50 protein-coding genes, 1 tRNA gene and 2 pseudogenes (1 of these 53 only partly in view) are annotated in these 56,906 nt (G+C 72.3%); 34 read left to right on the top strand and 19 right to left on the bottom strand.

Translation table 11 applies throughout. The features are described 5' to 3' along the window. Window positions 1-477 carry the 5' portion of an ATP-binding protein gene (locus AB0C96_RS15895; RefSeq protein ID WP_362917699.1) on the bottom strand. It extends 510 nt beyond the left edge of the window, so only the first 477 of its 987 coding nucleotides appear in the window; its start codon is at window positions 475-477; its stop codon lies off the left edge, out of view. Between the two features lie 101 nt (window positions 478-578). Between AB0C96_RS15895 and AB0C96_RS15890 the strand changes: the two genes are divergently transcribed. Next, on the top strand, window positions 579-1,436 hold the full coding sequence (locus AB0C96_RS15890; protein ID WP_362917697.1) for an oxidoreductase: 858 nt from the start codon (window positions 579-581) through the stop codon (window positions 1,434-1,436). A 376-nt stretch (window positions 1,437-1,812) separates the two neighbouring features. Here AB0C96_RS15890 and AB0C96_RS15885 read toward each other — a convergent pair whose 3' ends face one another. Beyond that, window positions 1,813-2,715, bottom strand: a complete 903-nt coding sequence (locus tag AB0C96_RS15885; protein WP_362917695.1) for an HAD-IB family hydrolase — start codon at window positions 2,713-2,715, stop codon at window positions 1,813-1,815. 517 nt (window positions 2,716-3,232) lie between these two features. On the opposite strand from AB0C96_RS15885, the gene ssd reads away from it, so the two are divergent. The 7 genes and pseudogenes from ssd to AB0C96_RS15850 form a co-directional block, all read left to right on the top strand. Further along, window positions 3,233-4,507 (top strand): septum site-determining protein Ssd, encoded by a 1,275-nt coding sequence (ssd, locus tag AB0C96_RS15880; RefSeq protein WP_362917693.1) that lies wholly within the window; start codon window positions 3,233-3,235, stop codon window positions 4,505-4,507. Then, window positions 4,504-5,676 (top strand): TadA family conjugal transfer-associated ATPase, encoded by a 1,173-nt coding sequence (locus AB0C96_RS15875; protein WP_362917691.1) that lies wholly within the window; start codon window positions 4,504-4,506, stop codon window positions 5,674-5,676. The genes ssd and AB0C96_RS15875 overlap by 4 nt, the downstream gene beginning before the upstream one ends. Continuing rightward, a complete protein-coding gene (locus AB0C96_RS15870; RefSeq protein ID WP_362917689.1) occupies window positions 5,673-6,608 on the top strand; it encodes a type II secretion system F family protein in 936 nt (311 codons plus the stop codon). The genes AB0C96_RS15875 and AB0C96_RS15870 overlap by 4 nt, the downstream gene beginning before the upstream one ends. Then, a complete protein-coding gene (locus AB0C96_RS15865; protein ID WP_362917687.1) occupies window positions 6,605-7,483 on the top strand; it encodes a type II secretion system F family protein in 879 nt (292 codons plus the stop codon). The genes AB0C96_RS15870 and AB0C96_RS15865 overlap by 4 nt, the downstream gene beginning before the upstream one ends. An 87-nt stretch (window positions 7,484-7,570) precedes the next feature. Further along, window positions 7,571-7,771, top strand: a complete 201-nt coding sequence (locus AB0C96_RS15860) for a DUF4244 domain-containing protein (protein ID WP_362917685.1) — start codon at window positions 7,571-7,573, stop codon at window positions 7,769-7,771. Between the two features lie 67 nt (window positions 7,772-7,838). Continuing rightward, window positions 7,839-8,213 carry a TadE family type IV pilus minor pilin gene (locus AB0C96_RS15855; RefSeq protein ID WP_362917683.1) on the top strand — a complete coding sequence of 125 codons (375 nt, stop codon included), beginning with the start codon at window positions 7,839-7,841 and terminating at the stop codon, window positions 8,211-8,213. Continuing rightward, a pseudogene (locus tag AB0C96_RS15850) lies at window positions 8,188-8,460 on the top strand (Rv3654c family TadE-like protein); the annotation flags it as partial. The gene AB0C96_RS15855 and the pseudogene AB0C96_RS15850, both read left to right, overlap by 26 nt. A 99-nt stretch (window positions 8,461-8,559) precedes the next feature. Here the strand turns inward: AB0C96_RS15850 and AB0C96_RS15845 are convergent. Then, window positions 8,560-10,953: a DEAD/DEAH box helicase gene (locus AB0C96_RS15845; protein ID WP_362917681.1), complete on the bottom strand. Its 2,394-nt coding sequence runs from the start codon at window positions 10,951-10,953 to the stop codon at window positions 8,560-8,562. A 162-nt stretch (window positions 10,954-11,115) separates the two neighbouring features. Between AB0C96_RS15845 and bldG the strand changes: the two genes are divergently transcribed. The 7 genes from bldG (at window position 11,116) to AB0C96_RS15810 (ending at window position 19,195) form a co-directional block, all read left to right on the top strand. Further along, window positions 11,116-11,457: an anti-sigma factor antagonist BldG gene (bldG, locus tag AB0C96_RS15840; protein WP_004571875.1), complete on the top strand. Its 342-nt coding sequence runs from the start codon at window positions 11,116-11,118 to the stop codon at window positions 11,455-11,457. A 109-nt stretch (window positions 11,458-11,566) separates the two neighbouring features. Then, window positions 11,567-12,010: an ATP-binding protein gene (locus AB0C96_RS15835; protein WP_362917679.1), complete on the top strand. Its 444-nt coding sequence runs from the start codon at window positions 11,567-11,569 to the stop codon at window positions 12,008-12,010. Window positions 12,011-13,138: 1,128 nt separating this feature from the next. Beyond that, window positions 13,139-15,544 carry a sodium-translocating pyrophosphatase gene (locus AB0C96_RS15830; protein WP_362917677.1) on the top strand — a complete coding sequence of 802 codons (2,406 nt, stop codon included), beginning with the start codon at window positions 13,139-13,141 and terminating at the stop codon, window positions 15,542-15,544. Between the two features lie 229 nt (window positions 15,545-15,773). Further along, on the top strand, window positions 15,774-16,382 hold the full coding sequence (locus AB0C96_RS15825; protein ID WP_362917675.1) for a small secreted protein: 609 nt from the start codon (window positions 15,774-15,776) through the stop codon (window positions 16,380-16,382). 214 nt (window positions 16,383-16,596) lie between these two features. After that, entirely contained in the window at window positions 16,597-18,147 is a 1,551-nt protein-coding gene (locus AB0C96_RS15820) for a methyltransferase (protein ID WP_362917673.1), read from the top strand. A 136-nt stretch (window positions 18,148-18,283) separates the two neighbouring features. Continuing rightward, a complete protein-coding gene (locus AB0C96_RS15815) occupies window positions 18,284-18,481 on the top strand; it encodes a hypothetical protein (RefSeq protein WP_362917671.1) in 198 nt (65 codons plus the stop codon). 309 nt (window positions 18,482-18,790) lie between these two features. Continuing rightward, entirely contained in the window at window positions 18,791-19,195 is a 405-nt protein-coding gene (locus AB0C96_RS15810; RefSeq protein ID WP_362917669.1) for a hypothetical protein, read from the top strand. 20 nt (window positions 19,196-19,215) lie between these two features. Here AB0C96_RS15810 and AB0C96_RS15805 read toward each other — a convergent pair whose 3' ends face one another. Together AB0C96_RS15805 and AB0C96_RS15800 are read right to left on the bottom strand one after the other, a co-directional pair. Next, window positions 19,216-19,659, bottom strand: a complete 444-nt coding sequence (locus tag AB0C96_RS15805) for a DUF2752 domain-containing protein (protein ID WP_362917667.1) — start codon at window positions 19,657-19,659, stop codon at window positions 19,216-19,218. Beyond that, window positions 19,656-20,243, bottom strand: coding sequence for a hypothetical protein (locus AB0C96_RS15800; protein ID WP_362917665.1), 588 nt, complete (start codon window positions 20,241-20,243; stop codon window positions 19,656-19,658). The genes AB0C96_RS15805 and AB0C96_RS15800 overlap by 4 nt, the downstream gene beginning before the upstream one ends. 506 nt (window positions 20,244-20,749) lie before the next feature. On the opposite strand from AB0C96_RS15800, the gene topA reads away from it, so the two are divergent. From topA to AB0C96_RS15750, 10 genes are all read left to right on the top strand, one after another. Then, window positions 20,750-23,593 carry a type I DNA topoisomerase gene (topA, locus tag AB0C96_RS15795; RefSeq protein WP_362917664.1) on the top strand — a complete coding sequence of 948 codons (2,844 nt, stop codon included), beginning with the start codon at window positions 20,750-20,752 and terminating at the stop codon, window positions 23,591-23,593. A gap of 118 nt (window positions 23,594-23,711) precedes the next feature. Continuing rightward, the gene (gene tmk, locus AB0C96_RS15790; RefSeq protein WP_362917662.1) at window positions 23,712-26,972 is read left to right on the top strand and encodes a dTMP kinase; all 3,261 of its coding nucleotides are present in this window, start codon (window positions 23,712-23,714) and stop codon (window positions 26,970-26,972) included. Between the two features lie 364 nt (window positions 26,973-27,336). After that, window positions 27,337-28,590 carry a DNA polymerase III subunit delta' gene (locus AB0C96_RS15785; protein WP_362917660.1) on the top strand — a complete coding sequence of 418 codons (1,254 nt, stop codon included), beginning with the start codon at window positions 27,337-27,339 and terminating at the stop codon, window positions 28,588-28,590. Between the two features lie 279 nt (window positions 28,591-28,869). Further along, complete coding sequence (locus tag AB0C96_RS15780) at window positions 28,870-30,456, top strand: alpha/beta hydrolase (protein WP_362917658.1); 1,587 nt, start codon at window positions 28,870-28,872, stop codon at window positions 30,454-30,456. A 92-nt stretch (window positions 30,457-30,548) separates the two neighbouring features. Continuing rightward, window positions 30,549-30,622: transfer RNA gene (locus AB0C96_RS15775), tRNA-Thr, on the top strand. A gap of 494 nt (window positions 30,623-31,116) precedes the next feature. Beyond that, a complete protein-coding gene (locus AB0C96_RS15770; RefSeq protein WP_362917656.1) occupies window positions 31,117-31,728 on the top strand; it encodes a hypothetical protein in 612 nt (203 codons plus the stop codon). Window positions 31,729-31,856: 128 nt separating this feature from the next. After that, window positions 31,857-32,201, top strand: a complete 345-nt coding sequence (locus AB0C96_RS15765) for a hypothetical protein (RefSeq protein ID WP_362917654.1) — start codon at window positions 31,857-31,859, stop codon at window positions 32,199-32,201. A gap of 301 nt (window positions 32,202-32,502) precedes the next feature. Next, window positions 32,503-35,043, top strand: coding sequence for a hypothetical protein (locus AB0C96_RS15760; RefSeq protein WP_362917653.1), 2,541 nt, complete (start codon window positions 32,503-32,505; stop codon window positions 35,041-35,043). Further along, a complete protein-coding gene (locus tag AB0C96_RS15755) occupies window positions 35,040-35,750 on the top strand; it encodes a hypothetical protein (RefSeq protein ID WP_362917651.1) in 711 nt (236 codons plus the stop codon). The genes AB0C96_RS15760 and AB0C96_RS15755 overlap by 4 nt, the downstream gene beginning before the upstream one ends. A 95-nt stretch (window positions 35,751-35,845) precedes the next feature. Further along, window positions 35,846-36,832, top strand: a complete 987-nt coding sequence (locus tag AB0C96_RS15750) for an urea transporter (protein ID WP_362917649.1) — start codon at window positions 35,846-35,848, stop codon at window positions 36,830-36,832. A gap of 72 nt (window positions 36,833-36,904) precedes the next feature. Here the strand turns inward: AB0C96_RS15750 and AB0C96_RS15745 are convergent, their stop codons facing one another. Continuing rightward, on the bottom strand, window positions 36,905-37,186 hold the full coding sequence (locus AB0C96_RS15745; protein ID WP_362917647.1) for a hypothetical protein: 282 nt from the start codon (window positions 37,184-37,186) through the stop codon (window positions 36,905-36,907). A gap of 419 nt (window positions 37,187-37,605) precedes the next feature. Between AB0C96_RS15745 and AB0C96_RS15740 the strand changes: the two genes are divergently transcribed. The 6 genes and pseudogenes from AB0C96_RS15740 (at window position 37,606) to AB0C96_RS15715 (ending at window position 42,497) form a co-directional block, all read left to right on the top strand. Beyond that, window positions 37,606-37,887, top strand: coding sequence for a hypothetical protein (locus tag AB0C96_RS15740; RefSeq protein ID WP_362917645.1), 282 nt, complete (start codon window positions 37,606-37,608; stop codon window positions 37,885-37,887). A 286-nt stretch (window positions 37,888-38,173) separates the two neighbouring features. Beyond that, window positions 38,174-38,401 (top strand): annotated as a pseudogene (locus tag AB0C96_RS15735) (chaplin); the annotation flags it as partial. 648 nt (window positions 38,402-39,049) lie between these two features. Then, a complete protein-coding gene (locus tag AB0C96_RS15730) occupies window positions 39,050-39,541 on the top strand; it encodes a hypothetical protein (protein ID WP_362917643.1) in 492 nt (163 codons plus the stop codon). 307 nt (window positions 39,542-39,848) lie between these two features. Beyond that, window positions 39,849-40,124, top strand: a complete 276-nt coding sequence (locus tag AB0C96_RS15725; RefSeq protein ID WP_362917641.1) for a hypothetical protein — start codon at window positions 39,849-39,851, stop codon at window positions 40,122-40,124. 1,611 nt (window positions 40,125-41,735) lie between these two features. Further along, on the top strand, window positions 41,736-41,978 hold the full coding sequence (locus AB0C96_RS15720; RefSeq protein ID WP_362917639.1) for a hypothetical protein: 243 nt from the start codon (window positions 41,736-41,738) through the stop codon (window positions 41,976-41,978). A gap of 240 nt (window positions 41,979-42,218) precedes the next feature. Beyond that, entirely contained in the window at window positions 42,219-42,497 is a 279-nt protein-coding gene (locus AB0C96_RS15715) for a hypothetical protein (RefSeq protein WP_362917637.1), read from the top strand. A 107-nt stretch (window positions 42,498-42,604) separates the two neighbouring features. Here AB0C96_RS15715 and AB0C96_RS15710 read toward each other — a convergent pair whose 3' ends face one another. The 10 genes from AB0C96_RS15710 to AB0C96_RS15665 form a co-directional block, all read right to left on the bottom strand. Continuing rightward, window positions 42,605-42,952, bottom strand: a complete 348-nt coding sequence (locus AB0C96_RS15710; RefSeq protein ID WP_362917635.1) for a hypothetical protein — start codon at window positions 42,950-42,952, stop codon at window positions 42,605-42,607. Window positions 42,953-43,080: 128 nt separating this feature from the next. Continuing rightward, on the bottom strand, window positions 43,081-43,362 hold the full coding sequence (locus AB0C96_RS15705; RefSeq protein WP_362917633.1) for a hypothetical protein: 282 nt from the start codon (window positions 43,360-43,362) through the stop codon (window positions 43,081-43,083). A gap of 346 nt (window positions 43,363-43,708) precedes the next feature. Beyond that, on the bottom strand, window positions 43,709-43,948 hold the full coding sequence (locus AB0C96_RS15700; protein WP_362917631.1) for a hypothetical protein: 240 nt from the start codon (window positions 43,946-43,948) through the stop codon (window positions 43,709-43,711). Between the two features lie 499 nt (window positions 43,949-44,447). Then, window positions 44,448-44,957 (bottom strand): hypothetical protein, encoded by a 510-nt coding sequence (locus AB0C96_RS15695; protein ID WP_362917629.1) that lies wholly within the window; start codon window positions 44,955-44,957, stop codon window positions 44,448-44,450. A gap of 145 nt (window positions 44,958-45,102) precedes the next feature. Continuing rightward, a complete protein-coding gene (locus AB0C96_RS15690) occupies window positions 45,103-46,731 on the bottom strand; it encodes a hypothetical protein (protein ID WP_362917627.1) in 1,629 nt (542 codons plus the stop codon). Between the two features lie 4 nt (window positions 46,732-46,735). After that, complete coding sequence (locus tag AB0C96_RS15685) at window positions 46,736-47,659, bottom strand: ABC transporter ATP-binding protein (RefSeq protein WP_362917625.1); 924 nt, start codon at window positions 47,657-47,659, stop codon at window positions 46,736-46,738. A gap of 2 nt (window positions 47,660-47,661) precedes the next feature. Next, complete coding sequence (locus tag AB0C96_RS15680; RefSeq protein WP_362917623.1) at window positions 47,662-48,078, bottom strand: hypothetical protein; 417 nt, start codon at window positions 48,076-48,078, stop codon at window positions 47,662-47,664. 94 nt (window positions 48,079-48,172) lie between these two features. Beyond that, window positions 48,173-49,381: a histidine kinase gene (locus AB0C96_RS15675; RefSeq protein ID WP_362917621.1), complete on the bottom strand. Its 1,209-nt coding sequence runs from the start codon at window positions 49,379-49,381 to the stop codon at window positions 48,173-48,175. 59 nt (window positions 49,382-49,440) lie between these two features. Further along, window positions 49,441-50,106: a response regulator transcription factor gene (locus AB0C96_RS15670; protein ID WP_362917716.1), complete on the bottom strand. Its 666-nt coding sequence runs from the start codon at window positions 50,104-50,106 to the stop codon at window positions 49,441-49,443. Between the two features lie 287 nt (window positions 50,107-50,393). After that, window positions 50,394-51,257 carry a GNAT family N-acetyltransferase gene (locus tag AB0C96_RS15665; RefSeq protein WP_362917715.1) on the bottom strand — a complete coding sequence of 288 codons (864 nt, stop codon included), beginning with the start codon at window positions 51,255-51,257 and terminating at the stop codon, window positions 50,394-50,396. Window positions 51,258-51,569: 312 nt separating this feature from the next. Here AB0C96_RS15665 and AB0C96_RS15660 point away from each other — a divergent pair, with 312 nt between their 5' ends. The 3 genes from AB0C96_RS15660 (at window position 51,570) to AB0C96_RS15650 (ending at window position 55,138) form a co-directional block, all read left to right on the top strand. Further along, on the top strand, window positions 51,570-52,454 hold the full coding sequence (locus AB0C96_RS15660) for a glycerophosphodiester phosphodiesterase family protein (protein ID WP_362917619.1): 885 nt from the start codon (window positions 51,570-51,572) through the stop codon (window positions 52,452-52,454). A gap of 301 nt (window positions 52,455-52,755) precedes the next feature. Then, the gene (locus AB0C96_RS15655) at window positions 52,756-54,057 is read left to right on the top strand and encodes an acyltransferase family protein (RefSeq protein ID WP_362917617.1); all 1,302 of its coding nucleotides are present in this window, start codon (window positions 52,756-52,758) and stop codon (window positions 54,055-54,057) included. A gap of 241 nt (window positions 54,058-54,298) precedes the next feature. Then, window positions 54,299-55,138 (top strand): arylamine N-acetyltransferase, encoded by an 840-nt coding sequence (locus tag AB0C96_RS15650; protein WP_362917615.1) that lies wholly within the window; start codon window positions 54,299-54,301, stop codon window positions 55,136-55,138. Window positions 55,139-55,310: 172 nt separating this feature from the next. Here the strand turns inward: AB0C96_RS15650 and AB0C96_RS15645 are convergent, their stop codons facing one another. From AB0C96_RS15645 to AB0C96_RS15635, 3 genes are read right to left on the bottom strand one after another with little or no spacing between them, the layout of a single operon-like run. Further along, a complete protein-coding gene (locus tag AB0C96_RS15645) occupies window positions 55,311-55,781 on the bottom strand; it encodes a RidA family protein (RefSeq protein ID WP_362917613.1) in 471 nt (156 codons plus the stop codon). Beyond that, window positions 55,778-55,987 (bottom strand): hypothetical protein, encoded by a 210-nt coding sequence (locus AB0C96_RS15640; protein ID WP_362917611.1) that lies wholly within the window; start codon window positions 55,985-55,987, stop codon window positions 55,778-55,780. Before AB0C96_RS15640 ends, AB0C96_RS15645 begins: the two co-directional genes overlap by 4 nt. 51 nt (window positions 55,988-56,038) lie before the next feature. Continuing rightward, window positions 56,039-56,794, bottom strand: coding sequence for a spheroidene monooxygenase (locus AB0C96_RS15635; protein ID WP_362917609.1), 756 nt, complete (start codon window positions 56,792-56,794; stop codon window positions 56,039-56,041). Window positions 56,795-56,906: the final 112 nt, after the last annotated feature.

Raw genomic sequence — 56,906 nt, 5'->3', positions numbered from 1 at the left:
GACGTACTCCTCGCGGCCGTCGACGAGGTGGTTCAGGCACAGTTCGACCGCGCCGACCTTGGAGTGGTAGCAGGCCACGCCCAGATCGGCCTCGGTGAACGGGCCGGTCGCCATCAGCCGCACGTCGGCGCCGTCGAGCCGCACCGTCCGCGCGCAGGCGTCGTAGACGGGGTTGTCCTCGTCGACCCGCAGCAGCCGTGATCCCTCGCCGGGCGGGGTCGTCTTGATCATGGAGGCGGTGGACGGGATCCGCGGGTTGCTGCCGCGCAAGTAGTCCTTGATCAGCGGCAGATGGGCGCCCATCGCGGGCAGTGCGGCGGCCTCCGCCTCGTCGAGGCCGAGGGCGGCCCCCAGGTGCTGGTTGATGTCGGCGTCCACCGCGACGACGGGGACCCGGGCCGCGGCGAGATGCCGGATGAACAGGGAGGACAGGGTGGTCTTGCCGCTACCGCCCTTGCCTACGAAAGCGATCTTCATGTTCACCAAGGGTAATCTTGATATTCCTCTCCGTGAGAGGTTTACGTGAAGAAGACCACTCCTTCGAGGGGTCCGGCCCGGTGGTGCGTAGGGTCATACCCATGGCTGGAATCTCCCGGGGGACGTCCCCCGCACCCTCGAATGCGAGCGTCGATCCGCTTGCGACCCTGGCCTCGCTCCCGGGAGTCGCCGACTCTGTGGACGCCGTGCGCAAGGGCGTCGACCGGGTCTACGGCCACCGGATCATGCGGCGCCGCAGCAACGAGGTCAGCTCGGAGGCGGCGCTGCGCGGAGCACGCGGTTCCGCGGCGCTGTCCGGGGCCGATTGGGCACTCGAAGAGGTCAGGCGCCGCACCGACTTCGGCGTCGAGGGGGAGCCCCGGACGGTCGGCGCGGCGCTGCGGCTGACCGCCGAGGCCGGGCAGCTGCTGAGCGTATGGCGGCAGTCGCCGCTGCGGGTGCTGGCGCGGCTCCACCTCGTGGCGGCCGGCGGAGCGGCGGCGGACGACACCGTGGGGCGCCCCCGACTGCCCGGTGAGCCGGTGGACGAACCGCTCGTCGAGCTGGCGCTGCCGGACGCCGACGAGGTCGCCGGCCGGCTGGACGGCCTGTCGCGGCTGCTGCTCGCCGGCACCGAGGCGCCGGCCCCGGTGGTCGCGGCGGTGGTGCACGGCGAACTCCTCGCGCTGCGACCGTTCGCGTCGCACAACGGGCTGGTCGCCCGGGCGGCGGAGCGGATCGTGCTGGTCGGCAGCGGACTGGACCCGAAGTCGATCTGCCCGGCCGAGGTCGGACACGCCGAGCTGGGGCGCGCGGCCTACCTCGCAGCCCTGGAGGGCTACGTCTCGGGCACCCCGGAGGGCGTCGCGGCGTGGATCGCGCACTGCGGGCGCGCGGTGGAACTCGGCGTACGCGAGAGCACCGCGGTCTGCGAGGCGCTGCAGCGCGGTGCGGCATAAGGGACGCATAAGCGAAGGCCCGGTGAACCTTCGGGGCGCTGCTCGGAAATTCCGGAAGCATTGCTTCATTCGCCCCTGAACAGGGTTGCGGCGGTACCAATCGGTGGTACCGCCGCTGGCATGTCTGCCGGGTTACCAGGCGTGCACGAAATTTGCCCATCAGGTCGGAATCTTCGTCCGGTTACCTGGTGCGGCTGGCCCGTAATCGACGGGTCGGCGTCGCGTGGGTGCCTGACATTCATGCATCGGTCCGTGGGCCACTTGCTGCGTTAAAGGTGTTCCTCTCGGATGTCCTTGGTCTCGCGGGCCGTTAAGTCCTTTGTACTACTCGTGCCGGGGAAGGGGAACCCCAGGCCGCAGATCTTTACGTTTGGCTTCAAACGCGGGCATTACGGACGGTATCGGTCTGACGGCCAATACGACCGAGGCGCAACTTCGTGGTTTTCCGGCGGCTCGCGTACCAGACCAGCGTCGCGGTGGCCATCGCCGCGCCCACCGCCACCATGGCGGCCAGTGCCGGCCGCGAGGGCAGTGCGGGCAGCCGCTGCTTGAGCGGGACCGGCCGGTTGAAGGAGAGAATCGGCCAACCCCGCGCGATCGCCTCGCGGCGCAGCGCCCGGTCCGGATTGACCGCACAGGGGTATCCGACCGCCGAAAGCATCGGGACGTCGGTCGCCGAATCGCTATACGCGTAACAACGTTCAAGGTCGTAGCCCTCGGACGCGGCGAGCTCCCGTACGGCCTCCGCCTTGGTCGGGCCGTACGCGTAATACTCCACCTCTCCGGTGAAGCGGCCGTCCGCTCCGACGACCATACGGGTGGCCACCACACGGTCGGCGCCCAGGAGTTCACCGATCGGCTCGACGACCTCGGCGCCGGAAGTGGAGACGATGACGACATCCCGCCCGGCGGCGTGATGTTCCTCGATGAGCGAGGCCGCTTCGTCGTAAATGATCGGGTCGATCAGATCGTGCAGAGTCTCGGCGACGATCTCCCGCACCTGGGCCACGTCCCAGCCGCGGCACAGTGAGGACAGATATTCACGCATCCGCTCCATCTGATCGTGGTCGGCGCCGCCCGCAAGGAACACGAACTGTGCATACGCAGTGCGCAGTACGGCCCGCCGATTGATCAGGCCGCCTTGGTAGAACGACTTGCTGAAGGTCAGCGTGCTCGACTTTGCAATGACAGTCTTGTCCAAGTCGAAGAACGCAGCGGTACGGGGAGTCGAGTGAGGCACGGAGTGGTTTTCCACGGTGCGAGCATAGGCGCCCACCATTCGGCGTAAGGTGTGGCGCGTGGGTTTGCCTGAGAAGGCTCTCGGGTACACCATGGAAGTCACGGATCGTTCGCGACCGTGCTAACCCGGTCCGGCTCCTCCCCCCCCCCGAGTCGGCCGTGGGGACGACCCCCGCTCTCCCCCCCGGCGGGGGTCGTCGCATGTCCGGGCCCCTTTCCTGCCGTCGGACACCGATCCATCCCTCTGTGCGACGCTGCAGCCCCTCCGCGCGCGGCGCCACACCCCCGTTACGCATCGTAGTCAACATGCTGCTCTGGGGAACCCCTGCCCCAGTCGCCCCGAAGCCCGGTGTACGAGCCCTTCACGAGCCCCGCACGAGCACCCTCTTCAGCCCCAGAAGTGGCCGCCCGTCGCTGGAATAGGTGATGGGGATATTCACAGGCGCGGAGTTGTCCACAGATTCGAAGCAAGATCCACTCGGTTTTCCCGATCGCTGCATCGTGAAAGTCCGCGAGTTCGCGGATGTGTGAGTTGCGTAGCGACAGGGGGACGGAACGTGCCTGGGACCACAGCATCGGAACGACCGGCCGACAGCGGCGAGGAGCGCCGCGGGCCACTGATCATCACCGAGGACGAGCGCCTGCTCGACGACCTGCTGCGGCTGTGTGCCGCGGCCAATGCCCTGCCCCAAGTGGCACACGGCCTGCCGGCCCGCCAGGGCGCCTGGGAATCGGCACCCCTCGTGATCGTCGGCGACGACTGCGCGCACCGCCTGCACGGCGTCCTGCGCCGGCCGGGCGTCATCCTCATCGGGCCGGACACCGGCGACCGGGAGCCCTGGCGCCAGGCCGTCGCCATCGGGGCCGAGCGGGTCCTCGCCCTCCCCGACGGCGAGCGCTGGCTGGTCGACCGGATCGCCGACGCGGCCGAGGGCATCGGACCGCCGGCCCTGACAGTCGGCGTCATCGGTGGCCGCGGCGGCGCGGGAGCGAGCACCCTGGCCGGCGCGCTGGCCGTCACCGCCGCCCGCACGGGCCGGCGCACCCTGCTCGTCGACGCGGATCCCCTGGGCGGCGGCCTGGACGTCCTGCTGGGCGGCGAAAAGGAGAAGGGGCTCCGCTGGCCGGCCTTCACCGAATCGCGCGGCCGGGTGGCCGGCGCGGCCCTGGAGGAAGCCCTGCCCCGGCTGCACGCCCTACGGGTGCTCAGCTGGGACCGGGGCCCCGACGTCGCCATCCCGCCGCCCGCCATGCGCGCGGTCATGGCGGCGGCCCGCCGGCGCGGCGGCGTCGTGGTGGTGGACCTGCCCCGCCGGGTCGACGAGGCGACGGCGGAGGCGCTGGCCCAGGTGGACATGGGCCTCCTGCTCGTCCCCACGGAACTGCGCGCGGTCGCCGCGGCCCAACGGGTGGCCGTCGGCGTACGACAGCAGCTCACCGATCTCCGCGTCGTGGCCCGCGCCAGTCCCGAACGGCATGGCCACGGCCTGCCACCCGCCGATGTCGCTCGCCTCATGGACCTTCCCCTGGCCGGCGAACTGCCCTGGGAGACCGGCCTGTTGGTGGACCTGGCGCGCGGTGTTCCGCCGGGAGCGCAGGTGCGGGGGCCGCTGGCGCGGTTCTGCGCCGGGTTCTGGGAACGCGTCGGGGCGAACGAGGGCAGAGCGGCAGGGGAGCGGCCCGTTCCCGCCCCGGAGTCCGATGCGCGACGGGCTGCCGAGCCGGGGCCGCGGGCTGCCCGCCCGGGGCGGTCGGAAACGGCCGGACCCGATACGGCGTCCGGTGCGGCTGCCGGCGCCCGGGCGGCGGACCGGGACGGGGGTCGGCCATGACGCCGGGGCCGGGGCAGGACCTGCTGGACGCGGTGCGCCGGCGACTGGCCGAGGCGGGGGCGGATCCGACGCCGGCGCGGGTGGCGGTGGCGCTGCGCGAGGAGGGCCGGCTCCTGGGGGACGCCGAAGTGCTGGGCGTGGTGGCCGCGTTGCGGTCGGAGATGGTGGGCAGCGGGCCGCTGGAGCCGCTGCTGGCCGCCCCCGAGGTGACGGATGTGCTCGTCACCGCCCCGGACGAGGTGTGGGTCGACCGCGGCGCAGGGCCGGAGCGTACGGACGTCCGCTTCCGGGATGCGGCCGAGGTGCGCAGACTCGCCCAGCGGCTCGCGGCGGTGGCCGGCCGGCGGCTGGACGACGCCCGGCCCTGGGTGGACGCCCGACTCCCGGACGGCACCCGGCTGCACGCCGTACTGCCCCCGGTGGCGGTAGCCGGCACCTGCCTGTCCTTACGGGTGCTGCGGCCGCGCGCCTTCGGCCTTGCCGAGCTGGTGGTGGCGGGGACGGTCCCACCGGGCGGCGACCGGCTGCTCAGGGCCGTGCTGGCGGCCCGACTGTCGTTCCTGATCAGCGGGGGTACGGGCGCCGGCAAGACCACCCTCCTCGGCACCCTGCTCGGCCTGGTCGACCCGACCGAGCGGATCGTGCTGGCCGAGGACTCGTCGGAGCTGCGGCCGGACCACCCCCATGTGGTGCGGCTGGAGACCCGCCCCGCCAACCAGGAGGGCATCGGCCGGGTGACGCTACGGGACCTCGTACGGCAGGCGCTGCGGATGCGCCCCGACCGGCTGGTGGTCGGCGAGGTGCGCGGCCCCGAGGTCACGGACCTGCTGGCCGCGCTCAATACGGGCCATGAGGGCGGCTGCGGCACGGTCCACGCCAACGCCGCCTGCGATGTCCCCGCCCGCCTGGAGGCGCTCGGGTCGGCGGCGGGCCTGGACCGTGCCGCGCTGCACAGTCAGCTGGCGGCCGCGCTCTCGGTGGTGCTGCACGTCGTACGCGACCGGGCCGGCCGCCGCCGGATCGCCGAACTCCACGTCCTGGAGCGGGACCGGGACGGCTTCGTGGTGACCGTACCCGCCGCGATCTGGAGCCCGTCCGGCTTCCAAGAGGCCCGCGGCTGGGGGCGGTTGATGCGACTGTGCGAGCGGGGCGGGGGTGGGCTCCGGTGAGCGGCGCCGAGGCGGCGCTGTCGGCCGCGGCGCTCTCCGCGGGGGCCGCGGTCCGGCTGGCGGCCGGCGGTCGGGGCGACGTACGGCGGCGGGCCGCCGCGCTCCTCGGGGACCCCGGGGCGGGCCCACCGGCGGGGTGGCGGGCGTGGCTGCCGGGCGAGGGCGCGCGGACGCGGTGCACGCGGCCGGCGGCCGAGGAGGGAGCGGTACGGCGGCCGTGCCCCGGCCGGCCGGGGCACGTCGGAAGGGAGGTCTGGTGCCTGCCGGTGGGGCTGGCGCTGGGGTGGCTGAGCGGGTCCGTGCTGCCGGTGCTCGCCGCACCGGTGGCCGGGTACCTCGCCCGGCGGTGGCGGGCCGCCCGGACGGCGGAGCGGACCCGGGAGCGGCGGATCGCGGAGGTGATCGGGCTCTGCGCGGCGGTCGCGGGCGAGCTGCGGGCCGGGCGACAGCCGGACCAGGCCCTGCTCGCCACGGGGGCACCGGGCCTCGGAACGGCGAGCCCGGCACTGCTGGCGGCCGCGCGCTACGGCGGGGACGTACCCCAGGCGCTGCGTGCCGCAGCGCGGCTCCCCGGGGCCGAGGGCCTGACCGGTGTGGCGGCGTGTTGGCAGGTGGCGGTGGAGGGCGGCGCCGGACTCGCCGCCGGACTGGAGCGGATCGCGGCCGGGCTCCGCGCCGGACGGGACCAACGCGACGACCTGCGGGCCCAGTTGGCGGGCCCCCGGGCCACCGCGCTGATGCTCGCACTGCTCCCGGTGGGCGGACTCCTGATGGGCGGTGCACTGGGTGCCGACCCGCTGCGGGTACTGCTGCACACTCCGGCCGGCTGGGCCTGCCTGGTGGCCGGCGGGCTCCTGGAGTGGGCCGGGGTGGCCTGGACGGCCCGGATCGTCGCCGCCGCGGAGCGCGCCGAGGACGGGGGAGCGTCATGAGCGCGGACGTTGTCCACAGGCTGGGGATGACGATCGCGGCCTTGCTGGCAGTGGTGTGCGCCCTGGCGCTGGTACGGGAGGCGCACCGCGAGCGGGCCGTACGGCGGCGGCTGCCGGCGGTGTGCGGAGCCGGAGCGGACCCGCACGAAGGGCGAGGCGCCACCCGGTTCAGACCCAGAGGTATCCGAGGGCGCGGACTACGGACCGAGTCGACGAACGGCACACAAGGAGCCACCGCCGGGCAACGGGTCACCGACGGCAAGGACGGCCGCGGACCACGGGCGTGGACCCGGCCCCTGGGGGCGGCCTGTTGCGTGACCATCCTCGTCGGTGGGGTGCCCGGTGCCATCGCAGGACTCGCCGCGGGCTGCGCCGCATACCACTGGCTGGGGCGCCAACGGGGCGCGGAGGCAGCGCGGTTGGCGGCCGAGCGGATACGCAGGGACCTGGCGCCGGCCGGCGATCTGCTGGCGGCGTGCCTTGCCGCGGGGGCCGGCCCACGGGAGGCGGCCGAGGCGGTGGGCCGCACACTCGACGGCCCGGTCGCCGAACGGCTGCGCCAGGTGGCGGCCGAGCTGCGGCTGGGCGGCGACCCGGCCGTCGTATGGCCCCGGCTGGCCGCCCTCCCCGGAGCCGAGGGGCTGGCCCGCTGCCTGGAGCGCGCCGGGACGGCCGGGGTGCCGGCCGTCGAGCCGGTGTCCCGGATCGCCGCCGAGCTGCGCGCGGAGCAGGCCAGAGCAGTGACCGCACGGGCCCGGCGAGCCGGGGTGTTGGTCACCTTGCCGCTCGCGACCTGCTTTCTGCCGGCGTTCCTGGTGCTCGGGGTGGCGCCGGTCCTGATCGGCCTGGCAGGCGCCCTGCTGGGGCGCAACTGACCGAGAAGCAACTGACCGAGAAGTAACTGATCCGCGGATGACGCGAGTTCAAGGCCGGCGAAGGGGCCGGTGGAACGGGAGGACGGAATGTACACACGGTGGCGACGCTGCTGGACGAGGCTGCGCCGTGCGTCGGCCGACGACCGGGGAATGGCCACGGCCGAGTACGCCATGGGAACGCTCGCCGCGTGCGCCCTGGCGGTGGTGCTCTACAAGGTCGTGACGAGCCCGGCGGTCAAGGCGATGCTCCAGTCGCTGCTTGAGAGGGGGCTCCATGCCCCGTTCTGACGGCAGGTGCAGAAGCGACAGGGGCAGGGGCAGGGGCAGGGGCAGGGACGGGGACAGGGACGGGCCCATGGGCGCACGGGCCCGCGGCGCCCCACGAACCGCGCGCGACGCCGGATTCGTGACGGCGGAGGCGGCCATGGCCATCCCCGTCCTGCTGGCGGTCGTGGCAGCCCTCGTCTGGGGGCTGATCGCCGCCTGCGCCCGCATCCAGTGCGTGGACGCGGCGCGGGCCGGGGCGCGGGCGGCGGCACGTTCGGAACCCGGGACGGCGGTGATCGCGGCGGCGCGCGGCGCGGCTCCACGGGGCGCACGGGTCGCGCTGACCCGGGAGGGCGAGCTGGTGCGGGTACGGGTCCAGGCCGAGCTGCCCGGCGTGGGAGGGCTCACGCTGCGCATCGGAGGGGAGGCGGTGGCTCTTGCGGAGGAAACGGTGCAGGGATGACGGCACGGCGACGCTCTGCACGGTCTTCGCCGCCGCGGCGCTGTGCACGGTCTTCCTGGCCCTGGCCGCCGTGGGGCAGGCCGTCACCGCGCGCCACCGGGCAGGCGGTGCCGCCGACCTCGCCGCGCTGGCCGCGGCGGACCACGCCGTGCAGGGCCGGGACCACGCGTGCGCGATGGCCCGCCGGGTCGCTGCGGCCCAGCACACGCGCCTGGTGCGGTGCGCAGTGACCGGGGCGGTCGCCGATGTGTCGGTCGAGGCGGGTGGGCGCCCCTTCGTCTCACGGGTCAGGGCGCGGGCGGGGCCACCCGGCACCGTACGGCCGGGCACCGGGCCACCAAGCCCACTACCCGCCCTGCGGCGCTTCCTCCGGGGTCCCGGCTTCCCCGGGAGCCCCTCGGAGGAGCTCCGCCAGCAACCGTATGGCGCCCCGCTTGTGCAGCGGATCGTTGCCGTTGCCGCACTTGGGGGACTGGATGCAGGAGGGACAGCCGGCCTCGCACTCACAGGAGGCGATGGCGTCGCGGGTGGCGGTGAGCCAGTCGGCGGCCGTGTGGAAGGCGCGCTCGGCGAAGCCCGCGCCGCCCGGGTGCCCGTCGTAGACGAACACGGTCGGCAGCAGCGTGTCCGGATGGAGCGGGACGGAGACACCCCCGATGTCCCAGCGGTCGCAGGTGGCGAAGAGCGGCAGCATGCCGATGGAGGCGTGCTCCGCGGCGTGCAGGGCGCCGCCCAGCTGCTGGGGATTGACCCGGGCGGCGTCGAGCTGGTCCTCGGTGACCGTCCACCACACCGCGCGGGTGCGCAGCGTACGGGGCGGCAGATCGAGCTTGGTCTCGCCCAGGACTTCGCCGGTGATGAGCTTGCGACGCAGGAAGGAGACCACCTGATTGGTGACCTCGACGGAGCCGAAACAGAGCCTGGCGTCGCCCCAGGGGATCTCGGTGTCGGTCTCCAGGATGGCAATGGCCGTGGTGTCACGAGCGGTCGTGGAGTACGGCGGGCTGGCCTCTTCGACGAGCGCGACGTCGTCCTCCAGATCGAGGCGCTGGACGACGTAGGTACGGCCCTGGTGGAGGTGGACCGCACCGTCGTGAACGGTGGTGTGCGCGGCGGCGGCGTCCACCGTGCCCAGCAGCCGCCCGGTGCCGGCCTCCACGACCTGCACGGGGGAGCCGCCCTGGCCGCGGATGTCGGTGAGGTCGGCGGCCCGTTCGCGCCGCGTCCAGTGCCAGGCGGTGGCTCGCCGGCGCAGCAGGCCGGCGGCCTCCAGCTGCGGCATCAGACCGGCGCTCGCCGGCCCGAAGAGAGGGAAGTCGACATCGGTGAGCGGGAGTTCGGAGGCGGCCGCGCACAGGTGCGGAGCGAGCACGTAGGGGTTGTCGGGGTCGAGGACCGTCGACTCGACGGGCTGGTCGAAGAGCGCCTCGGGGTGGTGGACGAGATAGGTGTCCAGCGGGTCGTCGCGGGCCACGAGCACAGCGAGCGCACCCTGCCCGGAGCGGCCCGCACGGCCGGCCTGCTGCCACAGCGACGCGCGGGTCCCTGGATAGCCCGCGATGACCACGGCGTCGAGACCGGAGACGTCCACGCCCAGTTCCAGCGCCGTGGTGGCGGCCAGGCCGAGGAGATCACCGTTGTGCAGGGCGCGTTCCAGGGCGCGGCGTTCCTCCGGGAGGTAACCGCCCCGGTACGCGGCGATCCGGCCGGGGAGCGAACGGTCGACTTCCGCCAGCCGCTCCTGCGCGATCAGGGCGATCAGCTCGGCGCCGCGCCGGGAACGGACGAAGGTGACGGTGCGGACGCCCTGGACGGCGAGGTCGGTGAGCAGATCGGCGCTCTCGGCGGTGGCGGTACGGCGGACCGGGGCGCCCTGCTCGCCGTGGAGTTCGGTGAGCGGCGGCTCCCACAGCGCGAAGACCAACTCGCCGCGCGGCGAGGTGTCCTCCGTGATCTCCGTCACGGGCAGGCCGATCAGCCGGGTTGCGGCTCGGGCCGGCTCGGCGGCCGTGGCGGAGGCCAGCAGAAACACCGGCTCGGAGCCGTACCGCGCGCAGATCCGGCGCAACCGGCGGACGACCTGGGCGACGTGGGAGCCGAAGACCCCGCGGTAGGTGTGGCATTCGTCGATCACGACGTAGCGCAACGCCCGCAGGAAGGAGGACCAGCGGGGGTGCGACGGCAGGATGCCGCGGTGCAGCATGTCCGGGTTGGTCAGCACGTAGTTGGCGTACTGGCGGACCCACTCGCGCTCCTCGACGGGCGTGTCACCGTCGTAGACCGCGGGCCGGACGGCCGTGCCCAGCGGGGCGGCCAGCTCGCGTACGGCGCGCCGCTGGTCGGCCGCCAGAGCCTTCGTGGGGGCCAGGTACAGGGCCGTGGCCCCCCTGCCGTTGGGCGCCTCGGAGCCGTCCAGGAGCGTGGAGAGGACCGGCGCGAGGTACGCCAGGGACTTGCCCGAGGCGGTGCCGGTGGCGACGACGACCGACTCGCCGCGCAGCGCGTGTTCGGACGTCCGTGCCTGGTGGGCCCAGGGACGATCGATTCCGGCCGAACGGATGGCGTCGATCACTTCCGGCCGGATCCGTTCCGGCCAGGCGGCATGGCTGCCGATGCGCGGGGGCAAGTGCTCCGTATGAGTGATGCGCGCAGCGCGGGTCGCGCCCCGGGCGAGACGTTCGAGAATCATGCCTGGGGTAGGACGCGCGCCCGCATCCGGCGGGAGTCGATTGGAGGCCATCGGCACCGAGTGTGTCACCGGAGTGACGGACAATGCTTAAAGGGCGTCGTGCACGCCTGCTGGTAAGTGATTGAATGCCATCGCGGCTGCCAGATCCGCCCCTACCTTCGGTGGGGAGGCCCCAGGGGGGCGACCGCTCGATAGCAAGGTGCTGGAGGATCCGTGGACCTGTCCCTGTCGACCCGGACCGTTGGCGACCGTACGGTCGTCGAGGTCGGTGGCGAGATTGATGTATACACCGCGCCCAAGCTGCGGGAGCAGCTGGTCGAGCTTGTGAACGACGGAAGCTACCACCTCGTGGTGGACATGGAACGTGTCGACTTCCTGGACTCCACTGGGCTCGGCGTGCTGGTCGGCGGGCTCAAGCGGGTGCGTGCCCACGAGGGCTCGCTGCGCCTGGTCTGCAACCAGGAGCGCATTCTCAAGATCTTCCGTATCACCGGTCTGACCAAGGTGTTCCCGATTCACACCTCGGTCGACGAAGCCGTCGCAGCCACTGACTGACGGCTTTACCGGTCCCCCGCGCCGGCCGGCGCGGGGGAGGAAGTAGTGGGGGGTCCCGGACCGACGTCCGGCCCCCTGCGTCGCACGCCCGCATATCGAGGGGGATGGCATGGCCACCGTCGAACTTCGCTTCAGCGCCCTTCCCGAGCACGTCCGCACCGCGCGCCTGGTGGCGGCCGCCGTGGCACGGCGCGCAGGGGTGGACGAGGCCGTGCTGGACGAGGTACGGCTCGCCGTCGGTGAGGCCTGTAGCCGGGCCGTAGGGCTGCACGAGAGCCATGACATCTCGGACCCGGTGCGGGTCCTGCTGATCGAGGACGAGAAGAAGTTCTCGATCGAGGTGGGAGACGGGGTGACCGGCAGCTCCGGTACGCCCGGCGCGCGTGGCGCCGGCGAGGCCGAGGGCGTCGCGGAGGGCGATGCCGAGGGCGAGGACGAGATGGGCCTCGCGGTCATCAGCGGCCTGGTCGACGACGTCGAGGTGACCTCCGGCGAGGCGGGCGGAATGATCCGTATGAGCTGGCCGACGACGACGGCCGCGGTCCTGCCCTAGACAGTCGGGGTCCCGCCCTGGTCGGCTGGGGTCGGCCCTGTACGGCTGCGTTTCTTCCCTGGTCGGCGGCTGTGTTGCGCTGCGCCAGGGGATGGCAGCCCTCCCTAGGGGGTGGGCGAACAGATCCCGTAGGGGACACCAAGCCCCCCTGCGGGGCCACAACGTGGCCGGCCCAGTGGCTATTCCCGAGTAGTCCGGATGATCCGGCGTATGGCCCTCCACACAGGCGCGCCGAGCGAGCCCGATCGCCAGGCAACGCGGGCCCGACCACCTGGGCCACGCGAATGGCCCGTGGAGCGCCTTCGCTGGGCTTGTGGCGGCGCGCTGGTGATCTGGTGACGAAGCGGTGGCTCCAGGCGAGCCAGCAGGCTCCAGAGCCCCAGGGGAGACGAGAGCGGCGCGCTACGCGCTCGTGCCCCCACAGCCGCGCCCGGGCGCTCATGCCCTCATGCCCCACGCAGCCGCGCCCACGCCTTCGTACCCCCACACGGCCGTGCCCACCCGCTCGCGGACCCAGGAGTCCGAGTACGGGTACGGGTACAAGTGCGAGTGCAAGTGCAAGTGCGAGCACAAGCCCTACGCGTTCGTGGCCGCTGACTGCGGGCACCACCACCCGTTCGCAGGCCATGGGCGCGTGTCCCGTGCGTGCGTTGCGTGCCCCGTGGGATGCGTGCCATGCGCGCCGGTGTGTGGGGTCCGATTCGGGGCCCGAGCATTGCGATCCGGACTCGATCTGACGGCACATCATGGCGGGTGGGAGAGCGGTCGGAGTGGGGCGGACCACCCGTTCGGTCGTAGGTGGGCAGCTCAATTCCCTCCGGCGTCACCCGCGCCACAACGGGTGCGTGCCCCGGGGGCGCGCCGTTGAGCAGCGGCGATCAATGGGCAGGTAATTGACGATCAGTACGACAGGTAGATCATCGGGGCGCGGTCAGCGAATTCTGCACTTTCCTTCGTCCGGGCGAATTCCGTGCGGCGTCAGCCTTTTGATCTTCGCCGCTATCGGCGAATTCCCTTTGACGCGCCCTGTTTTGATCAACGGCGGCTCCCTACAATCCCGTCCACATCTTGCTCAGGACGCCTGAGCGTGCTTCCGCGCGCCCATGTGCCAAACGTCAAGGAGGACGAATGGCGGGGCCTTACACCCCTCAGTTGCTTGACACCCCCTCTTTTCTGGCCGGGCCCACGCTGACGGCGGGCAACCGCAGCATCGTGCTGGTGATCGCCGTGGTGGCCCTGGCGGCGCTGGCTGTCGCGGCGGTGCTGGTCCGCCAAGTGCTCGCGGCCGGTGAGGGAACCGACAGTATGAAGAAGATCGCGGCGGCCGTGCAGGAGGGCGCAAATGCCTACCTGGCCCGGCAGCTGCGGACCCTCGGCGTATTCGCCGTCGTGGTGTTCTTCCTGCTCATGCTGCTGCCCGCGGACAATTGGACGCAGCGTGCCGGACGCAGCGCCTTCTTCTTGATCGGCGCCGGATTCTCGGCGGCCACCGGCTATATCGGCATGTGGCTCGCGGTGCGCAGCAATGTGCGTGTCGCGGCGGCCGCCCGAGAGGCCACCCCGGCCGAGGGAGAGAGCCGGCAAAAGGATCTTACGGCGGTCTCCCACAAGGCGATGAAGATCGCATTCCGTACCGGCGGCGTGGTCGGCATGTTCACCGTGGGTCTCGGCCTGCTCGGCGCGTCCTGCGTGGTGCTGGTGTACGCGGTCGACGCACCCAAGGTGCTGGAGGGATTCGGCCTCGGCGCCGCGCTGATCGCGATGTTCATGAGGGTCGGCGGCGGCATCTTCACCAAGGCCGCGGACGTCGGCGCCGACCTCGTCGGCAAGGTCGAGCAGGGCATCCCCGAGGACGACCCGCGCAACGCGGCGACCATCGCGGACAACGTCGGCGACAACGTCGGCGACTGCGCCGGTATGGCGGCCGACCTCTTCGAGTCGTACGCGGTGACCCTGGTCGCGGCCCTCATCCTGGGCACCGCGGCGTTCGGCAACGCCGGCCTCGCCTTCCCGCTGCTGGTTCCGGCCATCGGTGTGCTCACCGCGATGATCGGCATCTTCGTCGTGGCGCCCCGGCGCAGCGACCGCAGCGGCATGACGGCCATCAACCGCGGTTTCTTCATCTCCGCGGGCATCTCGCTGGTCCTGGTGGCCGCCGCGGTGTTCACCTACCTGCCGTCCAGCTACCGCGACCTGACCGGCGTCACCGACACCGCCGTCCTGGGCCACAGCGGCGACCCGCGGATGCTGGCGCTGGTGGCGGTGGCCATCGGCATCGTGCTCGCCGCGCTGATCCAGCAGCTGACCGGCTACTTCACCGAGACCAACCGGCGGCCCGTGCGGGACATCGGCAAGACCTCGCTGACCGGCCCGGCCACCGTCGTCCTCTCCGGCATCTCGCTCGGCCTGGAGTCGGCCGTCTACTCGGCGGTTCTGATCGGCCTGGCCGTCTACGGGGCGTTCCTGCTGGGCGGTGCCTCCATCATGCTGGCGCTGTTCGCGGTGGCGCTCGCCGGCACCGGGCTGCTGACCACCGTCGGCGTGATCGTAGCGATGGACACCTTCGGCCCGGTCTCCGACAACGCGCAGGGCATCGCCGAGATGTCCGGCGACGTCACCGGTGACGGCGCGCAGGTCCTGACCGACCTGGACGCCGTCGGCAACACCACCAAGGCCATCACCAAGGGCATCGCCATCGCCACCGCCGTACTGGCCGCGTCCGCGCTCTTCGGCTCGTACCGGGACGCGATCGCCACAGCCGTGCACAAGGTCGGCAGCGCCGCCAGTGGCATGGGCCTCAGCCTGGACATCTCGCAGCCCAACAACCTGGTCGGGCTGGTCCTCGGCGCCTCGGTCGTCTTCCTGTTCTCCGGGCTGGCGATCAACGCGGTGTCGCGGTCGGCGGGCGCGGTGGTCTTCGAGGTGCGACGGCAGTTCCGGGAGAAGCCCGGGATCATGGACTACTCCGAGAAGCCGGAGTACGGGCGGGTCGTCGACATCTGCACCAAGGACGCGCTGCGTGAACTGGCCACGCCAGGGCTGCTGGCGGTGCTCACCCCCATCGCGGTCGGCTTCCTGCTCGGCGTCGGCGCGCTCGGCTCGTTCCTGGCCGGCGCGATCGGCACCGGCACACTGATGGCCGTCTTCCTCGCCAACTCCGGTGGCGCGTGGGACAACGCCAAGAAGCTGGTCGAGGACGGTCACCACGGCGGCAAGGGCAGCGAGGCGCACGCCGCGACCGTCATCGGTGACACCGTCGGCGACCCGTTCAAGGACACCGCCGGCCCCGCGATCAACCCGCTGCTGAAGGTCATGAACCTGGTGGCCCTTCTGATCGCGCCCGCCGTGGTCAAGTTCTCCTACGGCGACGACAAGAACATCGGCATCCGGATCGCGGCCGCCGCGCTGGCACTCGTCGTCATCGTCGGCGCGGTGTACGCCTCCAAGCGGCGCGGAATCGCCGTGGGTGACGAAGACAACTCGGAAGACACCGAGGGCGTCGCCAAGTCGGCCGAGACGGCGGTGGCGTCCTAGTCGGACCGGACGGCCGGAAGGGCTCGCGGACCGCTCAACTGGGCGGGTGGACGGCGTTTTTCAGGGACGCCGTCCACCCGCCTGATGTGTGTCGGGGCGGCAGTGCGCTCTCCGGCCCGCGCTTGGTGCAAATGGCTGCAATGAGGGGCGGAGGCCATGCCCGACCCATGGGCCAGGCCCTTTGGACGTGTATGTTCCGGGGCCGAGAACCATGGAAGGGACCAATCCGGTGAACAAGAAGCTTGTGGCTGCACTGTCCGGCGGTGCCGCACTGGTGCTCGCGCTGACCGGTTGCAGCGAGGACAACAGCAAGAAGCTCAACGACTGGGCGAAGACGTTCTGCGACCCTGCGCAGGCGCAGTTCAAGAAGATCCAGGACGCCAACGCCGCCATGCAGACCGCGGACAGCGGCAACACGGACTCCAAGAAGGTCCAGCAGACGGATTCGGCGGCCTTCCAGAAGATCTCCAACGCCTACGCCGCGCTGGCCAAGGCTCTCGACCAGGCCGGGCCGCCGCCCACCGACGAGGGCAAGCAGGCCCAGCAGAACGCCGTCAAGGAGCTCAACTCGCTCTCCAAGGGCTACGCGGACCTCCAGAAGCAGGTCAACAACCTCGACACCTCGGACAAGCTCAAGTTCGCGGACGGCCTGCGGGACCTGTCCAACGGCATCAACAAGCTCAACAAGCAGAGCGAGGCGGCCTTCAAGAACCTGGAGGCCGGTGACGTCGGTGCGGCGATGGCCAAGCAGAAGGGCTGTCAGAACCAGGCCGCGTCCGGTTCGCCGGCCCCCACGCCGTCCAAGAAGCCGGCCGCCACGCCGTCCAAGAAGGCGTAACGGAGAGAACAGAGCGGCAGGAGGCCGGAGGCAGGAGGGCGGAGGCAGGAGGGCGGAAGCCGTGGCGGGGACGCCATGGCGACGAGCACCTGGCGGGAAGGCCTTCGCGGCACCCGGTACGGCATCGGCCCTCTGACGGCCCGGCGACGCGCCCGAGACGGGTGCGGCGCCGGGCCGTCGCCGATTGTCAGTGGCAGGGCCGACAATGGGGCATGTGAGTACGCACCTCCCCACCGCAGATGCCCAGGACCCCGAGAGCCACGCCCGCACCGCCCGGCTGCGCGAGGCGCTGCTGGCCGCCGCCTTCACCGCCGACGGACTGCTGGACCTGCTCGGCGCGCCGGCCTACGCGGCGCTGGCCCGCAGCGAGACCGTCCCCGCGCTGCGGGCGACCCGCGGGGACAGCCCGTTGGAGACCCTGGTGCGGCTGTTCCTGCTCCAGCGTCCGGTGGAGCTGCGGCGGGCCCGCGCGGCCCTGCCGGTCGCGGACTGCCTCGCCGACGGCTGGCTGGTGCAGGACGGCGACGAGGTCCGCGCCAGCGTGGACGTACGGCCGTACGGCGGGCCCGAGGGGCAGGACTGGTGGATCGTCTCCGACCTCGGCTGTGCGGTCGGCGGTGCCGGCGGCATCCGGGGCGCCGGGGAGGCCGACCGCGCACAGCTGGTGCTCGGCGTCGGCGGCGCGTCCACGACGCTCGCCGGGATCACGGTCCGCCGGCCGGTCGCCAAGGCCCTCGACCTCGGCACCGGCTCCGGCATCCAGGCGCTGCACGCCGCCCAGCACGCGACCCGGGTCACCGGCACCGACCTCAACCCCCGGGCGCTGAGGATCGCCGCGCTGACGCTCGCGCTCTCCGGGGCGGGCGCGGCGGACCTCCGCGAGGGCTCGCTCTTCGCGCCGGTCGCGGGCGAGAAGTACGACCTGATCGTGTCCAACCCGCCGTTCGTGATCTCGCCCCGGCGGCCCGACGGGGCCCGGCTCACCTACCGGGACGGCGGCATGGCGGGCGACGACCTGTGCCGGACGCTGGTGCAGCAGTCCGCCGCGCACCTCAACGACGGCGGATACTGCCAACTGCTGGCCAACTGGCAGCACGTGGCGGGGGAGGAGTGGCACGACCGGCTGCGCTCCTGGGTGCCGCGGGGCTGCGACGCCTGGATCGTGCAGCGCGAGGTGCAGGACGTCACCCAGTACGCCGAGCTGTGGCTGCGGGACGCCGGTGCCCACCGCGCCGGTGACGAGGCGTACGCCGCGCAGTACGACGCCTGGCTCGACGAATTCGAGGCGCGGAAGACCAAGGCCGTCGGCTTCGGCTGGATCACGCTGCGCAAGTCCGGGTCGGACACCCCGGCCATCACGGTCGAGGAGTGGCCGCACCCGGTCGAACAGCCGCTGGGGGATGCGGTGGTGGGGCACTTCGCGCGCCAGGACTACCTGCGCTCCACGGATGACGCCGCGCTGCTGGCCGGGCGCTTCCGGCTCACCGACGAGGTGGTGCAGGAGCAGGTCGGGCTGCCCGGGGCGGAGGACCCCGAGCATGTGGTGCTGCGTCAGAACCGCGGAATGCGGCGGGCGACGAAGGTGGACACCGTCGGTGCGGGCTTCGCCGGGGTGTGCGACGGCTCGCTGCCGGCCGGCCGGATCCTGGATGCCATCGCCCAACTCGTCGGCGAGGACCCGGTCCTGCTGCGGGACCGTACGCCGGAATCGATCCGGATGCTGGTCGAGCAGGGCTTCCTGGAGCCGGTGGCGGCCGGGGACTGACGAGGACTGGCGGGGACGGAGGGTGACCAGGGGCGGGAGGGGCAGGCAGAGGGGCGGAGGCGGTCCGCACGGGACGGGCCGACGCCGTTCACGTGGCGTTCGCCCGGATGCCGTCCTGGGGTGCCACGCTGCCCGCATGGAGAGAGGACCCGAGGCGTTCGCCGGTGCGGCGTTCGCGCTGTTCGGCGCCGGACTGCTGCTGTGGACGGGCGTCCGCGTACGAGCCGGCGCCCCGGTAGCCGACGGCGTCAGTCGACCGGTCGCCGCGGTGACGGCGCTGCTGGCCGGGGTGGTCTTCCTGGCCACGGGGTGCTGGCTGCTGGCAGCGCTCTGACCGCTACTCCCGCACCGCTACTCCCGCACCGCTCCTCGGAGCCGCCGCAACGCCATGACGTCTCGTACGCGCGGCCCCTCCACCCGCGATGCCACGGCGCCGAGCTGGCACGGCGCCGAGCTGCCATGACGTCGTTGCATGGTTGCGTCGCTGCATTGCTATGTCACTACGTTCACTTCCGGACAGCTCTGTAACAGCTGGTCGACAGATGGCCGATATGTGGCGTTACGCGGAACGCGGTCTGGCCTCCGGCCATGTTTCTCGGTGAAGGTCGTCAACGGCCCCACACACCGTCAGTGAGGAACTCTCATGAACCGTGCACTTCGCTACGTCACCGTCGGCGCCGTCGCCGTCTCCCTGCTCGCCGGTGGCTCGGCCGCCGCCTTCGCCGCCCCGCAGCACCTCCACTCGCCCAGCCCGGTCGTGGCGACCGCCCCGGCTGCCGCCTCGCTGACGGCCAAGGCCAGCACGACCACGGTCAAGGCCTGGCAGGAGTTCCGGATCTCCGGCGTCGCCAAGGGCATCAAGGCCGGCAGCAAGGTCACCGTCCAGCAGAAGCAGGGCGTGAAGTGGGTGTCGCTGCCCGCGCAGTCGCCGGTCAACAAGAGCGGTGCCTACTCGGTCCGGGTCAAGCTCGGCCTCAAGGGCGCCAACCAGCTCCGGATAGCCGCGGGCCAGACGGTCTCGCCGGTGGTCAAGGTCACCGTCCGCTGACCGGCGCCTGAACCGGGGCGTCACCCCACGAGGTTGCGGGCGACCATCCACACCGCGGCGATGCCGAACACCACGGCATTGCCGCGGGCCGTCAGCCCCGGCCGGTACCCGTGGCCGCGCAGCCCGGCGACCAGCCAGCGCCCGGCGAAGTACGCCACGGCCGGCACACCGAGGGCGAGCAGCACGGCGTTGTCGTGGAAGGCCGCCACGACGTCACCGTGCATCAGGTCGTACGCCATCCGCGTCCCGCCGCACACCGGGCACAGCAGCCCGGTGGCCCACTTGAACGGGCAGGGCAGCAACAACTGCCCCGGCTGGTGCGGGTTGGTGTGCCACAGATAGACCGCGGCGGCCGCACCGACGCCGAGCGCGAGCGAGGCCCGGCGGACGGTGCGCTTCCGGATGGCCGCCCCGGTGGGCGGCCCGGGCGGCCCCGGCGGCCCAGCGGGATCCGAGGTGCTCACACGCTCAGCGACCTGGCGTAGTTGACCTGGTTGAGCACGAACATCACCTGCTCGCGCGACTGCACCGGGATCATCGTGGAGTGGTGCCGGCCCCCGCTGTTCACCGTGACCTGGACGAACCCGGTCGTCACCCGCTCCTTCATCAGCAGGAAGAGCAGCCCGAGCAGACAGAAGAGGAAGAAGACGATGGCGAGCACGACGGCGTGCGCCGGTATCTTCTCCTCCGTCCGCGACATGTCCGTCGCCGTCCAGATGGCGCCCTTGAGCGGCATCGGACCGGCCGGCGTCATGATCGTGTCGCCGCTCACCGCGATGTCGCCGAGCGACAGCGCCATCCCGCTCATCTGGGGACCCGCCGGGAAACTGCCGGGCGCCGGGGGCGGCGGCGCGGTCGGCGGCGGGAAACCGGGCGGCGGCTGCGAGCCGGCCTGCGGATAGCCGTAGCCGGGGTCCCCGGGGCGGCCGCCCTGCGGGTAGCCGTAACCGGCGTCGGCCGGCTGACCGCCCGGCGGCGTGGCATACGGGTTCTGGCCGGGCTGGCCGGGCGGCTGCTCCGGTGGCGGTCCGGGGTACTGGTTCGCCATGGGTGAGATTCCCCCCGAGTGTGCGTGACGGCGGCGGTACTCGGCTCAAGCGGTGAGCCGCGCCGTGTCCATCCTGCCAGCCGGATGACACGCCGTATCAAGGCGATGACAGGATCCGCCACCGCCTTGTGAAAGTGGCCGGGCCGGTCGTCCGGTGGCGGGCACGGGGGCGGTCGGTCGCCGCGCACGCGGACGGTTACCGTCCGGAATCAGCCGTGGTGCGGCCGGGACGATGTGCGGAGGATGGCCGAGGCGGACGCCGGGAGCCGTGGCCGGCACGCCATGATCCACAGAGGCGGGTCCTGGGCCCGGAGACAACGGCTGATGCGGTCCGGGCGGCATGAAGGCATGTAGTCGGGTTACCGTTCGAGTGGCGTTGCGGGGTTTTTCCGTTTGACACGGGGGCGGGAGGTACCGTCACACTCCGCAGCGTCAAGCGTCACCGCAGTGCCTCCCCGGCGTCCGGCCGGGGGCATTCCCAGCGTCGACCGGAGAGAAGAGCGAAGTTGTCCCCGACCAGCGAAGCCACAGAGGGCGGCGGCCGCCGACTTGTCATCGTCGAGTCGCCCGCCAAGGCGAAGACGATCAAGGGCTACCTCGGCCCCGGCTATGTGGTCGAGGCAAGCGTGGGGCACATCCGCGACCTCCCCAATGGCGCCGCGGAGGTCCCGGCGAAGTACAAGGGCGAGCCGTGGGCCCGGCTCGGGGTGAACGTCGACGCAGATTTCCAGCCGATCTATGTCGTCAACAGCGACAAGAAGGACCAGGTCAAGAAGCTCAAGGAGCTGCTGGCCGAGTCCGACGAGCTCTACCTCGCAACAGATGAGGACCGCGAGGGCGAGGCCATCGCCTGGCACCTCCAGGAGATCCTCAAGCCCAAGGTGCCGGTCCACCGGATGGTCTTCCACGAGATCACCAAGGACGCGATCCGTGAGGCCGTCGCCAACCCGCGGGACCTGAACCAGAAGCTGGTCGACGCCCAGGAGACCCGCCGGATCCTGGACCGCCTCTACGGCTACGAGGTCTCCCCGGTCCTGTGGAAGAAGGTCATGCCCCGGCTGTCGGCCGGTCGGGTGCAGTCTGTGGCGACCCGCCTCGTCGTCGAGCGGGAGCGCGAGCGCATCGCCTTCCGTTCCGCCGAGTACTGGGACCTGACCGGCACCTTCGCCACCGGCCGGGCCGGTGACGCCAGCGATCCGCAGACCCTCACCGCGCGGCTGAACACCGTCGACGGCCGCCGGGTCGCCCAGGGCCGCGACTTCGGCCCGAACGGGCAGCTGAAGAACAACGACGTGCTCCACCTGGACGAGGCGAACGCCCGGGCGCTCGCCGCCGCCCTGGAGGGCACCGACTTCTCGGTGCGCTCGGTCGAGTCCAAGCCGTACCGCCGCTCGCCGTACGCGCCGTTCCGCACCACCACCCTCCAGCAGGAGGCCAGCCGCAAGCTCGGCTTCGGCGCCAAGGCGACCATGCAGGTGGCGCAGAAGCTGTACGAGAACGGCTTCATCACCTACATGCGTACGGACTCCACCACGCTCTCGGACACCGCGGTCGCCGCGGCCCGGGCGCAGGTGACGCACCTGTACGGCGCGAACTACCTGCCGGACAAGCCGCGCACCTACGCCGGCAAGGTCAAGAACGCCCAGGAGGCGCACGAGGCGATCCGCCCCTCCGGCGACCGCTTCCGCACCCCGGCCGAGACCGGTCTGACCGGCGACCAGTTCAGGCTCTACGAGCTGATCTGGAAGCGGACCGTGGCCTCGCAGATGAAGGACGCGACCGGGAACTCCGTCACCGTCAAGATCGGCGGCCGCTCCGCCGACGGACGGGACGCCGAGTTCACCGCGTCCGGCAAGACCATCACCTTCCACGGCTTCCTCAAGGCCTACGTGGAGGGCGCCGACGACCCCAACGCCGAGCTGGACGACCGCGAGCGCCGGCTGCCGCAGGTCGCCGAGGGCGACGCCCTGGCCGCGCGGGAGATCACCGCGGACGGGCACGCCACCAAGCCGCCCGCCCGCTACACCGAGGCCACGCTGGTCAAGGAGCTGGAGGAGCGCGAGATCGGCCGTCCGTCGACGTATGCGTCGATCATCGGCACGATCCTCGACCGCGGCTATGTCTTCAAGAAGGGCACCGCGCTCGTCCCGTCCTTCCTGTCCTTCGCCGTGGTCAACCTCCTGGAGAAGCACTTCGGCCGGCTGGTCGACTACGACTTCACCGCCAAGATGGAGGACGACCTCGACCGGATCGCCCGCGGTGAGGCGCAGGCCGTGCCGTGGCTGCGACGCTTCTACTTCGGCGAGGGCGAAGGCGCCGGGGGCGCCGCGGAGGCCGGCAACGGCGACGGCGACCACCTCGGCGGGCTCAAGGAGCTGGTCGAGGACCTGGGCGCGATCGACGCCCGGGAGATCTCGTCCTTCTCCGTGAGCGACGACATCAAGCTCCGGGTCGGCCGCTACGGCCCCTACGTCGAGCGCGGGGAGAAGGGCGAAGAAGGCCACCAGCGGGCCGACGTGCCCGACGACCTCGCGCCCGACGAGCTGACCGTGGAGTACGCGGAGGAGCTGCTGGCCAAGCCGAGCGGTGACTTCGTGCTGGGCGTGGACCCGGACAGCGGCAACGAGATCGTCGCCAAGGACGGCCGCTACGGCCCGTACGTCACCGAGATCCTGCCCGAGGGCACCCCGAAGACCGGCAAGAACGCGGTGAAGCCGCGCACCGCCTCGCTCTTCAAGTCGATGTCCCTGGACACCGTGACCCTCCAGGACGCGCTCAAGCTGATGTCGCTGCCGCGGGTCGTCGGCCAGGACGCCGAGGGCGTGGAGATCACCGCGCAGAACGGCCGCTACGGCCCGTACCTCAAGAAGGGCACCGACTCGCGCTCCCTGGAGAACGAGGAGCAGCTCTTCACCATCACCCTGGACGAGGCGCTGGCCATCTACGCGCAGCCCAAGCAGCGCGGCCGGGCCGCCGCCAAGCCGCCGCTGAAGGAGCTGGGCACCGACCCGGTCAGCGGCAAGCCGGTGGTGGTCAAGGACGGCCGGTTCGGCGCGTACGTCACCGACGGCGAGACCAACGCCACGCTGCGCCGGGACGACGACGTCGAGACGATCACCCCCGAGCGCGGCTACGAGCTGCTGGCGGAGAAGCGCGCCAAGGGGCCGGCGAAGAAGACCGCCAAGAAGGCACCGGCCAAGAAGGCACCGGCGAAGAAGACGGCTGCCAAGAAGACCGCCGCCAAGAAGACCGCGGCGAAGAAGACCACCACGGCGAAGAAGACGACCGCCAAGAAGGCCACCGCGAAGACCGCGGCGGCCAAGAAGACGGCGGCGTCGGCCGAGGACTGAGCCGCGCGCCCCGGTGGCGCGCGGGACAAGGGCGGGCAAGACGGACGCGTTCCGTCGAGCCCGCCCGTTTGTTCGGGCAGGCGTCCGATGGCGTGCGCCGTCCCGATAGGCTGGCGAGATGACGCGTGCCGAGCAGCCAACGGTCGTGACCCCCACGTCAAGCGCCCTCGCGGCGGACTCCCGCGAGCGGGCGGTGCGGGCTCTGCTGCGCTTCCCCCCGCTGAAGCGGCTGTGGAGCGCCCAGTGTGTCGGGTCGATCGGCGATGCCCTGTCCATGCTCGTCCTGGTGCTCCTCGCGCTTCAGGCGGCGCTGTACGTACCGCTCGGCGGCGCGGCCGTCTTCGGCGGCGGCTACCGGGGCGCCGCCCTCGCGGTCACCGCGGTCTTCGCGGTCCGGATGCTGGCGGCGCTGCTCTTCGGGGCGGTCCTGCTGGGCCCGCTGTCCGCGCTGACGTCCCCCACCGGCCCGCTGGACCGGCGCTGGACGATGGTCGTCGCCGATGTGCTGCGGCTCGCGCTGCTGGTCATCGCCCCCCTCTGGATCGACTGGACGCCGGCCGACGCGCTGGCCGGGGTGCTGGTCACGGTCTTCGTCACGGGCGTCGCCGAGCGCTTCTGGACCGTCTGCCGGGAGAGCGCGGCGCCCGGACTGCTGCCCGCACCGCCGCCCGAGGGCGCCGCGGTGCGGCCGCTGCCCGACAACATGGACGCGCTGCGCCGCCTCTCGCTGCGCACCACCTTCCTGGGGCTGCCGGTCGCGGCCGCCGCCCTGGTGGTCGTCACGCTCATCAGCAAGCTGCTGGGTACCGGCGTCGACTGGTTCCGCCTGCACCAGGCCGCCCTCGGCTCCTATGTGGCGGCCGGTCTGTTCGCCGCGTCCGTATCGATCCTCTACTTCATCGAGCTCCCCGGTGTCGCCACGCCGCGGCCCCGCTCCCCCCTGGAGGGGCTGCGTCGGCCCAAGGCCCACGCCCAGGCCCAGAACCAGGGCGAGAAGGCGGTGGCCGACAAGGGCCGCACGGGCGCGGTCCCGCTGCTCGTCCTGGCCTGTGCCGCGGTCGCCGCAGGGATCGCCGCGGCGGTCACGCTCGCCGTGCTCCAGGCCTACGACCTGGCCGGCGGACCGGCCACCTTCGCGCTGCTGGTGCTCGCGCTGACCGGGGGCACCGCCGCCGGCATCCGCGGCGCCCGCCGGGTGCTGCCGACGCTCCCGCGGCGCCGGCTGCTCGCCCTCGCGGTGGCCGTGACCGGTCTGGCACTGCTGGTCATGGGCCTGGTCCCGGACACCACGACGGCCCTGGTCCTGGCACTGATGGCCGGTGTGGGCGCCGGGATCGCGGCCAATACGGGGCACGTCCTGCTGGACCAGGAGTGCGAGGAGTTCCGCTCCGCCCGTACGACCGAGCACCTGCACGCCGTGGTACGGCTCGCGGTCGCGCTGGCCGCCATCGTCGCGCCGCTGCTCGCCGCCGTCATCGGCCCGCACCACCTCGGCAGCGGCGTCTTCGCCTTCTCCTACGGGGGCGCGTCCTACACCCTGATGCTGGTCGGCGCGCTGCTGCTGCCGGTCGCCGCCTGGGTCCTGACCAAGCTCGACGACCGTGAGGGCGTCCCGCTGCGGCGCGATCTGCGCGAGGCGCTGCGCGGCGGCGACCCGGACCAGGCCCCCGCCGCCACCGGCTTCTTCATCGCCCTGGAGGGCGGCGACGGCGCCGGCAAGTCCACCCAGGTCGAGGCGCTCGCCGAGTGGATCCGCGGCAAGGGCCACGAGGTCGTGGTGACCCGCGAGCCGGGCGCCACCGCCATCGGCAAGCGCCTGCGTTCGATCATCCTGGACGTCGCGACCACCGGGCTCTCGGACCGTGCGGAGGCGCTGATGTTCGCCGCCGACCGCGCCGAGCACGTCAACAGCGTCATCCGGCCCGCCCTGGAGCGCGGCGCGGTCGTCATCACCGACCGGTACATCGACTCCTCGGTCGCCTACCAGGGCGCCGGCCGCAACCTCGCGCCCACGGAGATCGCCCGGATCAACCGCTGGGCGACGGGCGGCCTGGTCCCGCACCTGACCGTGCTGCTCGACATCTCCCCGGAGACCGCCCGCGAGCGCTTCACCGAGGCACCGGACCGGCTGGAGTCCGAGCCCGCCGCGTTCCACCAGCGGGTGCGGGCCGGGTTCCTCACCCTGGCCGCCGCCGACCCGGCGCGCTACCTGGTCGTCGACGCCGGCCAGGAGCCGGAGGCCGTCACCACCGTCGTACGGCACCGCCTCGACCAGGTGCTCCCGCTGTCCGAGGCCGAGATCACGGCGCAGGCCGAGGCCCGTAAGGCGGCCGAGGAAGAGGCCCGCCGACGGGCCGAGGAGGAGGCCGCGCGCAAGGCCGAGGAGGCGCGCCTGGAGCGCGAGCGCCAGGAGCAGCTCGCCAAGCTCCGCGCCGAGGAGGAGGAGCGCAAGCGGCTGGAGGCCGAGCGGGCCAAGGCACAGGAGGCGGCCCGCCAGGCGGCCGAGGCCCGGCAGCGCGCCGAGGAGGCCCGGCAGGCGGCGGAGGCGGAACGGCAGCGCCGCGAGGCCGAGGAGAGGGCCCGCCAGGCCGAGAAGGAGCGGCTGCGCAAGCAGCACGAGGAGCAGGCGCGGCTGCGCAAGGAGGCCGAGGAGCGCCGCCTGGAGAAGCAGCGCAAGGCCGAGGAGGCCCTGCTCCGTGCCGAGCAGGCACGGGTGGCGGCAGCGGAGGCGGCGGCCGCGGCCGAGGCCAGGGCGGCGGCCGAAGCGGCCGAGGCCGCCGAGGCGCCGACGACCGAGACGCCGGTGGCGGACCTGCGCAAGCGCTATGTGGAGGGCGGCGACGCGGCCGACACCACCACGCCGTCCGACGCCGCGTCCGGTTCCGAGGGCGAACGCACGGAGGCGCTGCCGCGGCCCGCGACGTCGCACCGCGCGGTGCCCGGTGCGGCCGACGAGACGGCCGTGCTGCCTCCGGTGCGCGATCTCGGGGCCCGGGGCGCGGACGTGGAGGAGACCGCCGTGCTGCCGCCCGTACGGGACGAGCGCGCGCCGGGCGACGGGGCCCGCGGCGACGAACCCGCCGACCGGGTGCCGTCGTGGATGTTCCGCGACCAGGCCGCGGGCGGCGCCGCGCCCGAGGCGCCCTCCGCCGGCGAGTCGAGCGTCGAGCGCACCCGCGAACTCCCGCAGATCGACCCGTCGACCGGCCGGCCCGCCGAGAGTCCGCAGCCGTCGCAGCGCAGCCGCCCCCGCCCCGAATGGGCGGAGGAGACCCCGCTGGACGACCTTCCGACGCTCGCCGACGAGCTGCTCGGCCCGCACGCGGACGAGGACGCGGACGACGACGGCCGTCGCGGCGACCGAGGACGGCGCCGCTAGTCCGAGCCAACCCGACGGGGCGCACGGTGCCATTGGCCCAACAGGGCGCACGGCGCCACTGGCCCAACGGTGCAGGGCGGACTAGCCCAACGGGGAACGGAGAACCCTTTCGGCGCTCTGCGGCGAAATTCCCTTCCGATGCCCTTCCGATGCCCTTGCGAAGTCCGTCCGAAGTCCCTTGCGGGCCCCGTCACACCGGCCGTGGTCGCAGTGGAGAAGCTGCGACCACGGCCGTTCTCCGCCTCCGGACGGATGCCCGCGGGCGGCCCGGAACCCGCTTCGGGATTCGTTTGTCAGTGGGTTGCACCACAATGGGTCACGCGAGTTGGGACCAGCACGGAACGGACAGGAACGGCAGGCAGCGATGGCGGTATGGGACGACGTGGTCGGCCAGGACCGGGTGACGGCGCAGCTGGCCGCGGCCGCGCGCGATGCGGACGCCCTGGTCACCGCCGAGCACGCCACGGAGGGGGCGCGCCTCGGCGGGCAGCCGCGGCCCGAGCCGTCGGCCGACCGGAGCGGCACCTCCCAGATGACCCACGCCTGGCTGTTCACCGGCCCGCCCGGCTCCGGCCGCTCCACCGCGGCCCGCGCCTTCGCCGCCGCCCTCCAGTGCGTCAGCCCCGACCGCGCCCTCGGGGGCGCCCCCGGCTGCGGCTTCTGCGACGGCTGCCACACGGCGCTGGTAGGCACCCACGCCGACGTCGAGATCGTCCGGACGGACCTGCTCTCCATCGGCGTCAAGGAGACCCGCGACCTGGTCCGCCGGTCCTCGCTCTCCCCGGCCGGCGGCCGCTGGCAGGTGATCGTCCTGGAGGACGCCGACCGCCTCACCGAGGGCGCGGGCAACGTCCTCCTCAAGGCCGTGGAGGAACCGGCCCCCCGTACGGTCTGGCTGCTCTGCGCCCCCTCCATCGAGGACGTCCTCCCCACCATCCGCTCCCGCTGCCGCCACCTCAGCCTGCGGACGCCGCCGGTCGACGCGGTCGCCGACGTCCTGGTACGGCGGGACGGCATCGAGCCCGAGGCCGCCGCCCGCGCCGCCCGCGCCACCCAGGGGCACATCGGCCGGGCCCGTCGCCTCGCCACCGACGAGCGCGCCCGCGCCCGCCGCGCGGCGGTCCTCAAGCTGCCGCTCCGCATCGACGACATCGGTGGCTGCCTCAAGGCCGCCCAGGAGCTGATCGACGCCGCGGGGGAGGACGCCAAGCAGGTCGCCGAGGAGATCGACACCAAGGAGACCGAGGAGCTGCGCGCCGCGCTCGGCGCCGCCGCCGGGACCGGCGGCCGGCTGCCCCGCGGTACGGCGGGCGTGATGAAGGAGCTCCAGGACAAGCAGAAGCGCCGCGCGACCCGCACCCAGCGCGACAGCCTCGACCTGGCCCTGGTCGACCTCACCGGCTTCTACCGGGACGTCCTCGCCCTCCAGATGGGCGCCTCGGTCCCGATCGCCAACGACGAGGTCCGCGACAGCGTCCAGCGCGTCGCCGCCGGCTCGACCCCCGAGCGCACCCTGCGCCGGATAGAGGCGGTGATCGCCTGCCGTGAGGCCCTCGACCGCAATGTCGCCCCCCTGTTGGCCGTGGAGGCCATGACCGCGTCCCTCCGCGCCGGCTGACCCCTCCGCCGGCTTACGACCACAGCCCACCGACCGCCCACTCCCCTTCGAGGAGACCGGCACACACAGTCCCCTTCCCCCTACTCTCCGTCCGAACGAACCAACCCCACTCCCCAAACCCCACTCCCCAAACCCCACTCCCCAAACCCCACTCCCCAAACCCCACTCCCCAAGGACCACCGCACCGCACGCTCCACACCCCACCCCACGCCCCGCATCCCCCGTCCACGCTCCCTCCCCAGGGGCCGACGCTCCGGGATCGACACCAAGGGACCACCCATGGCCACCAGCCGCCTGCTCCGCACCTCCGCCGCCGTCCTCGCGGCCACCGCTCTGCTGATCTCCGGCTGCTCCTCGGGCAGTTCGTCCCCCGGCGGCGCAGCGTCCCCGGGGCGTACGACGAAGGCCGGCGCTCAGCGCCCCGAGGACGCCACCCTCCACCCCCTTCCGGCCGCCATCCCGGCCAACCTCCGTCCGTACTACGACCAGAAGCTCAGCTGGCACCCCTGCACTGTCGCCGGCTTCGAGTGCGCGACGATGAAGGCGCCCCTGGACTACGCCAAGCCCAGCCCGGCCACGGACCTGAAGCTCGCGGTGGCCCGCAAGAAGGCCACCGGTCCCGGAAGCCGGCTCGGCTCCCTCATGGTCAACCCGGGCGGACCGGGCGGCTCGGCGATCGACTACCTCCAGCAGTACGCCCCCCAGCCCGCATCGGTCCGCGCCCGCTACGACATGGTGGCGATGGACCCGCGCGGGGTGGCCCGTAGCGAACCGGTCGAGTGCCTGTCCAACAAGCAGATGGACCGCTACACCGAGACCGACCAGACCCCGGACTCCTCGGCCGAGGTCAACGGCCTCGTCACCGCCTACCGCGACTTCGCCAAGGGCTGCGAGGCCCGTTCCGGCAAGGTGCTGCCGCACGTCTCCACCATCGAGGCCGCCCGCGACATGGACGTGCTGCGCGCCGTCCTGGGCGACAAGAAGCTGACGTACGTCGGCGCCTCCTACGGCACCTTCCTCGGCGCGACCTACGCCGGTCTCTTCCCCACCCGCTCCGGCCGGCTGGTCCTGGACGGCGCCATGGACCCGGACCGCGACTCCCGGACGATCAACCTCGACCAGACCCGCGGCTTCAACACCGCCTTCACCGCGTTCGCCGGGGACTGCATCAAGAAGAAGGACTGCCCGCTCGGCCACAAGAGCGCCGCGGACGCCGGCAAGCAACTCTCCGCCTTCTTCAAGAAGCTGGACGCCCACCCGGTCGCGACGGGCGAGACGCGGCCGCTCACCGAATCCCTCGCCATGACCGGCGTCATCGCCGCGATGTACGACCAGCGCGCCTGGCCCATGCTGCGCGAGTACCTCGCCCAGGCCAAGGCGGGCAACGGCCGTGGGCTGCTCACCCTCTCCGACAGCTACTACGAGCGCGACGCGAACGGCAAGTACGCCAACCAGATGTACGCCAACCCCGCCGTCAACTGCCTCGACCTCGCGCCCGCCTTCACCACCCCCGACCAGGTCCGCGCCGCCCTGCCCAGCTTCCGCAAGGCCTCCCCGGTCTTCGGTGACAGCTTCGCCTGGGCCGCCCTGAACTGCGCGTACTGGCCGGTCAAGGCCTCCGGCACGTTCCACCGCATCGAGGCCAAGGGCGCCGCCCCGATCATCGTCGTCGGCACCACCCGCGACCCGGCCACCCCCTACGCCTGGGCCAAGTCCCTCGCCCACCAGCTCACCAGCGCCACCCTCCTCACCTACCAGGGCGACGGCCACACCGCCTACGGCCGCGGCAGCACCTGCATCGACGCCGCGATCAACACCTACCTCCTCAAGGGCACCGCCCCGCCCAAGAACGCCCTCTGCAAGTGACCCACCCCACACCCACCTCCGCCCGCCCTGACCAGCCCCACAACTGGTTACGGACCACCCCTCAGTGATGTGTAGACTGGGCCGCGCACCACGCCGCCTTAGCTCAGTTGGCCAGAGCAACGCACTCGTAATGCGTAGGTCTCGGGTTCGAATCCCGAAGGCGGCTCGCTGAGAAAGCCAGGTCAGACTTTGTCTGACCTGGCTTTTTTTGCATGTGAGGGGTGCCCCCGTCGATGGTGCGCCCCTGGCCGGCGCGTCTGCGGACGCCCGCCGCCGGGGTGGGGCGTGGGGCGGAGGGAGCCCAACAGTCCCTGTGTGCGCGAACGCGGCCATCCCTTGCGCGCGAACGCGGCCGTCCCTGTGTGCGCGTGGGCATTCGGGTGACCGCGTATCAGCTCCCGTGACCCGACCTGGGGGAAGGCTCGTTCCCCTCGGGAGAGAGGAGGAGCGATGGGGTCCGCTGTCGGTCTCGCGCGGTGTCGGAGGGCGTGGCGTGGGCGGGTGTCGTCGTGGGTCTGTGGGAGGCGTCCTCCGTGGGCCGACACGGGGAGCGAAATGGGGCGAAATCCCTAATGACTACTTTTAGTGCACATATACTCACAATTAGTAGTAGTCAAGTCAGGTTCCTCCATCCACATGCAATGAAGGATCACGAGTTCCATGCGCAAACTTCAGCAAGTCGCGATTGCCGTCGTGGCGGTCGGTTGTCTGTCCACCTTCGGCGTCGGCGTCAGCTTCGCTGACGGGTACGGCGGCGGTCCGGAGGCCGCGGCGTGGGCCACGTCGGCGTCCGCTGCCGGAGCCGTTTCGCACGGTGGCTCCCCGCACGGCTACGGCTCGCAAGCCGCTCCGCAGGCTTTCGCTCCGCAGGCTCCGGCGCCGCAGACTGCTCCGCAGGCTCCCGCCCAGGCCCCCATCCAGCAGGCTCCGGCCCCGCAGGCCGTTGCCCCGCAGGCCCCCATCCAGCAGGCTCCGGCTCCGCAGGCCGTTGCTCCGCAGGCCCCGGCCCCGCAGACCGCTCCGCAGGCTCCGGCGCCGCAGACCGCTCCGCAGGGCCCGGAGCGGGAGCACTCGCACGACCGTGGGGACCGCATCGACGTCAAGCAGCACACCTCGTGCCGGTCGCACGACCTGAACGTCGACGTCCTCGGCCAGGTCGGGATCCTCAACGGTCTGCTGGGCAACGCGCTCGGCGGCGAGGGCAGCCCGGGTGCGCAGCACACCAAGCAGGGTTCGAGCATGGGCTGCAACAACAACGCCCTCGGCAAGTAACGGGGGCAGGGTCCCGGCGTCCGAGCCACAGCTCGACGCCGGGGCCCGCTTCCGACCTTCTCCAGGGCCCGGGCGCCGGCCGGTTCGCCGTGCGGGTGCCCGGGCATCGATCACAAAGGAATGCGGACATGTTCAGTCGGAAGACGATCGCCACCGTCTCGGCGCTCCTCGGCAGCCTCGCCGTGACCTGCGCCGGTGCCTCCCAGGCGTACGCCGGAGAAGCCTGGGGCGACTGTACCCGCGGCCCTCAGGGCGACAGTTCCTGCATCCACAAGCGTCAGACCACCCTCACCACCAAGGACGGCAAGCGCGTTCTCAAGCAGCAGCAGGACTGCTCGTCGACCGCCCGGCACCACGTGGTGTGGCCCGAGAGCGGTCTGCTGCCCAGCGGGGGCACGCAGGGGCCTTCCGTCGACTGCTCCAACAGGGCGGCGATGCCCAAGGGCTTCCGCATCCCCCACATCGGGTACTGAGCCCCGAACGGTGGCGGCCGGAGCGGGGCGACCCCGCGACCGGCATCGCGGCTCCCCAACGCCGTGGACCGATCCGCCGCACCGGCACCCGGCACTGCACCGTCGTGCGTGACGGTCCTGGCCGCCTCGTCCCATGTGCCCGTGTGACCGGTGCTGACGAGGGGCCAAACGCCTGACGCGCCACCCGCGTCGAGGCGTTTCACGCATGTCGGCGGCCGTGCGGGTGACACCCGTCGCGGCGGGCTCACCCTGCCGGCCGTCACCGGGTGCGGGCGGTGAGAGCTCTGCTGATGATGTCGGCATGGGGCTTCAAGAAGACATCGGACACGAGCCAGCGGGCGCCGCCAGCGGTGCCACCAGACCTGACGCACCGCAGGGGACCGCCACGTGCTCGGAGATCGTGGTGGGCCCCCATGGTCCCGCGACGAAGGTGAGCACGGTCTTCGTCAGCGGTATGCACAGCGGGCCGAACCCGTCGCCGGGGCTGAGCGTGGCCCGCTCGTTGCGTCTCGCCCGGCCCGATCTCCGGATCGTCGGCCTGGACTACTCGCGGGAGAGTTCGGGGCTGCACTCGGAACTCCTCGACGACCTGGTCTGCCTCCCCGCGTGGCGCGAGGCGCACCTGGCCACGTGGGTCGAGCAGATGGAACGCCTTCTGGAGCCCGAGGACGCGGTTCTGATTCCCTGTCTGGATCTGGAAGTCCGGCTGCTGGCACGGGAGCTCGGGTCGCACGACCGGATTCTGGGGCCTCCGAAGACCGCGCTGGAGCTGGTCGGCAAACCTCCCGTCGAAGCGGCGGAACGCCTCGGGCTGCGCGCCCCGGAGCACGAGAGCGACACCAGCTGGCAGGCCGTCGACCGGTTCATCCGCCGGTCTCCGTACGGGGTGTGGGTCAAGGGCCAGCACTATGACGCCCACCGGGCCCACACCGCAGGGGCCGCGCTGTCCCTGGGCGACGTCGTCCAGCGGACCTGGGGCGGTGAGTGGCACCTGGAGGCGCACGTGGCCGGCCAGGAGTGCAGCATCGCGTTCTGCGCCCAAGACGGTCAGCTGCTCGATGCGGTCTTCATCGCGAAGGCGATGGTCACGACCGAGGGGAAGACCTGGGCCGGCGAGGTCTCCGAGCTGGACGCGGCCATGCGCGACCGCCTGGCGGATCTGCTCGCCGACGCCATGTGGACCGGTGGCGGCGAGCTGGAGTTGATCCGCAGTTGGGGTGGCGAGCTCACGCTCATGGAGATCAACCCGCGACTGCCCGCCTGGATCCACGGCGCCTCCGTGTGCGGCGCCAACCTGCCCGCCGCCCTCGTCACGGGACGGGCCGCGGACCGCGGCAGACGGCTCACGCCGGGCTTCACCCGGGTGGTGGAGGAGATCCCGGTGCACCCGGACCTGGGCATCACCCCCATCGCCTGGGTCGCGGGAGGGATCTCCCGTCCGGGCGACAAACGGCACTCCGGAATGCCGTCGCTGGGCCAACGGCGCCTCGTCCCGTCCGAGAGTGCCGAGGAGGATCCGGTCGAGAGCCACCCGACCCCGATGTCCGCGGCGCACGCCGGCGGTACGGGCGCCTACGTCGGAGCGGGGGAGACGGCGGACTCGGCGGACCGCACGGAGACGGCCGTACCCGCCGGGATGAAGCCCGGGTACGCGGAGGAACCGGCCGCGTCCAAGGGAGGACCGGCCGCACGGACGGCAGCATCGGCCGCGCGCACGGACGGCTTCGAGGAGCTGCTCGATCCCCCGGGAGACGCGGCCACTCCGTACCGGCAAGTCCTCCTCCCCCTGTTCACCGAGCGGGTCCAGGCCCTGCGGCGGGAGGTCGAGGGGGTCGGCCGGGTGCTCCTCGCGCACAGCGTGAAGACCTGTCCGCAGCCCGCCGTGCTGCGTGAGGCCGCGCGGCTCGGTATGGCCGCCGAGGCGATCAGCCTGGCCGAACTCGAAGCGGCCGACCGTCACGGCATGGCCGCGGAACGGGCGATCCTCAACGGGCCCGCGAAGTGGTGGCCCGCCACCGACCGCGTCCGCTGCTTCGCCTTCTTCGCCGACTCCGTGGCCGAACTGAGCAGACTCCACGACCTGTTGGACCGCGGCTTCGAGTTGGAGGCAGAGGTCGTCGGGGTCCGGGTCGCGCCTGCCGGGCTGGTCAGCCGCTTCGGCATCCCGTTGCACGAGCGCGACACCATGGCGGAGACGGCCCGGCTGCTCCGCAGGCTCGCCGAGCGGCTCGGCGCCGGGTGGGGCATGCACTTCCACTTCGCCCAGAGCGTCCTGGGGGCGTCGCGCTGGCAGCGCGAATGCGTGGCGGCGCTCGGCGCGGCCGATCCGCTGGCGGACCAGATGGGCGGGCCGCCCGCGGTACTGGACATCGGCGGCGGGTGGCACGTCGATGACCTGTCGTACGTGCGCAGCTCGCTGGAGTACGTGCTCGCGCACGGTCCCGCCGTCGCCCGCGACGGGGACCCGCTGTGGGTGATGGAGCCGGGCAAGCTCCTCACCCAGCCGTCGGCCGCGGTCGTGACGCAGGTCCTGGCGCGCCGGGCATCCCACCGTGGGTACGACATCGTTGTCGACGCGGCCGAGGGCGATATGCCCGAGGCCCCGTTCCATCCACACCCGGTGGTCCGGTTCGACGGCTCGCGCTGGGTGCCGCTGCGGCCCGGCTGGAGCTGGATCCTGGGCAGGTCCTGCATGGAGCACGACGTGCTGTCGGTCCGGCTGGACCTCACCGACGTCCGGGAGGGCGACTACCTCGCGTTCGGTATGTGCGGGGGGTACGACACCTCGATGGCCTACGACTTCGGGCGCGGGACCGCGCCGCGGGAATTGGGGCAGCCATGAGCGGTCTGATCACGGACCTGAAGCGGTTCGACCGAATCGGCCTGTCCCGGGTGGCCAGTCACGCGAAGGCGTGCTGCCAGATGGTCAGACACAGCGTCTTCGCCCAGCTCACGCACTTCGGGGACACCGGGACCGCGCTCGCCGCCGTCCCCGGGCTCTTCCACTGGGGGCCCGTGCAGTGGCCGACGCACTGGTGCGATCTGGTGGACCACGGCGACCTCGTCGGCGACTGCGGGGTGCACGCCGATGTGGCGGCGGCGCTCCTCACCCAGAAGTCCGTACCGCACGTGCGTGCCCGTGCCGCCGTGCTGACCCCACCGATGGCCCCCGCACACTGGCGGGCCGTCTGGAGCGAGGCGCAGGTCAGCGACGCGTGGATCGGGCGGTCCGTGGTCTACCACGAGGTGCTCCGGGTCGGGAGCCGCTGGTGGGACCCGAGCGACGCCCGCTGGTTCGCGGGGCCGGGGGCCCACACGGGCAGCGGCCATGTCCTCGCCCTCCGGGAGGAAGGCGGGCAGTGGCAGCTCGCCCCCGACTTCCCCGCCGCCCCGGGAGAATCCCCTGCCGGCAAGGAATATGACGATCCGTCAGAAGCTGGCGCCCCGCGATCCCCGCGATCCCCGCACGCCCCGCAACCCGCTCACACCCCAGCGCCGGCGCACACCCCACCCTCGACACCCGTCCTGCCGCAAGGCGTCCTGCCGTAGGGCCGGACGCGGTGAGGCGCCGCGGTCCGTGTGCGGTGGGCTCCCCTTCCGCAGCGGACACGGCCGCAGCGCACCCGGACCGCCTAGGAGGCACCGTGATCACTCCCGAGATATGGAAGCCGGCCGCACCCGACACCACCGCGGAGGCCCCCGCGCTCCCCGGCCCGGTCCGCCTCGTGACGCAGTTGGTCCGCAGCTTCGGCCAGTTCAGCCTGCTGACGAACGTCTGGACCGGCGTCCTGTTCATGCTCGCGCTCTTCGTGGGCGACTGGCAGGCGGGGGTCTTCGGGCTGCTGGGCGCCGTGGTCTCCACCGCGGCCGCGTACGCGATGGGTGTCGACCGGCGCACCATCGACCTGGGGACGCAGGGCTTCAGCGGCTGTCTGACCGGCATCGCCCTGTACATCTTCCTGGGGCCCCACCCCTCGACGTACCTGCTGACCATCGGCGGCGCCGTGGTGTGCGTACTCGCCTACTCGGCGCTGACCGCCGTGGTGGAGCCCTGGGGGCTGCCGGTGCTGACCGCGCCGTTCTGTGTGGTCGTCGGGGTGGTCCTGGCGGCGGCCCCCGCCTTCACCAGGGTCTGGCCCGGCGGCAGCGCCTCGGCCCTGCCGCTCGCCGCCGAACCCGGCGTCAGGTACACCTGGACCGACCTGTGGCACGGGTTCTTCGCCAACATCTCCCAGGTCGGCCTCTCGGCGCACTGGTACGTCGGCGCGATCATGCTGGTGGGGCTCTTCGTCGGCGGGATCCGCCATGGGCTGGCCGCCGTCGTCGGCAGCGCCGTGGCGGTGCTCCTGTCCTGGGCCCTGGGCGCACCGCCGGCCGCGGTCGCGGTGGGTGTCTACGGCTACAACGCGGTCCTGGTGGCCGTCGCGATGGGAGGCATGTTCCTGGCCAGGACGGTGCCGAACGCGCTCTACACCCTGGTGGCCGTGGCCGTCACGACGGTGCTGACCGCCGCCCTGAACGCCTACTTCGCGCCCTTCGGCGGACGCACCCTCAGCTGGCCCTTCATCATCACCACCTGGCTGTTCCTCGCCGCGGCCGCTTCCCTGCCGCAGATCCGGCGCGCCACCTGACGAAGCACATGAAGGGGCCCCGACGACGAGCCGTGGCTCGCCGTCGGGGCCCCTTCCCGTCCCTGCTCCCGCTTACTTGCCCAGGGCGCTGTTGTTGCAGCCCATGGACGAGCCGAGGGTGGTGGACTGGGCTCCCGCCGCACCCTCGCCGCCCAGCAGGTTGCCGGCGATGCCATTGCCGATCCCGACCTCGCCGAGGACGTCGACGTTGGTGTCGTGCGATCTGCACGAGCTGCCCTGCTTGATGTCGAACTTGGTGCCGTAGTCGCCGCCCGCGTAGGCGGTGCCGGCGCCGAGAATGCCGATGGCGCCGAAGGCGGCCGCCACGACGGCAGCCGTGCGAAGCTTGCGCATTTCTTCTCCGGTGGGTTGAGCGGATTCGATCTGTGACGGATCGACTTCGTACAGTTACGGAGGCTAATAAGAAGTAATCCCGGAGTCGCGCAACGACGCGCCGGATTGTATGATCGAGATTTTTGCAACACGCCCTGTGACCTGCGCAGTTCCGGGCGCTGGCGACGAGAACGGGAGCCTGCGCCGCGCGGTGAACCACCTGTTCGGTCGCACCGCACCCGACGAGTTCGGTCGCGCACCCCTGCGGACGCCCCCCGGGTGCTGTGGCCGGCCGTCGGCGGGTGGTATCTCGTCCGCGATCTGTGCACTGGCGCGATCAGGTGACCGCGTGGCGTGGGCGTCCGGGCCTTTCCCGCGCGGGTGGAAGGGTGGCGCATGGAAGCAGTACGCCGACCACGCGAAGTAAGCCAGGAGCCGCTATGCGCCGTGTACTCGCCACCCTCGTGGGAGCCCTCGCTGTCACCGGGGCCTTCTCCGCCCCCGCCCATGCCGGCGATCCCGCTCCAGGTGGCACTCCCAGCTCGGGCCTGACCCAGGGGCAGGGCCTGCTGCCGACCCTGGGTGCCATCGGCAGCGCCAACAATGCCGGCAATCGCGGGCCGGGCGTCGTCGGCCTCATCGGCGAACCCGTGCGGGCGAACACCAACATCGGCGGACTACAGGTCGGCCAGCTGCCCCTGGGGCTGCTCAGCCCGCAATGAGCGTCCCGCGCGTGGGTCCGTGGCGAGGCGGTCGAGAACGAGCCCGGATACGCCCCTCGTGACGGTGCATCGGATTTTCCGGAAAGCCTCTCGTCGTTTCTTCGAGGGTGATCGCCGCGGAAAGGCCGCGCCGTAGAGTCGGAAATCGATGGCACTCCTCGGCTGGTGGAGAGCATGCGCCAAGCTGAAAGCGTGATCGAAATGCCGGATTCGTAGCCTTCCTCCTCCGGTCTCGTTAAGTCTTGTGCGGTCCGCGGCCGTGACCGCACTGCTAAGGAGGAGTCACATGCTCAAAAAGGTCATCGCCGCTTCGGCTGCCACCGGCGGCCTGCTGCTCGCGGGTGCGGGCACGACCGTCGCCGACACCGGTGCGCACGGGGCCGCCGTCGGTTCTCCCGGCGTCCTGTCCGGCAACCTGATCCAGGTGCCCATCCACATCCCGACCAACATCTGCGGCAACACGCTCGACATCCTGGGGCTGCTCAACCCCGCGTTCGGCAACCGCTGCGTCAACGTCGACAAGTCGGGCCACCGCATGCGGCAGCACCATATGTCGCAGAGACACCACACGCCGCAGACGAAGCAGCACCAGGCCAAGCCGGTGCAGCACCACCAGCACCACCAGCAGCACCACCAGCACCACCAGCACCACCGTGCGCAGGTGAGCCGGGTGACCACGCACGAGAGCGTGCAGCACCGCCACCACGTTGCGCCCGCCGTACACCCGCAGCTGGCGCACACCGGTGCCGAGCGGCCCAACCTGGCGATCCCGGCCGGCGCCAGCGCCGGGCTGATCCTGGGCGGCGTCCTGCTCTACCGCCGGGGGCGCCGGGCTGCCGCCCGCGGCTGACGGTGGCCGGCGGCGGCGAGCGGACGAGGCCGTCACCCGGTCAGGCATGAGTGTGGGGCCCGGTATTCACCGGGTCCCACACTCATGCGTCGTATCGGTGCGGCGATCAACGCCCCAAAGAATTCCCGGGGTTGGCAAATGGGTGACGGCGTGGGGGGTGCCGTGACCGGGTCGGGGGAAATGGCGTTGCCCCTGGGAGAGAACAGCGAATGGACTCGTGGGTCGTCGCAGGGATTTCGCTTTCCCTGGTACCGGGGCGGCTCGCGATGTCATCAGAATTCCATGTACAGGCAATGAAGGGCCGAGGGTTCCATGCGCAAGCTTCAGCAGGTCGCGCTCGTCGTCGCAGCGGCCGGCGGTCTGTCCGCCATCGGTGCCGGCGCCAGTAACGCCGACGCTCCCGTCGGGTACAACGGCTACGGCGGTGCCCCGTCCACCACTCCGCAGCAGGACGCCCCCCAGGCCGCCGCGTGGACCGCCGCGCAGGCCACGTCGCACGCCTCCGGCTATCAGGCCGGCCCGCAGGCTGCCCCCCAGGCCGCTGCCCCCCAGCCGTCCGCCCCGCAGGTCAACCCCCAGGTCAACCCGCAGTTCAACCCGAAGCTCTCCCCGCAGATCGCGCAGGTGCTGCCGCAGGCCTCCCAGCCGGAGCAGAACAACCTCTTCCGCCCGTACCAGGAGTGCAGCCCGGAGACGTTCCTCGACGCCAACCTCCCGATCGGCGTGCTTGCCGCGCCGCAGACCTTCGGCACCACCTGCACCCAGGCGAACACCCAGGCCAACGCCTTCGCCACCGCCAGGTAGGGCCGTTGGCGTCGCCACCCGCGACGCCCCGCCGCGGGCCCTTCGGGGGGATCCTCCGAAGGGCCCGTTCGCATGCCGTGCGGCCGGGGTGCGCGGTGCGGCCGAACAGGTGGCGCGCAGGGGAAAGGTGGCCCACCTTCCGGCCGACGGCGCTCTGAACTGCCCCGAGTGCGGGGCGACTTCCGATCCTCTTGTCGCATGATCGGCGCGTCGCTGAGCGGTTGCAGAATTATTTCGTATTAACCTCCCTAATCGTACGAAGTTGGTACGAAATGGACTGCATCGGCTCAACCCATCCGGAGAAGACATGCGCAAGCTTCAGAAGGCCGCCGTCGTGGCCGCCACCCTCGGTAGCGTCGCGATCCTCGGCGCCGGTACCGCCTACGCCGACGGCCACGGCGGCAACCAGTTCGACATCAAGCAGGGCAACTCGTGCCGGTCGCACGACCTGAACGTCGACGTCCTCGGCGAGGTCGGCATCCTCAACGGCGTGCTGGGCAACGCGCTCAACGGCGAGGGTGCCCCGGGTGCCCAGTCGACCAGGATCGGCTCGTCCATGGGCTGCAACACCAGCGCCTTCTGAGCGTCTGGCAGACACGCAAGCACCAGCTGATCACACACGGGTCCCGGCGCCGCCACACGGCAGGCGCCGGGGCCCCTGCGCGTCCGCCTCCCGGATCCCGATTCCGATGGCGAGTTGGGGCACGGGGACGGGGTTTCGACGGTCCGTTCGTCGTCGCGACAAACGGGCGGGGCGGGGCGTCGCCGTCCTCGAACAACCCCGCTGCGTCAAAAGACTTGGGCCGGCCTGGAGCCAAATGGCAATGGTGCTACGGGAATTGCCGGGATCGCGTTCAGATCCTTTTCGGCGCCTCGGGCAGGGCGGAAACGTGCGGCCCGGTTTCTCCGACGAGGGCTTCTCCTACGGGCGGAGAAGCCGGGCCGCATGGCGCTTCGGAACATCACATCATCATCGGGAGGGGCTCGATGCGAGGGGGCGAACGTATTTCGCGGCGCCGGCGGTCCATCGCCGCCCGAGAATGCAGGACGACGGGCGGTCGGGGCGGTGCACGCGTAAGGGGGAACCGCGCGATTGCGGCCGCGCGGTGATCAACACCCCAAAGGATTCTCGCGGTTGGCAAATGGGTGACGGCGTGGGGGGTGCCGTGACCGGGTCGGGGGAAATGGCGTTGCCCCTGGGAGAGAACAGCGAATGGACTCGTGGGTCGTCGCAGGGATTTCGCTTCTCCCTGATACCGGGGCAGCCTGCGGTGGCCACGCCGGCGGTCCATGGTGTCCGACGTGATTCAGAGGTGAGGCGATGGGATCCGCCATCGGCTTTGAGGAGCGTGGAGGGCAGCGCGGCGCACGCCGTCGCGGCCTGCGTGGGGCTTCCGCCGTGGTGAGGCACGGGGTGTGCAGGGCGGTGCGTCCGTGAAGCCCCGGGGTTGTTGCCGCTGTCGGCGCACTCAAGACAGCAACGAGTCATCAGATTTCCAAGTACAGGCAATGAAGGGCCGAGGGTTCCATGCGCAAGCTTCAGCAGGTCATGCTCGTCGTCGCAGCGGCCGGCGGTCTATCTGCGATCGGTGCCGGCGTCAGTTATGCCGACGCTCCCGTCGGGTACAACGGCGCCGCCCCGCCGCCCGCTCCGCAGGCTCCTGCTCCCGCTCCCGCTCCGCAGCAGTACGCTCCGCAGCAGTTCGCTCCCCAGCCGCAGGCTCCTGCCTATGCTCCGGCTCCTGCTCCGCAGCAGGCGGCTGCTCCTGCCTATGCTCCGGCTCCTGCTCCCGCTCCGCAGCCGGTTGCTCCTGCTCCCGCTCCTGCCCCTGCTCCGCAGCAGTTCGCCCCCCAGCCGCAGGCTCCTGCCTATGCTCCGGCTCCTGCTCCGCAGCAGGCCGCTGCTCCCGCGCCTGCTCCGGCTCCCGCACCTGCCCCGGCTCCTGCGCCAGCTCCTGCGCCTGCTCCCGCTCCCCAGCAGGCGGCGCCGCCGGCTCCGGCCCCTGAGCCGCCCGCTCCGCAGCAGGCCGCCCCCGAGGCTGCTCCGCACCACGAAGGCCCCCACGCCACTGCATCGGCCTCCTCGCACGGCGCCGCGCAGGCTTCCGCCTCGGAGGGTTCCCACCACGACGCTCCGCAGGCCGCCGCCCCTGCTCCGGCGCCGCAGCAGTCGGTACCGCAGGTCGTCCCGCAGGTGGTTCCTCAGGCGGCCCCGCAGGTCACCCCGCACGTGGCCCCGGAGGTCGTGGTTCCGCAGATGGTCCACCCGCAGTCCGCCCCGCAGGTGGCCCCTCAGGTCAACCCGCAGTTCAACCCCGAGGTCAACCCGCTGATCAACCCGCTGGTCTCGCCGGGCATCCCGCAGGTCTCCCCCTTCGGGCTCGGGCGGCTCGCGGCGGCTCCGGTGGGGCAGCTCGACCTGCCCCGCATCTCCTGACCGTTCGAGGACGCGTACCCGGAGCGCCGCCCGCGGGCACCGCTCGACGCCCGTCCTTCGATCGGCCTGTTCGCCACCCCGAGGCCCAGGGCGTCGTCCGACGCCCGGCCGCGGGGCGCCTCCGCCCGTTCCGGCCGGTCGACGCCGTGCCGGGCGGTGCGGGGCAATTCCTGTTGGGCTCCCGTCACTGTAAGAAGTCGATCTGCTTCAGGTCGCATCCGCACAATCACCGGAGAAGAAATGCGCAAGCTCCAGAAGGCTGCCGTCGTGGCTGCCGCCGCCCTCGGCAGCGTCGGTGCCCTCGGCGCCGGTTCCGCCTACGCCCACGGCGAGCCGGGCCACGACATGGGCCTCCAGCAGGGCACCTCGTGCCGGACGCACGACATGAACATCGACGTGCTCGGAACGGTCGGGGTCCTCAACGGCGTGGCCGGCAATGCGCTCAACGGCGAGGGCAACCCGGGCGCGCAGCCCACCCACCTGGGTTCGAAGATGCGCTGCGACAACGCCGCCGGCTGAGCGCGGGACGTCGCGAAGTCAACCGAGAGGGTCCCGTCGTCCGAGCCGTAGGCCGGACGACGGGACCCCTCTTTGCGTCGTCCCCGCGGGTGCGGGCGCCGGCGTCTCTACCGCTGGGGCTCACCGACCATGTGGGGCAGCTGGGATCCGGGAGCGGGCGCCGTGTTGGAGCAGGTGACGGACGGGCCGATCTGGGTCGCCCCGTTGTTCAGCAGACCGCTGGAGGGCCACGACACGGGCTTCATCGCAAGGCAGTCCTGCGTCTGATGGAGGTTGTACCTGCCGTCCTCGCCGGCGCTGTCGACGTTTCTCTGTTGGCAGGTGAGGTTGCCTTGGATGTCGCGGGTGCAGTTGGTCGCGGTCCCTCCGGGGTACGCCTGGGCGGATCCGGTGAAGGCCACGACGAGGCCACCCAGGAGCCCGGAGACGACTGCGATCTGCTTCCGACTGAACATGTGGTGCGTTCCTTTGTGATCGATGCCCGGGCGTCGTGCACGGTGAGTGGCACGGGCCCGGGCTCTGAAGAAGGTCGAGAAAAGGGCCCCGGCGCCGAGTCTGGCTCGGACGCCGGGACCCCTTCCCATTACTTGCCGAGCGCGCTGTTGTTGCAGCCCATGCTCGAACCGATCGGGGTGGACTGAGCGCCCGCGGGGCCCTCGCCGTTGAGCGCGTTGCCCAGCACGCCGTTGAGGACGCCGACCTCACCGAGGACGTCGACGTTGAGGTCGTGGGACCGGCAGGAGCTGCCCTGACCGATCTTGAAGTCGTTGCCGCCGCGGCCGTCGGCCTGGGCGGTGCCGGCGCCGAGGATCGCGACGCTGCCGAGGGCGGCGGCCACGACGGCAGCCTTCTGAAGCTTGCGCATATCTTCTCCGGATGGGTTGAGCCGATGCGATCTGTGAGGGATCGACTTCGTACAGTTACGGAAAGCTAATACGAAATGTCCCGCAGTCACTCAGCGACGCGCCGGATGTTATGACCATCATGCTCGGGGTGTGGCCCGGAATTGCTCCGCACCCCGAGCGGTCAGGCCCTTTGCGCTGTGCGGTGGTTGTCGGCGCCGGCGGTAATTCACTCATTCGGTCGCACTGTGTGCGACGTATTTCCGTATGGACGCCCGGTGTTGATGGGCTGTCATGCAAACGGGCCCTTCGAGGGAATTCCCCCGAAGGGCCCGGAACGGGCGTCGCGTGCGGCTACCCCCGGCGGTCTTAGCCGGTGAAGGCGTGGTTGAACTGGCCGCAGGTGGTGCCCCAGGTCTGCGGGGCGGCGAGGACGCCGATCGGGAAGTTGGCGTCGAGCACCGTCTGTGGGCTGCACTCCTGGTACGGACGGAAGTTGTCGACCACCCGCGGCCCACCGCCGTGGGCGTAGGCGGCGCCGGCGCCGGCACCGATGGCGGAAAGACCGCCGGCTGCGGCGACGATCACGACCTGCTGAAGCTTGCGCATGGAACCCTCGGCCCTTCATTACCTGTGCATAGAGGCCTGATTGCCTTCTGTGACCGTGTGAACACTAGCAGTAGTCGACTTGGGGGTTCCAGTCCACTTGGCTGCGCGCCTTGTGTCGAAGCAGGAAAAGGCGGTGAAAGTCGTTGCAGCGATCGGCGAATGAGATGGGCGAATGGCGAGTTCGGGGAGGTACGGCGGTGGAGGGAAAGGGAATTCGCCTGCCGCGTTCTCCACCGGAAAGAGTGGAGGGGGCGTCCGCGCATTCGGTTTCGTTGTGTGCGCGGTTCGGGGCCCGTTGTGCGGACGGTGGTCGTCCGGCCGGGACTTGTGGCTTTCGGGCGCCGGTGAACGGGGTGGACGGCCTGCCGTGCGGGCGAATCGTCCGGCGGGACCTCTGCGTTGGGCATCGAGGGGCGGAGCGGGGGTGCTGGGGCGGCGCCCGGGCCGGTGCCGGTGGGGTGGTGGCACCGGCCGGGGCGCGTGCGTCGGAGGTGTCGCGTCAGCTGGTGGCGAGGGGGCGCTTGCCGTGCAGGTCCTCGGCGTCGTACGCGCCGGGCTGGTCGGTCAGCTTGAGGGTGAAGGTGGTGAAGACCTTCCGGCCGTGCACGGTCTTGGGGTCGGAGAGCGTGACCGTCGCCTTCAGCGGCTTGTCGAGGCAGGTGTCCAGGCACCAGGTGCCGGTGACCCGTCCGGTGCCGACCGCGTGCTTGGCGCCCCACTGCTCCCAGTTGACGTGGTTGACGGACGTGAACTCGGACAACACCAGGTTCGCGGGGCTCCGCTCGGCGCGGCCATTGTCCGCGTTCTCCTCGCCGTAGTGGTTGATGACGTAGGGGGTGCTGGCCGTACGGAGGGTGCTCGCGCTGTGCACCGCGTGAACGGTGCGCTGCGAGGCGGTGGTTGCGTCGGCGGCCTGCGCGGTGGCGAACATGCCGAGGACGGCGACGCCGGCCAGGGCTGCCCCCATGGCCGTTCGCGTGCGGCGGGTCCTGGTGGTGGTGCGGTTCATGGCTCTCGCTCCGGTGCGTGGGGATCGGTCGGCGCGTCAGACGCTATGGGGGGCGCTTCTCCATGGTCTGTCGATCTTGTAACAGACGTCCATCGACGGCTGTTACAAGATCGACATGCGGTACTCGCCTGTGCCGGCCGGGGCGTCAGTCGTGGCGGAAGCGGCGCAGGGCGACGGTCAGGAGGACGACGGTCAGCAGCGCCGCGGCGCATCCGGTGGTCATCAGCGGCGCCAGCGCGCCAGGTTCACCGGCGGCGCGCAGCGCCCCCATGTAGTCGAAGACCGGTAGGCCGTTGGCGATGGTGTACCAGAGCGGCAGGTAGACCGCCTGGAAGAGCCGGTGGGTGCGGCTGAGGGTGCCCAGGGCGAGGGCCAGGGACGGGATGAAGAGGGCGCCGGCGGCCCAGGCCGCCACGCCGGGCCCGTCGGCCGCCGCGAGCAGCCGGACCAGCGGGCCGAGTCCGGCCGCCGCGGTGACGGTCAGGCCCGCGGCCGCTTCGGCCAGGACCCGGCGGCGCACCGCGGGGTAGCCGCCGAGCATGCCGTCGAGGCCGTGCTCCTGCCGTTGGGTGCCCAGCCGCGACCAGATCAGCAGCGGCCAGAGCCAGGCCAGCGGCAGCATGATGCGGATGACGCCGTGGAGCGTGGGCGCGGCCAGCCCGGCGACCAGGAGCAGCGCGGCGCCCAGCCACCACCACCAGCGCACGCCCTGCACCAGGATGCGCACCTCGCCGGCCCACAGGCGCAGCATCACCGGGCCCGGCTCCGGGCGGGTGCGGGGGAGGGAGAGGGCGGCGGGGACGGCGGGCCGGGGCGGGCCGGGGTGGCTGCCCTCCGCCGCGCCGACCGGCCCGACCGGCCCGACTGGTAGAGGCCCCGCGTACCCGGTGCGGCGGGGCGTGCGCCGTCCCGCCCGGCGGTCCCGTGCCGGATCGAAGCGGTCGAACCAGAGCGCCGGTAGCAGGGCGACGGCCATGGCGATCAGCAGCACCGCCAGCCGCCCGAGGAGGTATCCGGCGTCGGGGCGGAAACCGTCCCAGGTGAACTGTCGCAGCGGGGTGTCCAGATAGGTCAGGCCGAGGCTGAACTCCCCGCCCGCCGCGATGTGCTGGGCGTCCAGCGCCGCCTGCATCGACCTGGCCACGCTGTGCACGCCGATGCCGTCCAGCGGCAGTCCGGGCCCCTGGCCGGCCGTCGCGAGGACCAGCCAGAGGCAGAACCACACGACGTTGCCCAGCCCGGTGCGCAGCAGCGGCAGCGACTCGAAGAGCAGGGCGAGGGCCGCGGTCACGGCCACCAGGGGCAGCGCGATCAGCACGAACGGCTGCCAGAGGGCCAGCGGATCGACGGCGTACGACTCGCCGCGGGCCAGCTGCATGGCGAGGGCGGTGACCGCGAGCACGGCGAGCAGGGACGACAACACCAGTAGGTTGCTGAGGAACTTGCCGGCCAGGTACCGGGACGTGCGCAGCGGCGTCGCGGCGAGCAGCTGGCCGACGCGGGTCGCCCGGTCGCGGTCGAGGGCGTTGCGGACGAGGGTGAAGCCCCCGAGGCTGATCCACAGGCCGCCGGCCAGCGCCGTGGCCATCCCGACGTAGGCGCTGTTGTAGACCCCGCGGTGGTCGCCGATCTGGAGGATCAACCAGCGGGCGTCGGCGTCGGGCACCGCCACGTATCCCAGGGCGACGGCGGCGGCCAGGACGACGAGGTACGCGGGGCGGCGTACCCGGTCGCGGAAGTCGGCCACCGCGAGGGCGGCGAGCGTGCGTGGCATCGCGTCACACCACCCCGGCCCGGAACGACGGCGGTACGGGCCCCGGCGTGCCCCGGCCCGCGGCGGCCGCCCGCCCGATGAGGGCGAGGTAGGCGTCCTCCAGATCAGGGGCCAGCGGCACCGCGCCCTCGTAGGGCAGAGTGCGCGACAGCAGCCGGAGGCGGACGCCGTCGGCGGTGCGGACCGCGCGGCTGACGGTGTGGCGCTCCCGCACCGCCGGTACGGCGGCGGGGTCGACGAGCACCTCCCACACCTGGCCGGCCACCTCGCTCAGCAACTCCTCGGGCGTGCCACGGCGCTCCAGCCGTCCGCCGGCCACCACCGCGATGTCGGAGGCCACCGAGGCGACATCGGAGACGATGTGGGTGGAGAGCAGGACGACCCGGTCGGCCGCCAACTCGCTGAGCAGATGGCGGAAGCCGACACGTTCCTCGGGGTCGAGGCCCGCGGTCGGCTCGTCCACGATGATCACCTGGGGGTCGGCGAGCAGCACCTGCGCGATCCCGACCCGGCGCACCATGCCTCCGGAGTACGTGCCCAGGGGGCGCTTCACCGCCTCGGTGAGGTGCAGGAGTTCCAGCAGCTCCTCGATCCGGGCCCGGGCGGTCCGGGCCGAGACGCCCTTGGCGGCCGCCAGATAGCCCAGGAACTCGCGCGAGGTCAGGTTCGGGTAGACCCCGAAGTCCTGCGGGAGGTACCCGAGGGCCCGGCGCAGCGCATCGGGCCGGGCGACCGCGTCCTCACCGCGGAACAGGACCCGACCGTCGGTGGGCCGGGTGACCGTGGCGGCGATCCGCATGAGGGACGACTTGCCCGCGCCGTTGGGGCCCAGCAGGCCGGTCAGTCCGGGCTCCAGACGGAGCGTCAGATCGTCCACGGCCCGCTTGCCGCCCCGGTAGACCTTGCTGAGACGGACGAGGTCGAGCACGTTCAGCCCTTCCCGGTCAGGGCGGTCTTCCGGCCGTCCTTGGTGACGGCGATGCCCTTGGGGACCTCGACCTTGAACCGGGCGTCGCAGAGCGCGAGCCCGCTGCACCCGGCATCGATGTCGAGGGTGTCGCCCCGCAGGACCCACGTCAGGTGCTCGGTGCCGGCGGCGGCGTCGAACCAGCGGGTGACCTTGATGTCCTTGCGGTCGGTGGCGACCAATTCGGTGGCGACCTCGTGCGTCGTCACCTTCAGGGCCGTGCCGGCGTACCGGAAGGTCTTCGCCTCGGGGGTCGCCTTCGAGGCATCCACGGAGCAGCCGGTGAGGGCGAGGGCGGCGGCGACGGCCGCCGCGGCGACGGTGAATCGGGCGGCGGTGACACGGGCGGCGGGCCGTTGCGCGACGGCAGACGGGAACATCGGATCCTCCGGGTACGGGAGCGACGGGCGCTGAACTCCCCCGAGGATTCCGGCGCCGGAGGTCCGGCACATCTGCCGTTCGGCAGATATCGGCTCAGCGACCGGCGGCGGCCGGCAGCAGCGCGCTGACCCGCCAGCCCGCCTGGTACGGCCCGGCCTCCAACGCACCGCCCAGTGCGCTCACCCGCTCGGTGAGGCCCGCCAGCCCGGTCCCGCCGCGCGGGCGTTCCCGCGGTACCGCGCCCGCCCGCAGCAGGCCGCCCCCGGGCCCGGCCCCCGCTTCGTCGGCGACGGTGACCTGTACGGACCCCTCCGCGGCCCGGCCGGCGAAGACCTCGACCCGGCCGGCCCGCGGCGCATGCCGCCGGACGTTGGTCAGCGCCTCCAGCACCACGCGGTACGCGGCGTCCCCGGCCTCCCGGGACAGCGCGCCGGCCACCTCGTCCTCCAGTGACAGCGCCACCTCGGCGGCGGTCATGGACGCGAACCGGCCGACGAGTTCGGGCAGGTCCGCCAGGCCGTACAGCCGGGTCGGCGGCGGCTCGTCCCAGGTGCGGCCGTCCGCCCCGCGCAGCGTCGCCACCGTCCGGTCCATCGAGTCCAGCGCCCGCAGTCCGGCCTGCTCGATGCGGTGCAGCAGCGCGCGGTGCTCCTCGGCGGCGTCCGCCGGAGCGCCGGCGAACTGGGCCGCCTGTGCCTCCAGCACGATGCCGGTCACCTCGTGGGCGACGAAGTCGTGCAGATCGCGGGCGACTTCGAGGCGCTGCTCGCGTCGGGCCAGCGCCACCGCGTGCGCCCGCCGGTTGTCCAACGACCGCAGGTAGAGCCCGACGCCGGTCGCGCAGGCGGCCGGGAAGAAGGCGAGCGAGGCCGCGAAGACCGTCTCCGTCAGGCCCGCGTGCGGTGCGTGCAGGGTGAAGCGCAGCGGCAGCAGGACGGTGGCGGCGCCGGTCAGGGCGGCGACCACGCCCACCCGGCGGCCGGGCACATGGCGCACCACCCGCTCCAGGAGGACCAGCAGCGCGACCGTCTCGAAGGGGAACCAGAGCAGGACCAGGCCGGGCTTCCCCATGTGACCGAGGTCCGCGGCGAGCGAGAGCAGCGCGGTGCCGGCCGCCGCCCGGTCCAGCGGGAGCCGGCCGCCCGCCGGCCGGACCAGGATCGCCACGGCCAGGGTCAGGGCGGCCATGAGCGCCGGCAGCCAGCCGTCGAGCGGTGCCAGGGCGGCGGGGGCGAGCATGCAGACCGCGGCGGTCGCGGCCCACCACGTCCGTGCCCGCCGGCCACGGGAGATGTGGTCCATGACGGTGAGGCTAAGGGGTGTTCCGTAACCCCTGGCGGGCGGCGAACCCGACAAGTGCCCTAGGGAGTCCGCCCCGTCGCATACCCCAGCTCCCAGGCCCGGACCGCCACCCCGACCCGGTTCCGCACCTGCAACTTCCGCTGGATGCTGGCGACGTGCGTCTTGACCGTGCCGGCGGAGATGAACAACTCGCGGGCGATGTCGGCGTTGGTCCTGCCCTCGGCGACCTTCCCGGCGATCTCCCGCTCCCGCTCGGTCAGCACCTCCTCGCGCCGCCCGGGCCGGCGCCGGGCCGGGGCGCCGGTGACGTGCTCCAGCAGCCGTACCGTGATCGACGGGCTGATCAGGCTGTCCCCGGCCATCGCCGCCCGGACCGCCTCGACCAGCAGCGCCGGCCCCGACCGCTTGAGCAGGAAGCCCGAGGCGCCGAAGCGCAGCGCCGGGTAGACGTACTCGTCGAGGTCGAAGGTCGTCACGATCACTACCCGGACCGGATGGGGCACGGCGGGATCGGCCAGCCGGCGGGTGACCTCCAGACCGTCCATCCGCGGCATCCGGATGTCCACCAGCGCCACGTCCGGCGTGAGCGCACGCCCCAGCTCCACCGCGTCCACGCCGTTCGCCGCCTCGCCGACCACCTCCATGTCGGGCTGGCTCTCCACGATGCGGCGCATCCCCCGGCGGACCATCTCCTGATCGTCGGCGATGAGCAGTCGAATCGTCACGAGCAGGGATTCTGCCGCACGTCCGGGCCGAGTCCCCACCACGGGCACCGCACGCGGAGCCGGCGGTACGCGGGCGGCGGCGGTCACGGCGCTGGTGCGCACCCGGATGCGCCGGTGGGTGGCGTTCCAGGCGTCGACGGCGGCCTGGAGCGCCGACTTGAGCGGCTCGCTCGCGTAGTGCGTCAGCAGCGTCGGCGTCACCGGCTCGCCGGGGCGGTCGTCGGACGGCGTCGCGCACCCCGCGGCGGCCAGCAGGGCGGCGCCGAGCCCGCCCGCGGCCCCGGCCGTCACCGTCCGCCGCCGCACTGCCCCTCCCCTTCCCGCCCCGGCTCTTCCCGCCCCGGCTCTTCCCACCCCAGCACCGCGAACGTCCGGGTCGTGGTGAAGCCGTTGTGGCGGTACAGCCGCCCCGCCGGGCCGTGTTCGCCCGTCCACAGGAACCAGGCACCGTGTGCGCCCAGCGCCCGCATCCGCGCAAGCGTCCGGTGCAGCAGCACCTTCCCCAGGCCGGCGCCGCGCAGCTCCGCGCGCACCCCGAAGGGGCCGAACCGCTCGACCGCGCCCTCGTACGCCCCGTGCATCGCCCAGCCCGCCAGCCGCCCGTCCGGGGCACGGGCGAGGACGATGCGCTCCAACGGGGCGCCGCAGGTCAGAGAGTGCCGGATGGCCCGCGCCCAGTCGGGCGCGAACTCCCCCTCGGCCAGCCGGACCAGGTCCACCAGATCGTCGTCGGACGGTGTGCCGAACCGGAACCCGCGCGCCACCAGGGCCTCCTCGTGCCGCCGTACCGCCTCCGGCAGGCGGTAGCCGACCAGGCTGCGGTCCATCGCGACGGCCTCGTAGCGGGTCCGGAAGCCGAGCCGGGCCAGCAGCCGGTCGGCCTCCGGGTACGCGGCCCGGTCCAGGCCGGGCAACACGTAGTGGGGGGCGTACGCGGCGAAGCCGACCCGACTGCGGCCGTGGCCGCGCAGCCAGTCGAGGGCGTCGGTCAGCAGCCGGTGGCCGAGGCCCGCGCGGCGGTGCGCCGGATCGACGAAGAAGAAGGGGATCCAGCCGTCGTCCGGCTCCAGATCGGTGCCGGCCAGCGGCGTACGGCGGCGCACCGCGTACGCGGCGCCCACCACCAGCCCGTCGCACACGGCCACCCGCAGGCCCTCGGCGTCGAAGTTGGGGTCCAGCAGGACCAGCGTGCGGAAGCGGTCGGCGCTGATCGGGTCGCCCGGGGCACTCCGGCATCAGGCCGCCAGCAGCGAGGGCCCGTCCCCGGGCCGGAAGGCGCGGAGCTCGGGGCGCGGCGGGCAGGAGATGTCGGGCATCGGACGACTACATACCGCAAAACCGGCATCCTGGCGACGGTGCGCGCACGGATGGCGCCGCCCACGTGGCGGGTACCGGACACGGCAGGCATGTTGAGGAGGAGACAGCCCGGCCGGCCCGCGGACGGGGCACCGGGAGGCTCCCACATGCTTCGGAGATCGTTGCGGATCCCCGCCGCGGGAGTCGCGTACCTGGTGACGGCGGCGGTGTCGTCGTCCGCGATGGCGTCCGGCCCGGAGGAGTACGCCGACGTCGTGGTCGCCCGCGAGGCCCGGGCCGGCCCCGGCACCGCGGCCGCGCTGGTGATCGCGCACCGCGGCGCCTCCCACGACGCACCCGAGAACACCCTGGCGGCCGTGGACGCCGCACGGCGCCGCGGGCTCATATGGGTCGAGAACGACGTACAGCGCACCAAGGACGGCCGGTTGGTCGTCATCCACGACACCACGCTGGAGCGGACGACCGACGCCGCACGGGTGTTTCCCGGGCGGGCGCCGTGGCGGGTGGGGGACTTCACCGCCGCCGAGATCGCCCGGTTGGACGCCGGAAGCTGGTTCGGCAGGCGGTTCGCGGGGGAGCGGATACCGACGCTCGCCGCGTATCTCCGCCGTTTGGACCACAACGGGCAGCGGCTCCTGCTGGAGATCAAGGCCCCCGAGCGCTACCCGGGGATCGAGCCGGAGGTGGTGCGGGAACTGCGGGCCCGGGGCTGGCTGGACCGGGCCCACGTCCGCGGCCGGCTGGTGGTGCAGAGCTTCTCGCCGGCCTGCGTGAAGACCGTGCACGCGCTCGTGCCGCAGGTGCGTACCGGGGTCCTGGGCGCGCCCGACGCGGCCGCGCTGGCCCGCTACGCACTCTTCGCCGACCAGATCAACCCCCGCCAGTCCGCGCTCAGTTCGCGCTGGCTCGCGGCCGTGCACCGGCTGCGCGGACCGCACGGGCGCCGGCTGGAGGTCTATGTGTGGGACGTGGCGAAGAACACGAACGCGCGGTCGCTGCGCGCGCGAGGGGTCGACGGCGTCATTGAATAGGGCCTGCGGGGCGGGAATCGGTGGGGAATGCCCGGTTCTTGACGGCGCCTCCACGGCCTGCCGGGCGTCGCCGCACCCGGCGACCCGTGAAGGAGCTGTGGAGGGCACACGCGCGCCGGGTGACCACGTCGGGCCGGGATTTACGGGATTCCCGCCGCGCAGCTAAGGTGCCTGAGATGTTCGACGCCGCCACCCTCCCCATAAATAAACCAAGACGCAGGATTTGGCTTTTGGGTTCCTCTTTCCGGCCCGGTGCGGGCCAGCGTCCGACTCCTCCCCTGGATGTGTTCCGGGAGGCTCCTTGAGCAACGACTTTCCGGTGTACGGCGAACGGCGGGTTCCGCTCCCCGCGCCCCGCCAGGTGCCACAGGGCACGCCGAGCCGGGCGGGCGCGCCGGTGCCCGCGCAGACCGGCAGCGTGACGGCGACGACGGCGACGGCGGTGGCGCCGACGGCCCCGGCGGGACCGGCAACGGACCGCCCCGCGACGGCCACCGGCCATCGCGGCAGGCCCAGGGGCCACGCCAAACACCGTGGCCGGGGACGGGCCGGGAACGCTGCCGGGGGCGACGCCGGAGCGAAGCCGCGCGACGCATTCTTCGACAACGCCAAGTACCTCGCCATCGTGTTGGTGGCGATGGGGCACTCATGGGAACCACTGCGGCACGGCAGCCGTTCCGCGGCGGCGCTCTACCTCACCGTCTACGCCTTCCACATGCCGGCATTCATCATCATCTCCGGCTATTTCTCGCGCAGTTTCGATATGCGCAAGGACCGGCTGCAACGGCTGATCACCGGCGTCGCGGTCCCGTACGTCCTCTTCGAATGCGCTTATACGCTCTTCAAGAGATGGGCGGACGACGACCCGCACTATCCGATCAGCCTGATGGACCCGTGGTATCTGACGTGGTTCCTGGCCGCCCTGTTCATCTGGCGGCTGACCACGCCGCTGTGGAAGATCGTGCGTTGGCCGGTGCCGCTCGCCCTGGCCATAGCGGTCCTGGCGTCCGTCTCGCCGGACATCGGCGACGACTTGGACATGCAGCGGGTGCTCCAGTTCCTGCCGTTCTTCGTGGTCGGACTGTCGATGCGCCCCGAGCACTTCAAGCTCGTACGCCGGAAGAAGGCGCGCATCCTGGCCGTTCCGGTCTTCGCGGGCGCGCTGGTCTTCGCGTACTGGGCGGCGCCGCGGATGAACGCCGCGTGGTTCTACCACCGTGACGCGGCGCAGGAACTCGCCGCCCCGTGGTGGAGCGGCGCGGTGATGACGCTGGCCATGTTCGGCTGCTCGCTGGTGCTGGTGGCCTGCTTCTTCGCCTGGATCCCGGGCCGGACGATGTGGTGCACGGCGCTGGGCGCGGGCACCCTCTACGGCTATCTGCTGCACGGCTTCCTCGCCAAGGGCTCCCGCTTCGGGAACTGGTACGACCACCCGTGGGTGCACACCCCGTGGGGCATGGTGCTGATCACGCTGTTCGCGGGCACCGTCGTCACCCTGCTGTGCACACCGCCGGTCCAGCGGATGTTCCGTTTCGCGATGGAACCCAAGATGACCTGGGCGTTCGCCAAGGACCCGGTGGGAGCGGCCGGCGGCCGGGGCTGACCGCGGCGCACCGAGGGCGCCCGCCCGACCGGGAGACCGGCGGGGCGGGCGCCCTCGGTGCTTCCTCGTCCTCTGGTCCCCCTGCGTACCGGTCTTTGGTCCCACACGTCTGGTCCCACACGTCCGGTCCCCGGTTCCTACGCCCCCGGGTACCGGGTCTCCGCCCCACGACCTATCGCGGCGCCCAGCCGGCCCTCCTAGGCTGACCTGCGAAGACGCCAAGCACGGGGGAGGACGCAGCATGACCACGGATTCCGAGTGGGGCGGCGAGCAACTGGATCTGGACGCCTATCTCGCCCGCATCGGCTACACGGGGGACCGCCGGCCGACTCCGGAGACCCTGCGCGGTCTGCACGCCGCACACTCGGCGGCGCTCGGCTTCGAGAACCTCGACGTCGTGCTCGGCCGTCCGATCCCGCTCGATGTGGCGGCCCTCCAGGCCAAGATGGTCCGGCAGCGCCGCGGCGGCTACTGCTACGAACAGAACCTGCTCTACGCCGCCGCCCTGGAGCGCCTCGGCTTCCGCGTCTTCGGGCTCTGCGCCCGGACCCGCATGGGCGAGCGGCGGCTGCGCCCCGCCACCCACGCGCTGCTCAGGGTCGTGCTGGACGGCGAGGACTGGATCACCGACGTCGGCTTCGGCGGCGAGGGACTCCTCGGACCGCTGCCGTTGCGCGACGGGGTGGAGGCACAGCAGGGCGGTTGGACGTTCGGCCTGGTGCACGAGGAGGGCGGGTCCGGCGACGCGGCCTGGGTGCTGCGCACCCGCCACGAGGACGGCTGGTTCGACGTCTACGCCTTCGGCACCGAGCGGCGCTTCACCGCGGACTACGCCGTCTTCAACCACTACATCTCGACCCATCCCCGCTCGCCGTTCACCGGCCAGATGGTGGTGCAGCGCCCGCTCCCCGAGCTGCGCAGCACGCTGATCGGGCGGGAGCTGACCCGTACCCGCCCGGACTCGTCACGGGAGGTGCGCGAGGTGGCCGCGGAGGAGCTCCCGACGCTGCTGGACGCGGAGTTCGGCATCACCCTGTCCGCACCCGACGCCGAGGCGCTGGTGGCGCTCCACACGGAGTGAGCGGGCCGATGACGGCGCCGCGCGTCCGGCGCCGGTGGGCTCGGTCCGCGGTGGGCCCGTGCCGCGGTGGGCCCGGCCCGCGGGGAACAGGGAACAGGGGACAGGGAGCGGGGAAGAGGGAGCAGGGGGACAGGGAGCAGGGGACAAGGAGCGGGGAAGAGGGCGCGGGGGCCTACGGGATGACCGCGATCCCCTCGATCTCGACCAGCGCCGCCTCGTCCCACAGGCGGGTGGCGCCGATCACCGCCATCGCCGGGAAGTCGCTTCCCACCAACCGCTTCCACACCCGGCCGAGCTCCCGGGCGTGCTGCCGGTAGTCGGCGACGTCGACCGCGAAGACGGTGAGCTTGACGAGGTCGGACGGGTCGGCGCCGGCGGCCGCCGCGACCTCCAGGAGGTTCGTCAGGGCGCGTGCGAACTGCTCGACGATGCCGTCCCCGACGATCCGGCCCGAGCCGTCCAGGGCGGTCTGTCCGGCGAGGAAGACCAGGGTGCCGGGGGCGGTGCGGACGGCGTGGCTGAAGCCGGTCGGCGGCGCCAGGTGCGGTGGGTTGATGCGCTCCGGCCCGCCGTGTGCGGTGCGGCCCGCGACCGGGGCGGTGCCCGGCCGGTCCTCGTCGCTCCTCGCGGTCTGCGCGCTCATCCCCGCCCGCTCCCTTCCGTCGCCAACTCGTACCGCACTCCCAGGGATTGAAGCGCGTCCTGCTCCTCCTGGGGAAGCAGTTCAGCGGAGACGGCGGAATCGAAGCCGACCGGCGGCGCGAGTTCGTCGAGCGCCTGACGGCCGAACGCGGAGTGGTCCACCAGGAGGACCCTGCGCCGGGCCGCGGCCCCTTCGGTGTCCGTCAACGCTGGTCCCTTCCCGGCGCGCCTCTCGGCCGTCCGCCCGCCATCGACCCCCTACCCGGGGAGTCTAGGGGTGTCCGACGCCCCTGGCCGGGCCCGCGGCTGCTCCGCCCGTATGCACGGCACGGTGGCGGCCGCGGCCGGAAGCGGCTCCCGACCGTCCCACGTACCCCGGGCGGCGTAGGGCCGGCACCGTACGAACGCCGCTTCGTGGTGGAAGGGCTTCGCCTGGTGCGCGTCGACCACGGCCCGGTGCTCGGGGCGGGCGGAGCCGTAGGCGTAGCGGCGCATGGCCGAGACGCTCCGCCACAGGGAGAAGGTGCCGACGAAGCGGGGCGGTCTGGCCAGGGCGAGCGAGGCGATCAGGGTGGGATCGGCCTCGGCCCGGCCGGCGGCCCGGGAGTTGGCGCGCAGGAAGGGCAGTGCCCGGCGCCACCGCAGCTGCCCCAGCGTGAGCACGGCGACCGGCCCGTCCTCGTCGTCCAGCGCGGCGCCCGGCTCCGCTTCGACCGGCATCGGGCTCCACCTGCCGGAGACCCGCACCGGCTGCAACCGCACCTGCCAGCCGTCGGCCAGCCGCCGCGCCAGTGGGCTCTCGGCGAGGAAGCCGTCCAGCGCGGCGTCGTCCTCCCAGGTGGCGATCAGCGCGGCCCGGCCCGGGTGCAGCCTGGGCGGGCCGGCCGCTATGGCGCCGGTGAACGTCGTGTGGGCGGACCGGAGACCGGGGGTGTCGCCCGGTCGTGGGCATCCGCGCAGGACGCCGGGGACGGAGCGGACGCCGAGGTCGGCGATGTGGACGGAGAGGATCACGGCAGCCCCCGTATCTCGACAGTGCACGACGCGACGGATAAGTTACTGATGCGTATACCAAGTGGTACACGACTCAGTATCCGTCATTGCGGTGACAATGGCGAGCGGAAAA

This window comes from Streptomyces sp. NPDC048506, assembly GCF_040651315.1.
Classification (GTDB): Bacteria; Actinomycetota; Actinomycetes; order Streptomycetales; family Streptomycetaceae; genus Streptomyces.
Note: the sequence above shows the minus strand (reverse complement) of the source record. Positions and strands in the feature narration are given on the sequence as shown.

What these genes read in the sequence shown, in the direction of transcription:
- AB0C96_RS15730 (WP_362917643.1), top strand. Translation starts at nt 39,050, where the DNA reads ATGCGCAAGCTTCAGCAGGTCGCGCTCGTCGTCGCAGCGGCCGGCGGT.
- AB0C96_RS15855 (WP_362917683.1), top strand. Translation starts at nt 7,839, where the DNA reads ATGGGCGCACGGGCCCGCGGCGCCCCACGAACCGCGCGCGACGCCGGA.
- AB0C96_RS15860 (WP_362917685.1), top strand. Translation starts at nt 7,571, where the DNA reads ATGTACACACGGTGGCGACGCTGCTGGACGAGGCTGCGCCGTGCGTCG.
- AB0C96_RS15725 (WP_362917641.1), top strand. Translation starts at nt 39,849, where the DNA reads ATGCGCAAGCTTCAGAAGGCCGCCGTCGTGGCCGCCACCCTCGGTAGC.
- AB0C96_RS15835 (WP_362917679.1), top strand. Translation starts at nt 11,567, where the DNA reads ATGGCCACCGTCGAACTTCGCTTCAGCGCCCTTCCCGAGCACGTCCGC.
- AB0C96_RS15660 (WP_362917619.1), top strand. Translation starts at nt 51,570, where the DNA reads ATGCTTCGGAGATCGTTGCGGATCCCCGCCGCGGGAGTCGCGTACCTG.
- AB0C96_RS15675 (WP_362917621.1), bottom strand. Translation starts at nt 49,381, where the DNA reads ATGGACCACATCTCCCGTGGCCGGCGGGCACGGACGTGGTGGGCCGCG.
- AB0C96_RS15650 (WP_362917615.1), top strand. Translation starts at nt 54,299, where the DNA reads ATGACCACGGATTCCGAGTGGGGCGGCGAGCAACTGGATCTGGACGCC.
- AB0C96_RS15760 (WP_362917653.1), top strand. Translation starts at nt 32,503, where the DNA reads ATGGGGCTTCAAGAAGACATCGGACACGAGCCAGCGGGCGCCGCCAGC.
- AB0C96_RS15680 (WP_362917623.1), bottom strand. Translation starts at nt 48,078, where the DNA reads ATGTTCCCGTCTGCCGTCGCGCAACGGCCCGCCGCCCGTGTCACCGCC.
- AB0C96_RS15815 (WP_362917671.1), top strand. Translation starts at nt 18,284, where the DNA reads ATGGAGAGAGGACCCGAGGCGTTCGCCGGTGCGGCGTTCGCGCTGTTC.
- AB0C96_RS15785 (WP_362917660.1), top strand. Translation starts at nt 27,337, where the DNA reads ATGGCGGTATGGGACGACGTGGTCGGCCAGGACCGGGTGACGGCGCAG.
- AB0C96_RS15740 (WP_362917645.1), top strand. Translation starts at nt 37,606, where the DNA reads ATGCGCCGTGTACTCGCCACCCTCGTGGGAGCCCTCGCTGTCACCGGG.
- AB0C96_RS15755 (WP_362917651.1), top strand. Translation starts at nt 35,040, where the DNA reads ATGAGCGGTCTGATCACGGACCTGAAGCGGTTCGACCGAATCGGCCTG.
- AB0C96_RS15710 (WP_362917635.1), bottom strand. Translation starts at nt 42,952, where the DNA reads ATGTTCAGTCGGAAGCAGATCGCAGTCGTCTCCGGGCTCCTGGGTGGC.
- AB0C96_RS15705 (WP_362917633.1), bottom strand. Translation starts at nt 43,362, where the DNA reads ATGCGCAAGCTTCAGAAGGCTGCCGTCGTGGCCGCCGCCCTCGGCAGC.
- AB0C96_RS15690 (WP_362917627.1), bottom strand. Translation starts at nt 46,731, where the DNA reads ATGCCACGCACGCTCGCCGCCCTCGCGGTGGCCGACTTCCGCGACCGG.
- AB0C96_RS15745 (WP_362917647.1), bottom strand. Translation starts at nt 37,186, where the DNA reads ATGCGCAAGCTTCGCACGGCTGCCGTCGTGGCGGCCGCCTTCGGCGCC.
- tmk (WP_362917662.1), top strand. Translation starts at nt 23,712, where the DNA reads ATGACGCGTGCCGAGCAGCCAACGGTCGTGACCCCCACGTCAAGCGCC.
- AB0C96_RS15695 (WP_362917629.1), bottom strand. Translation starts at nt 44,957, where the DNA reads ATGAACCGCACCACCACCAGGACCCGCCGCACGCGAACGGCCATGGGG.
- AB0C96_RS15890 (WP_362917697.1), top strand. Translation starts at nt 579, where the DNA reads ATGGCTGGAATCTCCCGGGGGACGTCCCCCGCACCCTCGAATGCGAGC.
- AB0C96_RS15645 (WP_362917613.1), bottom strand. Translation starts at nt 55,781, where the DNA reads ATGAGCGCGCAGACCGCGAGGAGCGACGAGGACCGGCCGGGCACCGCC.
- AB0C96_RS15885 (WP_362917695.1), bottom strand. Translation starts at nt 2,715, where the DNA reads ATGGTGGGCGCCTATGCTCGCACCGTGGAAAACCACTCCGTGCCTCAC.
- AB0C96_RS15770 (WP_362917656.1), top strand. Translation starts at nt 31,117, where the DNA reads ATGCGCAAACTTCAGCAAGTCGCGATTGCCGTCGTGGCGGTCGGTTGT.
- AB0C96_RS15875 (WP_362917691.1), top strand. Translation starts at nt 4,504, where the DNA reads ATGACGCCGGGGCCGGGGCAGGACCTGCTGGACGCGGTGCGCCGGCGA.
- AB0C96_RS15830 (WP_362917677.1), top strand. Translation starts at nt 13,139, where the DNA reads ATGGCGGGGCCTTACACCCCTCAGTTGCTTGACACCCCCTCTTTTCTG.
- AB0C96_RS15810 (WP_362917669.1), top strand. Translation starts at nt 18,791, where the DNA reads ATGAACCGTGCACTTCGCTACGTCACCGTCGGCGCCGTCGCCGTCTCC.
- AB0C96_RS15715 (WP_362917637.1), top strand. Translation starts at nt 42,219, where the DNA reads ATGCGCAAGCTCCAGAAGGCTGCCGTCGTGGCTGCCGCCGCCCTCGGC.
- AB0C96_RS15865 (WP_362917687.1), top strand. Translation starts at nt 6,605, where the DNA reads ATGAGCGCGGACGTTGTCCACAGGCTGGGGATGACGATCGCGGCCTTG.
- AB0C96_RS15765 (WP_362917654.1), top strand. Translation starts at nt 31,857, where the DNA reads ATGTTCAGTCGGAAGACGATCGCCACCGTCTCGGCGCTCCTCGGCAGC.
- AB0C96_RS15780 (WP_362917658.1), top strand. Translation starts at nt 28,870, where the DNA reads ATGGCCACCAGCCGCCTGCTCCGCACCTCCGCCGCCGTCCTCGCGGCC.
- AB0C96_RS15800 (WP_362917665.1), bottom strand. Translation starts at nt 20,243, where the DNA reads ATGGCGAACCAGTACCCCGGACCGCCACCGGAGCAGCCGCCCGGCCAG.
- AB0C96_RS15845 (WP_362917681.1), bottom strand. Translation starts at nt 10,953, where the DNA reads ATGGCCTCCAATCGACTCCCGCCGGATGCGGGCGCGCGTCCTACCCCA.
- AB0C96_RS15700 (WP_362917631.1), bottom strand. Translation starts at nt 43,948, where the DNA reads ATGCGCAAGCTTCAGCAGGTCGTGATCGTCGCCGCAGCCGGCGGTCTT.